Origin of the sequence: Pseudomonas sp. PvP028 (assembly GCF_017832255.1) — a bacterium.
Classification (GTDB): domain Bacteria; phylum Pseudomonadota; class Gammaproteobacteria; order Pseudomonadales; family Pseudomonadaceae; genus Aquipseudomonas; species Aquipseudomonas syringae.
Genome location: NZ_JAFIBL010000001.1, coordinates 3,523,816 through 3,581,486, shown reverse-complemented (window position 1 = coordinate 3,581,486; position 57,671 = coordinate 3,523,816). Strand labels below are relative to the sequence as shown.

At 59.3% G+C, this 57,671-nt stretch carries 47 protein-coding genes, 2 tRNA genes and 3 rRNA genes (2 of these 52 only partly in view); 28 read left to right on the top strand and 24 right to left on the bottom strand.

Annotated features, from left to right (window positions below; genetic code table 11):
• Positions 1-1,193, top strand: partial view of an NADH-quinone oxidoreductase subunit M gene (nuoM, locus tag JOE34_RS15930; RefSeq protein WP_002554022.1) — the 3' portion only. It extends 340 nt beyond the left edge of the window; the window shows 1,193 of its 1,533 coding nt (coding positions 341-1,533); the start codon falls outside the window, past its left edge; the stop codon is at positions 1,191-1,193.
• A gap of 7 nt (positions 1,194-1,200) precedes the next feature.
• Positions 1,201-2,670: an NADH-quinone oxidoreductase subunit NuoN gene (gene nuoN, locus JOE34_RS15925; protein ID WP_209996059.1), complete on the top strand. Its 1,470-nt coding sequence runs from the start codon at positions 1,201-1,203 to the stop codon at positions 2,668-2,670.
• Positions 2,671-2,737: 67 nt separating this feature from the next.
• Here the strand turns inward: nuoN and JOE34_RS15920 are convergent, their stop codons facing one another.
• Positions 2,738-3,694 (bottom strand): AraC family transcriptional regulator, encoded by a 957-nt coding sequence (locus tag JOE34_RS15920; protein WP_010425560.1) that lies wholly within the window; start codon positions 3,692-3,694, stop codon positions 2,738-2,740.
• 120 nt (positions 3,695-3,814) lie between these two features.
• On the opposite strand from JOE34_RS15920, the gene JOE34_RS15915 reads away from it, so the two are divergent.
• Positions 3,815-4,738 (top strand): alpha/beta hydrolase, encoded by a 924-nt coding sequence (locus JOE34_RS15915; RefSeq protein WP_003426093.1) that lies wholly within the window; start codon positions 3,815-3,817, stop codon positions 4,736-4,738.
• 107 nt (positions 4,739-4,845) lie between these two features.
• Here the strand turns inward: JOE34_RS15915 and JOE34_RS15910 are convergent, their stop codons facing one another.
• The gene (locus JOE34_RS15910; protein ID WP_003395673.1) at positions 4,846-5,910 is read right to left on the bottom strand and encodes an AI-2E family transporter; all 1,065 of its coding nucleotides are present in this window, start codon (positions 5,908-5,910) and stop codon (positions 4,846-4,848) included.
• A 116-nt stretch (positions 5,911-6,026) separates the two neighbouring features.
• Between JOE34_RS15910 and JOE34_RS15905 the strand changes: the two genes are divergently transcribed.
• On the top strand, positions 6,027-6,179 hold the full coding sequence (locus JOE34_RS15905; RefSeq protein ID WP_154218241.1) for a hypothetical protein: 153 nt from the start codon (positions 6,027-6,029) through the stop codon (positions 6,177-6,179).
• Between the two features lie 43 nt (positions 6,180-6,222).
• On the opposite strand, the gene JOE34_RS15900 is transcribed toward JOE34_RS15905, so the two are convergent.
• From JOE34_RS15900 to JOE34_RS15885, 4 genes are read right to left on the bottom strand one after another with little or no spacing between them, the layout of a single operon-like run.
• Positions 6,223-7,542, bottom strand: coding sequence for a sensor histidine kinase (locus JOE34_RS15900; protein WP_096116528.1), 1,320 nt, complete (start codon positions 7,540-7,542; stop codon positions 6,223-6,225).
• Positions 7,539-8,207: a response regulator transcription factor gene (locus JOE34_RS15895; RefSeq protein ID WP_010425567.1), complete on the bottom strand. Its 669-nt coding sequence runs from the start codon at positions 8,205-8,207 to the stop codon at positions 7,539-7,541. Before JOE34_RS15895 ends, JOE34_RS15900 begins: the two co-directional genes overlap by 4 nt.
• Positions 8,207-8,515, bottom strand: a complete 309-nt coding sequence (locus JOE34_RS15890; RefSeq protein ID WP_003317989.1) for a PepSY domain-containing protein — start codon at positions 8,513-8,515, stop codon at positions 8,207-8,209. Before JOE34_RS15890 ends, JOE34_RS15895 begins: the two co-directional genes overlap by 1 nt.
• Entirely contained in the window at positions 8,515-8,823 is a 309-nt protein-coding gene (locus JOE34_RS15885) for a PepSY domain-containing protein (protein WP_010425568.1), read from the bottom strand. The genes JOE34_RS15890 and JOE34_RS15885 overlap by 1 nt, the downstream gene beginning before the upstream one ends.
• 210 nt (positions 8,824-9,033) lie before the next feature.
• Between JOE34_RS15885 and queD the strand changes: the two genes are divergently transcribed.
• Entirely contained in the window at positions 9,034-9,390 is a 357-nt protein-coding gene (queD, locus tag JOE34_RS15880) for a 6-carboxytetrahydropterin synthase QueD (RefSeq protein ID WP_003317991.1), read from the top strand.
• A gap of 182 nt (positions 9,391-9,572) precedes the next feature.
• Here the strand turns inward: queD and rrf are convergent.
• The 5 genes from rrf to JOE34_RS15855 form a co-directional block, all read right to left on the bottom strand.
• A 5S ribosomal RNA gene (gene rrf, locus JOE34_RS15875) occupies positions 9,573-9,688 on the bottom strand.
• A 157-nt stretch (positions 9,689-9,845) separates the two neighbouring features.
• Positions 9,846-12,739: ribosomal RNA gene (locus JOE34_RS15870) — 23S ribosomal RNA — on the bottom strand.
• 242 nt (positions 12,740-12,981) lie between these two features.
• Positions 12,982-13,057: transfer RNA gene (locus JOE34_RS15865), tRNA-Ala, on the bottom strand.
• Positions 13,058-13,087: 30 nt separating this feature from the next.
• Positions 13,088-13,164: transfer RNA gene (locus JOE34_RS15860), tRNA-Ile, on the bottom strand.
• 123 nt (positions 13,165-13,287) lie between these two features.
• Positions 13,288-14,826 (bottom strand): 16S ribosomal RNA (locus JOE34_RS15855).
• The 16S, 23S and 5S rRNA genes sit together here with 2 tRNA genes alongside, the layout of an rRNA operon.
• A 655-nt stretch (positions 14,827-15,481) precedes the next feature.
• Between JOE34_RS15855 and rhtA the strand changes: the two genes are divergently transcribed.
• Both rhtA and JOE34_RS15845 read left to right on the top strand, forming a co-directional pair.
• Positions 15,482-16,369 (top strand): threonine/homoserine exporter RhtA, encoded by an 888-nt coding sequence (rhtA, locus tag JOE34_RS15850; RefSeq protein WP_209996864.1) that lies wholly within the window; start codon positions 15,482-15,484, stop codon positions 16,367-16,369.
• Between the two features lie 166 nt (positions 16,370-16,535).
• Positions 16,536-16,850 (top strand): hypothetical protein, encoded by a 315-nt coding sequence (locus JOE34_RS15845; protein ID WP_003315720.1) that lies wholly within the window; start codon positions 16,536-16,538, stop codon positions 16,848-16,850.
• A gap of 24 nt (positions 16,851-16,874) precedes the next feature.
• Here the strand turns inward: JOE34_RS15845 and JOE34_RS15840 are convergent, their stop codons facing one another.
• Both JOE34_RS15840 and JOE34_RS15835 read right to left on the bottom strand, forming a co-directional pair.
• On the bottom strand, positions 16,875-18,683 hold the full coding sequence (locus tag JOE34_RS15840; protein ID WP_003315721.1) for an aminopeptidase P family protein: 1,809 nt from the start codon (positions 18,681-18,683) through the stop codon (positions 16,875-16,877).
• Positions 18,684-18,740: 57 nt separating this feature from the next.
• Complete coding sequence (locus JOE34_RS15835; protein WP_010424980.1) at positions 18,741-19,934, bottom strand: aminotransferase class V-fold PLP-dependent enzyme; 1,194 nt, start codon at positions 19,932-19,934, stop codon at positions 18,741-18,743.
• Positions 19,935-20,601: 667 nt separating this feature from the next.
• On the opposite strand from JOE34_RS15835, the gene JOE34_RS15830 reads away from it, so the two are divergent.
• The 13 genes from JOE34_RS15830 (at position 20,602) to ssuE (ending at position 35,625) form a co-directional block, all read left to right on the top strand.
• Complete coding sequence (locus JOE34_RS15830) at positions 20,602-21,717, top strand: DegT/DnrJ/EryC1/StrS family aminotransferase (RefSeq protein ID WP_209996050.1); 1,116 nt, start codon at positions 20,602-20,604, stop codon at positions 21,715-21,717.
• A 5-nt stretch (positions 21,718-21,722) separates the two neighbouring features.
• A complete protein-coding gene (locus JOE34_RS15825) occupies positions 21,723-23,237 on the top strand; it encodes an oligosaccharide flippase family protein (protein WP_016568463.1) in 1,515 nt (504 codons plus the stop codon).
• Positions 23,238-23,240: 3 nt separating this feature from the next.
• Positions 23,241-24,176, top strand: a complete 936-nt coding sequence (locus tag JOE34_RS15820) for a glycosyltransferase family A protein (protein ID WP_003348528.1) — start codon at positions 23,241-23,243, stop codon at positions 24,174-24,176.
• Positions 24,166-24,618: a low molecular weight protein-tyrosine-phosphatase gene (locus JOE34_RS15815; protein ID WP_003420458.1), complete on the top strand. Its 453-nt coding sequence runs from the start codon at positions 24,166-24,168 to the stop codon at positions 24,616-24,618. Before JOE34_RS15820 ends, JOE34_RS15815 begins: the two co-directional genes overlap by 11 nt.
• Positions 24,619-26,826, top strand: a complete 2,208-nt coding sequence (locus tag JOE34_RS15810) for a polysaccharide biosynthesis tyrosine autokinase (protein ID WP_017277995.1) — start codon at positions 24,619-24,621, stop codon at positions 26,824-26,826. It abuts the gene before it with no gap.
• A gap of 52 nt (positions 26,827-26,878) precedes the next feature.
• Complete coding sequence (rfaH, locus tag JOE34_RS15805) at positions 26,879-27,391, top strand: transcription/translation regulatory transformer protein RfaH (protein ID WP_010424988.1); 513 nt, start codon at positions 26,879-26,881, stop codon at positions 27,389-27,391.
• 84 nt (positions 27,392-27,475) lie between these two features.
• The gene (locus tag JOE34_RS15800; RefSeq protein WP_122255228.1) at positions 27,476-28,477 is read left to right on the top strand and encodes a glycosyltransferase; all 1,002 of its coding nucleotides are present in this window, start codon (positions 27,476-27,478) and stop codon (positions 28,475-28,477) included.
• Positions 28,474-29,679 carry a glycosyltransferase family 4 protein gene (locus tag JOE34_RS15795; protein ID WP_209996048.1) on the top strand — a complete coding sequence of 402 codons (1,206 nt, stop codon included), beginning with the start codon at positions 28,474-28,476 and terminating at the stop codon, positions 29,677-29,679. Before JOE34_RS15800 ends, JOE34_RS15795 begins: the two co-directional genes overlap by 4 nt.
• 104 nt (positions 29,680-29,783) lie before the next feature.
• Positions 29,784-30,899: a glycosyltransferase family 1 protein gene (locus JOE34_RS15790; RefSeq protein WP_024665658.1), complete on the top strand. Its 1,116-nt coding sequence runs from the start codon at positions 29,784-29,786 to the stop codon at positions 30,897-30,899.
• Between the two features lie 73 nt (positions 30,900-30,972).
• Positions 30,973-32,202: a glycosyltransferase family 4 protein gene (locus JOE34_RS15785; protein ID WP_209996045.1), complete on the top strand. Its 1,230-nt coding sequence runs from the start codon at positions 30,973-30,975 to the stop codon at positions 32,200-32,202.
• A 13-nt stretch (positions 32,203-32,215) separates the two neighbouring features.
• A complete protein-coding gene (locus JOE34_RS15780) occupies positions 32,216-33,625 on the top strand; it encodes an undecaprenyl-phosphate glucose phosphotransferase (RefSeq protein WP_003348546.1) in 1,410 nt (469 codons plus the stop codon).
• Between the two features lie 80 nt (positions 33,626-33,705).
• Positions 33,706-34,794, top strand: coding sequence for a polysaccharide biosynthesis/export family protein (locus tag JOE34_RS15775; protein ID WP_024665660.1), 1,089 nt, complete (start codon positions 33,706-33,708; stop codon positions 34,792-34,794).
• 249 nt (positions 34,795-35,043) lie between these two features.
• Positions 35,044-35,625, top strand: coding sequence for an NADPH-dependent FMN reductase (ssuE, locus tag JOE34_RS15770; RefSeq protein ID WP_010425005.1), 582 nt, complete (start codon positions 35,044-35,046; stop codon positions 35,623-35,625).
• Between the two features lie 19 nt (positions 35,626-35,644).
• Here ssuE and JOE34_RS15765 read toward each other — a convergent pair whose 3' ends face one another.
• From JOE34_RS15765 to JOE34_RS15755, 3 genes are all read right to left on the bottom strand, one after another.
• Positions 35,645-36,253, bottom strand: a complete 609-nt coding sequence (locus tag JOE34_RS15765; protein ID WP_024665661.1) for a LysE family translocator — start codon at positions 36,251-36,253, stop codon at positions 35,645-35,647.
• 124 nt (positions 36,254-36,377) lie between these two features.
• Positions 36,378-36,659, bottom strand: a complete 282-nt coding sequence (locus tag JOE34_RS15760; protein WP_003348622.1) for a lipoprotein — start codon at positions 36,657-36,659, stop codon at positions 36,378-36,380.
• 88 nt (positions 36,660-36,747) lie between these two features.
• Positions 36,748-37,638 carry a LysR family transcriptional regulator gene (locus JOE34_RS15755; RefSeq protein ID WP_003391703.1) on the bottom strand — a complete coding sequence of 297 codons (891 nt, stop codon included), beginning with the start codon at positions 37,636-37,638 and terminating at the stop codon, positions 36,748-36,750.
• Between the two features lie 129 nt (positions 37,639-37,767).
• On the opposite strand from JOE34_RS15755, the gene JOE34_RS15750 reads away from it, so the two are divergent.
• The 3 genes from JOE34_RS15750 (at position 37,768) to JOE34_RS15740 (ending at position 41,072) form a co-directional block, all read left to right on the top strand.
• Positions 37,768-38,469: a CoA transferase subunit A gene (locus tag JOE34_RS15750; RefSeq protein ID WP_003391701.1), complete on the top strand. Its 702-nt coding sequence runs from the start codon at positions 37,768-37,770 to the stop codon at positions 38,467-38,469.
• Positions 38,470-38,511: 42 nt separating this feature from the next.
• Complete coding sequence (locus tag JOE34_RS15745; protein ID WP_003315741.1) at positions 38,512-39,168, top strand: CoA transferase subunit B; 657 nt, start codon at positions 38,512-38,514, stop codon at positions 39,166-39,168.
• A 485-nt stretch (positions 39,169-39,653) separates the two neighbouring features.
• Positions 39,654-41,072, top strand: a complete 1,419-nt coding sequence (locus JOE34_RS15740) for a TIGR00366 family protein (protein WP_024663950.1) — start codon at positions 39,654-39,656, stop codon at positions 41,070-41,072.
• A gap of 4 nt (positions 41,073-41,076) precedes the next feature.
• Here the strand turns inward: JOE34_RS15740 and JOE34_RS15735 are convergent, their stop codons facing one another.
• The 3 genes from JOE34_RS15735 to JOE34_RS15725 all read right to left on the bottom strand — a co-directional run bounded on the left by JOE34_RS15735 (position 41,077) and on the right by JOE34_RS15725 (position 43,164).
• Positions 41,077-41,403, bottom strand: coding sequence for an antibiotic biosynthesis monooxygenase (locus JOE34_RS15735; protein ID WP_010425016.1), 327 nt, complete (start codon positions 41,401-41,403; stop codon positions 41,077-41,079).
• Entirely contained in the window at positions 41,400-42,122 is a 723-nt protein-coding gene (locus JOE34_RS15730) for a CTP synthase (protein WP_024663951.1), read from the bottom strand. Before JOE34_RS15730 ends, JOE34_RS15735 begins: the two co-directional genes overlap by 4 nt.
• A gap of 109 nt (positions 42,123-42,231) precedes the next feature.
• Positions 42,232-43,164, bottom strand: coding sequence for a 2-hydroxyacid dehydrogenase (locus JOE34_RS15725; protein ID WP_003391695.1), 933 nt, complete (start codon positions 43,162-43,164; stop codon positions 42,232-42,234).
• A gap of 272 nt (positions 43,165-43,436) precedes the next feature.
• Between JOE34_RS15725 and JOE34_RS15720 the strand changes: the two genes are divergently transcribed.
• Positions 43,437-44,579 carry a glycerophosphodiester phosphodiesterase gene (locus JOE34_RS15720; protein ID WP_024663952.1) on the top strand — a complete coding sequence of 381 codons (1,143 nt, stop codon included), beginning with the start codon at positions 43,437-43,439 and terminating at the stop codon, positions 44,577-44,579.
• Positions 44,580-44,617: 38 nt separating this feature from the next.
• On the opposite strand, the gene JOE34_RS15715 is transcribed toward JOE34_RS15720, so the two are convergent.
• On the bottom strand, positions 44,618-46,804 hold the full coding sequence (locus JOE34_RS15715) for a TonB-dependent receptor (protein WP_024663953.1): 2,187 nt from the start codon (positions 46,802-46,804) through the stop codon (positions 44,618-44,620).
• Between the two features lie 293 nt (positions 46,805-47,097).
• On the opposite strand from JOE34_RS15715, the gene pssA reads away from it, so the two are divergent.
• Entirely contained in the window at positions 47,098-48,441 is a 1,344-nt protein-coding gene (pssA, locus tag JOE34_RS15710; protein WP_010425030.1) for a CDP-diacylglycerol--serine O-phosphatidyltransferase, read from the top strand.
• A gap of 84 nt (positions 48,442-48,525) precedes the next feature.
• Here pssA and ligD read toward each other — a convergent pair whose 3' ends face one another.
• Positions 48,526-51,129: a DNA ligase D gene (gene ligD, locus JOE34_RS15705; protein ID WP_024663954.1), complete on the bottom strand. Its 2,604-nt coding sequence runs from the start codon at positions 51,127-51,129 to the stop codon at positions 48,526-48,528.
• Between the two features lie 20 nt (positions 51,130-51,149).
• Positions 51,150-52,055 (bottom strand): Ku protein, encoded by a 906-nt coding sequence (locus JOE34_RS15700; RefSeq protein WP_010425037.1) that lies wholly within the window; start codon positions 52,053-52,055, stop codon positions 51,150-51,152.
• A 388-nt stretch (positions 52,056-52,443) separates the two neighbouring features.
• Between JOE34_RS15700 and ssuD the strand changes: the two genes are divergently transcribed.
• Together ssuD and JOE34_RS15690 are read left to right on the top strand one after the other, a co-directional pair.
• Entirely contained in the window at positions 52,444-53,583 is a 1,140-nt protein-coding gene (gene ssuD / locus JOE34_RS15695; protein ID WP_209996043.1) for an FMNH2-dependent alkanesulfonate monooxygenase, read from the top strand.
• Positions 53,583-54,689 (top strand): sigma-54 dependent transcriptional regulator, encoded by a 1,107-nt coding sequence (locus JOE34_RS15690; protein ID WP_003391680.1) that lies wholly within the window; start codon positions 53,583-53,585, stop codon positions 54,687-54,689. Before ssuD ends, JOE34_RS15690 begins: the two co-directional genes overlap by 1 nt.
• Before the next feature lie 497 nt (positions 54,690-55,186).
• Here the strand turns inward: JOE34_RS15690 and JOE34_RS15685 are convergent, their stop codons facing one another.
• Both JOE34_RS15685 and JOE34_RS15680 read right to left on the bottom strand, forming a co-directional pair.
• Positions 55,187-56,590: an FAD/NAD(P)-binding protein gene (locus tag JOE34_RS15685; protein ID WP_209996041.1), complete on the bottom strand. Its 1,404-nt coding sequence runs from the start codon at positions 56,588-56,590 to the stop codon at positions 55,187-55,189.
• 41 nt (positions 56,591-56,631) lie between these two features.
• A complete protein-coding gene (locus tag JOE34_RS15680; protein WP_024664016.1) occupies positions 56,632-57,201 on the bottom strand; it encodes an XRE family transcriptional regulator in 570 nt (189 codons plus the stop codon).
• A gap of 111 nt (positions 57,202-57,312) precedes the next feature.
• On the opposite strand from JOE34_RS15680, the gene JOE34_RS15675 reads away from it, so the two are divergent.
• On the top strand, positions 57,313-57,671 hold the 5' end (the start) of the coding sequence (locus tag JOE34_RS15675) for a DMT family transporter (RefSeq protein WP_003391675.1). The gene runs 577 nt beyond the window's last position; only the first 359 of its 936 coding nucleotides appear in the window; its start codon is at positions 57,313-57,315; its stop codon lies off the right edge, out of view.

The window sequence follows — 57,671 nt, the reverse complement described above, 5'->3', positions numbered from 1 at the left end:
TCGGTTTCTTCCACCTTAACCTGATGTGGATCCTGGGCGGTGTCGTCGGCGTGTTCCTGGCCATCGACCTGTTCATGTTCTTCTTCTTCTGGGAAATGATGCTGGTGCCGATGTATTTCCTCATCGCGCTCTGGGGTCACAGTTCTTCGGACGGCAAGAAAACCCGTATCTATGCAGCCACCAAGTTCTTCATCTTCACTCAGGCCAGCGGCCTGATCATGCTGGTGGCGATCCTGGGCCTGGTGCTGGTGCACTTCAATCAGACCGGCGTGATCACCTTTGCCTACGCCGACCTGCTGAAGACCAAACTGGCACCGGGCACCGAGTACATCCTGATGCTGGGCTTCTTCATTGCCTTCGCCGTCAAGCTGCCGGTGGTGCCATTGCACTCCTGGCTGCCGGATGCGCATGCCCAGGCACCGACTGCAGGCTCCGTCGACCTGGCGGGTATCCTGCTGAAGACGGCGGCTTACGGCCTATTGCGCTTTGCCCTGCCGCTGTTCCCCAACGCATCGGCCGAGTTCGCACCGATTGCAATGACGCTGGGCCTGGTCGGTATCTTCTACGGCGCATTCCTGGCGTTTGCCCAGACTGACATCAAGCGCCTGATCGCGTTCTCCAGCGTTTCGCACATGGGCTTCGTACTGATCGGTATCTACTCGGGCAGCCAGCAAGCCCTGCAAGGCGTACTGATTCAGATGATCGCCCACGGTCTGTCGGCTGCAGCACTGTTCATACTCAGTGGTCAGTTGTACGAGCGTCTGCACACTCGCGACATGCGTGAGATGGGCGGTCTGTGGTCACGCATCGCCTACATCCCGGCCATCAGCCTGTTCTTTGCCGCCGCCTCTTTGGGTCTGCCGGGCACCGGCAACTTCGTCGGCGAATTCCTGATTCTGCTGGGCAGCTTCGCCAGCTCACCATGGATCACGGCGATCGCCACCTCCGGTCTGGTGTTTGGTTCTGTCTACTCGCTGATCATGATCCACCGCGCCTATTTCGGCCCGTCGAAGTCCGACGAGGTTCTGAAGGGCATGGACGGACGGGAAATGATCATGGTGCTGGGCCTTGCCGTGTTGCTGGTCGTGCTCGGGGTATTCCCGCAGCCGTTCCTCGACACATCGGCGGCGACCATGCACGGCGTGCAGCAATGGCTAGGCACTGCCTTCACTCAACTCGCTTCGGCCCGGTAAGAGCGCTATGGACCTGACGATTCAACACTTTATTGCGCTTGCGCCACTGCTGATCACCAGCCTCACCATTGTCGTGGTGATGCTGGCGATCGCATGGCGCCGCAATCACTCGCAAACGTTCCTGCTTTCGGTAGCAGGCCTCAACCTGGCTCTTCTGTCGATCTATCCAGCACTGAAAGTTGCCCCTCTGGTCGTGACGCCACTGCTGCATATCGACAACTTTGCCTGCCTGTACATGGCGATCATCCTCGCCTCTACCCTCGCTTGCGTGACCATGGCGCACGCCTATCTGGGTGACGGCAAGGTCGGGTATCCCGGCAATCGCGAAGAGCTTTACCTGCTGATCCTGCTGGCAGCTGCCGGTGGACTGGTGCTGGTCAGCGCTCAGCATCTGGCAGGCCTGTTCATCGGCCTGGAACTGCTGTCGGTGCCGGTCTATGGGCTGGTGGCTTATGCCTTCTTCAACAAGCGTTCGCTGGAAGGCGGCATCAAGTACATGGTCCTGTCGGCCGCAGGCTCGGCGTTCCTGCTGTTCGGTATGGCGCTGCTGTACGCAGAGGCAGGCTCGCTGAGCTTCGACGGTATCGGCAAGGCCATCGCGGCGACAGGCATGCCGAGTCCGATTGCCAGCCTGGGTCTGGGCATGATGGTCGTCGGTCTGGCCTTCAAGCTGTCACTGGTACCTTTCCACCTGTGGACCCCGGACGTTTACGAAGGCGCCCCTGCGCCGGTCGCAGCCTTCCTGGCGACCGCCAGCAAGGTGGCGGTGTTCGCGGTACTGGTGCGTCTGTTCCAGGTTTCACCGGCAGCCAGCAGCGGTGTCCTGCATGACGTACTGGCAGTCATCGCCGTCGCGTCGATCCTGGTCGGCAACCTGCTGGCGCTGACTCAGACCAACCTCAAGCGTCTGCTGGGCTACTCCTCCATCGCTCACTTCGGTTACCTGATGATTGCGCTGGTGGCCAGCAAAGGCATGGCGGTCGAGGCGGTCGGCGTCTATCTGGCGACTTACGTCCTGACCTCGCTGGGCAGCTTCGGTGTGATCACCATGATGTCTTCGCCTTACAGCGGACGTGATGCTGACGCAATGTTCGAATACCGTGGTCTGTTCTGGCGTCGCCCTTACCTGACGGCAGTCATGACCCTGATGATGCTGTCGCTGGCAGGTATCCCGCTCACCGCAGGTTTCATCGGCAAGTTCTATATCATCGCCACCGGTGTCGAATCGCAGCTGTGGTGGTTGGTCGGGGCTCTGGTAATCGGTAGCGCCATCGGCGTGTTCTATTACCTGCGTGTGATGGTGACCATGTATCTGGTCGACAACAAGCTTCCTCGCCACGACGCAGCCATCAACTGGGCACAGCGCACGGGCGGCGTGATGCTGCTGGCCGTTGCGATCCTGACCTTCGTGCTGGGTGTCTACCCGCAACCGCTGCTCGATCTGGTGCTCAATGCCGGTCTGCACGTAGCGGGCTGATCCTGCGCAAACGCAAAGCCCTGCTCTCGAGCAGGGCTTTTTTTTGTCTCCGAAACGGCTGGAACGGCTACACGGCAACGCCTTTCGCGGCCCGTACAGCGCCAGGGGATAGGCCCACGGTTCTTTTGAATGCACGGCTGAAGGCAGCCAATGAGCCGTAACCCAGTTGACTGGCAACAGCCTCCAGAGAACAGTGTTCACGGCTCAGGCTATGCAATGCCAAGCGCATTCTCAGCTCCGTCAGGTACTGCAATGGCGGCATACCCGTTGCCTCGAGAAAGCGCTGTGCGAACACAGAGCGGGAATGCCTGGCCTCACGGGCAAGCGTGGCCACCGTCCAGCGTCTGCCTGGACGCTGGTGCATCATGACGATGGCGCGACTCAGCCGAGGGTCTTGCAAAGCGCCGAGCCAGCCCGCGGCATTTCCACAGCCGCCCGCGACCCAGCCGCGCACCAGCAGCGCAGCAACCACTTCGGCAAGACGTGCCAGAATCCCCGCATGCCCGGCCTGCAGCATCAAGGTCTCACGCTCCATTGCCGCGAGCATGGGCCGCAGCTCGGGACATGTCTCCAACAGCGTGCTGACCTGCATGACATCCGGCATGGCGGCAACAAGCGGTTGCATGCCGCCCAGCTCCAACTCCATGCAACAGCTGAAAATGATCGCGTGATCAGAGACTCCGCCCTCCTCGTCGTATGCCCCATTGTGAACGCCATCGACAATGCCAGGAGACGGGTCAAACAGCGGTATATCGCTCGCAGCCGTGTCTTCAGCCGGCAAAATGGCATGGTGCCCACCGCGCGGAATCAGAACCGCGTCCCCGCTGTCGAGCCTGCATAGAACGTTCTCAGCGCTACGCAACCACACCGGCCCACGTCCGACGAAATGAAACTGTGCTCGCCCGATTGCGTTACTGAAGCCAATACCAAGGGGCTGTACGACTTCCAGCCTGCGGAATTGAACACCGAATAGACGCATACCGAGCAGCAGTTCGCTGATGGGGTCATTTGAGCAGGTTGGCATGGAGAACGGTGACCACAAATTCAGGACAATTAATCAATTTTTCCGGATCTTACGTCATAGACCGTCCTGCGTCATCGACCTACAGTGCGCCCATCACTTCTGCCGCAGGGAAATCGCCTCATGAATCACATTCGCTTCGTTCGCCTACTGCGTAATACCTGGCTTGTCGCGCTGTTAAGCGGACTATCGTCGATTGCCCTGGCAATAGAAAAAAGCTACACCGTCACAGCCCCTGACGGCGTCAAGCTCGCTGTGCAGGAATCAGGAGATCCGAGCGGCCCGGCTCTGATTTTCATCCACGGTCTGCTGGGCAGTCACCTCAATTGGGAGAAGCAGATCGGCAGCCCTCAACTGCAGCGCTACCGGATGATTACCTATGACCTGCGCGGTCACGGGCTTTCCGACAAGCCCGAGAATATCGAGGCGTACCGCAATGGACGTCATTATGCGGACGATCTGGCAGCGGTAGTTGAAGCCACTGCAAGCAAGCGTCCGGTGCTGGTTGGCTGGTCAATGGGGGGCGTGGTCATGTCCAACTACCTCGCCGCCTATGGCGATGCGGAGATCGGCGGGGTTGTGTATGTCGATGGTGTCATCGAGCTCAACGCTGCCTTGATTACAGCTCATCCTCAAGTGTATGCAGGCCTGAGCTCAGAGGACCTGAAGACCCACCTTGATGCAGTACGTACTTTTCTCGGACTGTGCTTCCAGACAAAGCCGGATGCACTGACCTTCGAGCGGCTGCTGTCGAGTGCCGCGATGGCATCGTGGGCGATGACCCGTGCTACGCCTGCAATGACTGTCGATGCGGCAGAAGGCTTGCCCAGAGCAAAGGTGCCAGTATTGATGCTGTATGGCGGCAAGGATGAGCTGGTCAATGTTCAGCCCAGCATCGCACGTGCCCGGCAACTCAATGCGCGGATTCAATCCAAGGTGTACGAAAATTCAGGCCACGCGCCATTTCTGGAAGAAGCATCACGCTTCAATACTGATCTGACAGCCTTCATGGACTCGGCTGCCATCGCGGCAAAAGGCTTAGAATGAGACCTGCTCCGAGCGTTATGTCCTAATCAAAAAAACCGCGCATGCTCCTGCCTGATAAATGGCAGGAGGCATGCGCGGGTCTGTGTCGGCTCCGCCTCCTTACAATATCAGCCTGGCAGTTTTACGGGCTTCTTGGCGCCGCTGAACAACCCCCAGCTGGACATGAACAGCGCCGCCACCAGAGGTCCGATCACAAAGCCGTTCAGACCAAAGACCGACATGCCGCCCAGCGTGGAAATAAGGATCAGGTAGTCCGGCATCTTGGTGTCCTTGCCCACCAGGATCGGGCGCAGTACGTTATCCACCAGACCGATCACGAAGACGCCAAACAAGCCCAGCACCACACCTTGCCAGATCATGCCGCTGAGCAGGAAGTAGACTGCCACCGGCGCCCAGACAATCCCGGCTCCCACCGCAGGCAACAGCGACAGGAACGCCATGATCACCGCCCAAAGCAGCGCACTCGGGATGTCCAGCACCCAGAAGATGAAGCCGCCCAGCGCACCTTGCGTCACCGCGACCACCACGTTGCCTTTGACCGTGGCACGTACCACACGGGTGAACTTGAGCTGCAGACGGCGCTTCTGCTGTTCGCCCAACGGGAAGGCGGTGCGGATCTTGCGTACCAGCTCCTGTCCGTCGCGCAGGAAAAAGTACAGCAGGTAAAGCATGATGAAGACGCTGACGACAAAGTCGAAGGTGCCCTGCCCGAAGCTGAATGCCTGGGTAGCCAGGTACTGACTGCCCTGCATCGCGCCCTTGGCGATCTTGTCGCGCAACCCTTCCAGGTCGCCCATGCCCAGACGATCGAGCAGCGCCTGCATGGAGTGCGGCAACAGGTCCTTGAACTCGGCCAGATAGCCGGCGATATCCAGTTGCCCGGTCTCGACGTTCTTGTACAGCGTGGTGCCCTCCTGAACCAGCAAGGCGCTGATCACGATCACCGGCAGAATGGCGATGACCAGACAGATCATCAGGGTGCACAGGGAGGTGAGATTGCGTGACCAGTTGAACTTGATCTGCAACTTGCGCTGCACAGGCGCGAAGATGATTCCGAGGATGACCGCCCAGAACACTGCGCCATAGAACGGCAGCAGAATCCATATGAAGGCAATGGTCACCAGTACCAGTAGCAGAATGAGGGTTTTGTATTGCAGCGTGGTTTCGTTCATGTCCTGTCCATGTCATTAGACCGCGCATCGCGCCCGGTCTAGAGCTTAGTCAGCACACAAGCGCACGAGTGCCATCTTCTATGAAGGCAATATGACGGCGACGAAAGTCACGGGTGATGGCAGGGATTCAAGCCACTGCCCGACAGACATCAGCGCCGGAACTGACCGAGCAGGCTGTCCAGGCGCGCGCCCGTTCAGCCAGGCTGCGTGAGGTCTTGGCGCTGTGCCGGGTTTCATCGGCGACGCCCTCGACTGCACTCAAGATCTGATGAACGCTGCGATTAATTTCTCTGAAAGGTGCCGGCTGACGTACTACGGGGCAGTCCGCTCTGGCAGGTCTATGCGTACCCGCAATCCCCCTGCCGGACTCTCCTGCAATTCCAGTTGACCACCCCACGCCTCGACGATGTCGCGCACGATACCCAGACCCAGCCCGTGGCCAGTAATCTGCTCGTCAAGACGAGCGCCCCGACTGAACACTTCTGCGCGTTGCGCCTCGGGAATACCAGGCCCATCGTCATCCACCAACAGACAGAAGCCCTGATGCTGACTGAGAATGTCCAGACGCACTTCGCTGTCGGCCCATTTGCAGGCGTTGTCCAGCAGGTTGCCGAGCAGTTCGAGAATGTCCTCTCGATCCCACGGCAGGTACATGCCCGCCTCGACATCGTTGATCAACTGGAGATGGACACCATGAATCATGCCCAGTGTGGAGAAAAGCCCGGGCAGTTCGGCGTCACAATCGAAGCGGGCTCCCGGTAGAGCGTCGCCGGAGAGGCGTGCGCGATTGAGCTCGCGTTCCAGACGCAGACGGATATTTTCCAGCTGCTCCTGCAGCGTCCTGCGCAAGGCCGGGTTGGCGTCCAACTGGCCGCTGAGGGCCAGGCTGAGCAAGACCGCGAGCGGTGTCTTCAAGGCATGTCCAAGATTACCCAGTGCATTGCGTGAGCGTTTCAGGCTGTCTTCGGTATGCGCGAGCAAGTGGTTGATCTGAGCCACCAGCGGCTCGAGTTCGAGGGGAACCTGATTATCCAGTTGTGAGCGCTGGCCCTGCTGGAGCTGAAAAATCTGCTCGCGAACGGTTTCAAGCGGACGAAGCGCTCTTCGCACGGTGATGCGTTGTAACACCAGCACCAGGATCAGCGCGGCAAGCCCAAGTCCCAGTCCGATCTGCTGCATGAGACGAAAACTCGCCCTGACCGGCGTGTAATCCTGTGCGACGGTGATTGAAATCTGCTTGCCGAACTTGCGGTATTCGCTGGTCAGCATCAACAGCGATTGCCCGGTCTTGCCGAGCTCAAGATTGGCATGCAAACCCACCCCAGGCTGGGGCAGCTCGAAATCCCACAGGGAGCGGGAGCGCCAGTGCCCCTGTGGCAGATCCATGCGGAAGTAATGGCCGGACAACGGACGCTGGTAGGCACCCGAGAGGCGATGGTCATCCAGCTGCAGCCCGGCAGGACCTCGCACCAGTGCTACCAGCAGGTTTTCACTTTCGTTGCGCAGGCCTGACTCCAGATAGCGCTGCAGGCCCACTTCGAATAGCCAGAGACTGGTCTGCGCCATCACCAGACCGACAACCACCATAACGGCGATCAAACCCAGACTCAGACGCCGCTGTATGGATTTCAACCGCCTGCTCCACCGTAAAGATAGCCCTGACCGCGGCGTGTCTCGACGACTGCGCGGCCCAACTTGCGCCTCAGGTGATTGACATGGACTTCGATGACGTTGGAATCACGCTCGTTTTCACCATCGTACAAGTGCTCTGAAAGATGGCTTTTAGAGAGAATCTGTCCCGGGTGGAGCATGAAATAACGCAGCAGACGAAACTCAGCCGAGGTGAGCTGGATATCCACGCCATCCCGGCTGACGCATTGACGACCTTCATCCAGATTAAGGCCGGCCGATTCCAGCGTGGGCTGGTTGGCCAACCCGTGCGAACGTCGCAGCAATGCCTGAATACGCAGCTGCAGCTCTTCAGGATGAAAAGGCTTGGTCAGGTAATCATCGGCGCCTGCCTTCAAGCCTTCTATACGCTCTGACCAGGAGCCCCGCGCGGTCAGAATCAACACGGGGGTCGCCAGACCTTTGCTGCGCCAATGCTGGAGAACCTCAAGCCCTGGCATGCCAGGCAGACCCAGATCCAGAACAATCAAGTCATACGGTTCACTTGCGCCTTGATGAACCGCATCACGCCCGTCAGCCAGCCAGTCGACCGCGTAGCCTTGACGCCCCAGCGCAGCGAGCAGCTCATCGGCAAGGGGAACATGGTCTTCAACCAGTAGCAGGCGCATCAATCATCGTCCTCGTCTTTCAGTAATCGGCTATCACGTGCATCGAACTTGAGCTCGCGGACGACGCCCTCAGGGGTCAGCAACTCAAATTCATACACGTACACATTATTCTTTTCCTCGAGCTCGGCCTCCAGCAGACGAGAGCCCGGATGAAGGCCCATCGCGCGTTCGATGAACTGTTCGAGAGGCAGGATGACCCCGCGCTGCCGCAAACTGAGCGCTTCATCCTGATTCAGATCTCTGGCATACACAAAAGAGCAGGTCAGGCTCAAACCAAGGATGACACAGAGACGCTTGTCGACATTCATTAGTTATCCTGATGATTCCTGTAGACCTGGCCCGTGGCGGCGTCCATTTCGAGAACCCACTCAACACCCTGTTTGTCACGCAGCTCGACATTGTAAACGTACCTGCCGTAGATGTTCTTGAACTGCGTGCCGGTGATACTGGCATCGGGGTGTTTGCTCAGCGCTTTGGCATCGAGCTTTTCAGTCGAATGAAGCGTACCGGCCTCACTGAGGCGCAGCACTTCCTGTGGGTCGACCCCACGCGCCTGAATGAAGCAGGACGTCAAAACAAATGTAAGGGCCGCCAGCAGGGTGGTCAGCGTTTTCATAGGGGGTATCCATAGCGATCGGTGCTTCTATGGCGTCCACCTTAACCGGTACAACTTAACTCAAACTGAATAGATCTGGCCGAGTGCCATCAAGCGTTCTAGCGGGGTTATCGCGGCCAACCCTTGCATGGAGTTTCAGGCCATTGCTGTTAAACTCGTCGATTGCATTTATCGCGTGAGCGATCGCCATTTTTCCGGGGCCAATACACAGTGGAAATCTTCAAAGAGTTTACCTTCGAGTCAGCACACCGCCTCCCCCACGTTCCAGAGGGGCACAAGTGTGGACGCCTGCACGGCCATTCGTTTCGTGTCGGCATTCATCTGGCCGGAAAGGTTGATCCCCATACCGGCTGGATCCGGGACTTCTCGGAAATCAAGGCGATCTTCAAGCCGCTGTATGAACGCCTCGATCATAACTACCTGAATGACATCCCGGGCCTGGAGAATCCAACCAGCGAAAACCTGGCGAAATGGATCTGGAATGAATTGAAGCCTTTGCTCCCGGAGCTGTCGGCAGTCCGCATTCACGAGACCTGCACCAGCGGATGTGAATACCGCGGCGACTGATTGCCCTGACAATAAAAAACCACCTTATCGGTGGTTTTTTTGTGCCTGTCGATCGGCGGCAGATATAGCCACGCAGAGCCACGCTGGTTTCATGATGCATAGAAACGAAAACGTGTTTTTTTGCAGGCACCAGACAAACAAAAACCCTCAACGCGTAAGCGATGAGGGTTTCTGGAATTTAATCTTGACGATGACCTACTCTCACATGGGGAAACCCCACACTACCATCGGCGATACATCGTTTCACTACTGAGTTCGGGATGGGATCAGGTGGTTCCAATGCTCTATGGTCGTCAAGAAATTCGGGTACCGAATCGTGCCTGCGGCGCGCTTCAGCAAATCGGGTATGTGATAGCAAGCTGTTTCAGGTGTCGTTCGTGACGCAAACTTTCGGTTCGTGTCATCTTCACAGTCACCGCAATCTGCTCATTCGACGCAGATTGCTTGGGTGTTATATGGTCAAGCCTCACGGGCAATTAGTATTGGTTAGCTCAACGCCTCACAGCGCTTACACACCCAACCTATCAACGTCGTAGTCTTCGACGGCCCTTTAGGGAACTCAAGGTTCCAGTGAGATCTCATCTTGAGGCAAGTTTCCCGCTTAGATGCTTTCAGCGGTTATCTTTTCCGAACATAGCTACCCGGCAATGCCACTGGCGTGACAACCGGAACACCAGAGGTTCGTCCACTCCGGTCCTCTCGTACTAGGAGCAGCCCCTCTCAAATCTCAAACGTCCACGGCAGATAGGGACCGAACTGTCTCACGACGTTCTAAACCCAGCTCGCGTACCACTTTAAATGGCGAACAGCCATACCCTTGGGACCGGCTTCAGCCCCAGGATGTGATGAGCCGACATCGAGGTGCCAAACACCGCCGTCGATATGAACTCTTGGGCGGTATCAGCCTGTTATCCCCGGAGTACCTTTTATCCGTTGAGCGATGGCCCTTCCATACAGAACCACCGGATCACTAAGACCTACTTTCGTACCTGCTCGACGTGTCTGTCTCGCAGTCAAGCGCGCTTTTGCCTTTATACTCTACGACCGATTTCCGACCGGTCTGAGCGCACCTTCGTACTCCTCCGTTACTCTTTAGGAGGAGACCGCCCCAGTCAAACTACCCACCATACACTGTCCTCGATCCGGATAACGGACCTGAGTTAGAACCTCAAAGTTGCCAGGGTGGTATTTCAAGGTTGGCTCCACGCAGACTGGCGTCCACGCTTCAAAGCCTCCCACCTATCCTACACAAGCAAATTCAAAGTCCAGTGCAAAGCTATAGTAAAGGTTCACGGGGTCTTTCCGTCTAGCCGCGGATACACTGCATCTTCACAGCGATTTCAATTTCACTGAGTCTCGGGTGGAGACAGCGCCGCCATCGTTACGCCATTCGTGCAGGTCGGAACTTACCCGACAAGGAATTTCGCTACCTTAGGACCGTTATAGTTACGGCCGCCGTTTACCGGGGCTTCGATCAAGAGCTTCGCTTGCGCTAACCCCATCAATTAACCTTCCGGCACCGGGCAGGCGTCACACCCTATACGTCCACTTTCGTGTTTGCAGAGTGCTGTGTTTTTAATAAACAGTCGCAGCGGCCTGGTATCTTCGACCGGCAGGGGCTTACGCAGTAAATGCTTCACCTCCACCGGCGCACCTTCTCCCGAAGTTACGGTGCCATTTTGCCTAGTTCCTTCACCCGAGTTCTCTCAAGCGCCTTGGTATTCTCTACCCAACCACCTGTGTCGGTTTGGGGTACGGTTCCTGGTTACCTGAAGCTTAGAAGCTTTTCTTGGAAGCATGGCATCAACCACTTCGTGTTCTAAAAGAACACTCGTCATCAGCTCTCGGCCTTAAGATCCCGGATTTACCTAAGATCTCAGCCTACCACCTTAAACCTGGACTACCAACGCCAGGCTGGCCTAGCCTTCTCCGTCCCTCCATCGCAATAACCAGAAGTACAGGAATATTAACCTGTTTTCCATCGACTACGCTTTTCAGCCTCGCCTTAGGGACCGACTAACCCTGCGTCGATTAACGTTGCGCAGGAAACCTTGGTCTTTCGGCGTGGGTGTTTTTCACACCCATTGTCGTTACTCATGTCAGCATTCGCACTTCTGATACCTCCAGCAAGCTTCTCAACTCACCTTCACAGGCTTACAGAACGCTCCTCTACCGCATCATCAAAAGATGATACCCGTAGCTTCGGTGCATGGTTTGAGCCCCGTTACATCTTCCGCGCAGGCCGACTCGACTAGTGAGCTATTACGCTTTCTTTAAAGGGTGGCTGCTTCTAAGCCAACCTCCTAGCTGTCTAAGCCTTCCCACATCGTTTCCCACTTAACCATGACTTTGGGACCTTAGCTGACGGTCTGGGTTGTTTCCCTTTTCACGACGGACGTTAGCACCCGCCGTGTGTCTCCCATGCTCGGCACTTGTAGGTATTCGGAGTTTGCATCGGTTTGGTAAGTCGGGATGACCCCCTAGCCGAAACAGTGCTCTACCCCCTACAGTGATACATGAGGCGCTACCTAAATAGCTTTCGAGGAGAACCAGCTATCTCCGAGCTTGATTAGCCTTTCACTCCGATCCACAGGTCATCCGCTAACTTTTCAACGGTAGTCGGTTCGGTCCTCCAGTTAGTGTTACCCAACCTTCAACCTGCCCATGGATAGATCGCCCGGTTTCGGGTCTATTCCCAGCGACTAGACGCCCTATTAAGACTCGCTTTCGCTACGCCTCCCCTATTCGGTTAAGCTCGCCACTGAAAATAAGTCGCTGACCCATTATACAAAAGGTACGCAGTCACCCAACAAAGTGGGCTCCCACTGCTTGTACGCATACGGTTTCAGGATCTATTTCACTCCGCTCTCCGCGGTTCTTTTCGCCTTTCCCTCACGGTACTGGTTCACTATCGGTCAGTCAGTAGTATTTAGCCTTGGAGGATGGTCCCCCCATATTCAGACAAGGTTTCTCGTGCCCCGTCCTACTCGATTTCATTGCAAAGGGATTTTCGCGTACAGGGCTATCACCCACTATGGCCGTCCTTTCCAGAACGTTCCGCTAATCTCAATACAACTTAAGGGCTGGTCCCCGTTCGCTCGCCACTACTAAGGGAATCTCGGTTGATTTCTTTTCCTCAGGGTACTTAGATGTTTCAGTTCCCCTGGTTCGCCTCTTGCACCTATGTATTCAGTACAAGATAACCATCTTATGATGGCTGGGTTCCCCCATTCAGACATCTCCGGATCACAGTCTGTTTGCCGACTCCCCGAAGCTTTTCGCAGGCTACCACGTCTTTCATCGCCTCTGACTGCCAAGGCATCCACCGTATGCGCTTCTTCACTTGACCATATAACCCCAAGCAATCTGGTTATACTGTGAAGACGACATTCGCCGAAAGTTTGCATTTCACAAACTTTACCTTAGCCCGGACACACACCAGTGAAAGAGGTGCCCGGTCTATATTTCTTTCTATCACATACCCAAATTTTTAAAGAACGATCTAATCAAAGACTAGAAATCAACATTCAGGCACCCCTTGTCTTACGGGGTGGAATGCTCATTTCTAAGCTTTCAAACAGAAGCAGTAAGTGGTGGAGCCAAGCGGGATCGAACCGCTGACCTCCTGCGTGCAAGGCAGGCGCTCTCCCAGCTGAGCTATGGCCCCGTATTTCTACAGGCGTTTCCCACACAAAATTGGTGGGTCTGGGCAGATTCGAACTGCCGACCTCACCCTTATCAGGGGTGCGCTCTAACCAACTGAGCTACAGACCCAATTTCGAGCTTGTAGCCGCTAGCGTTGAGCTATCAGCTTGGAGCTTAAAGCTGCTTCTAATCGTCTTCTTCAATGAATCAAGCAATTCGTGTGGGTGCTTATGGTGCAGCTGAGTCGTCGATTAAGGAGGTGATCCAGCCGCAGGTTCCCCTACGGCTACCTTGTTACGACTTCACCCCAGTCATGAATCACACCGTGGTAACCGTCCCCCCGAAGGTTAGACTAGCTACTTCTGGTGCAACCCACTCCCATGGTGTGACGGGCGGTGTGTACAAGGCCCGGGAACGTATTCACCGCGACATTCTGATTCGCGATTACTAGCGATTCCGACTTCACGCAGTCGAGTTGCAGACTGCGATCCGGACTACGATCGGTTTTGTGAGATTAGCTCCACCTCGCGGCTTGGCAACCCTCTGTACCGACCATTGTAGCACGTGTGTAGCCCAGGCCGTAAGGGCCATGATGACTTGACGTCATCCCCACCTTCCTCCGGTTTGTCACCGGCAGTCTCCTTAGAGTGCCCACCTTAACGTGCTGGTAACTAAGGACAAGGGTTGCGCTCGTTACGGGACTTAACCCAACATCTCACGACACGAGCTGACGACAGCCATGCAGCACCTGTCTCAATGTTCCCGAAGGCACCAATCCATCTCTGGAAAGTTCATTGGATGTCAAGGCCTGGTAAGGTTCTTCGCGTTGCTTCGAATTAAACCACATGCTCCACCGCTTGTGCGGGCCCCCGTCAATTCATTTGAGTTTTAACCTTGCGGCCGTACTCCCCAGGCGGTCAACTTAATGCGTTAGCTGCGCCACTAAGAGCTCAAGGCTCCCAACGGCTAGTTGACATCGTTTACGGCGTGGACTACCAGGGTATCTAATCCTGTTTGCTCCCCACGCTTTCGCACCTCAGTGTCAGTATCAGTCCAGGTGGTCGCCTTCGCCACTGGTGTTCCTTCCTATATCTACGCATTTCACCGCTACACAGGAAATTCCACCACCCTCTACCATACTCTAGCTTGCCAGTTTTGGATGCAGTTCCCAGGTTGAGCCCGGGGATTTCACATTCAACTTAACAAACCACCTACGCGCGCTTTACGCCCAGTAATTCCGATTAACGCTTGCACCCTCTGTATTACCGCGGCTGCTGGCACAGAGTTAGCCGGTGCTTATTCTGTCGGTAACGTCAAAACAGATACGTATTAGGTAACTGCCCTTCCTCCCAACTTAAAGTGCTTTACAATCCGAAGACCTTCTTCACACACGCGGCATGGCTGGATCAGGCTTTCGCCCATTGTCCAATATTCCCCACTGCTGCCTCCCGTAGGAGTCTGGACCGTGTCTCAGTTCCAGTGTGACTGATCATCCTCTCAGACCAGTTACGGATCGTCGCCTTGGTGAGCCATTACCTCACCAACTAGCTAATCCGACCTAGGCTCATCTGATAGCGCAAGGCCCGAAGGTCCCCTGCTTTCTCCCGTAGGACGTATGCGGTATTAGCGTCCGTTTCCGAGCGTTATCCCCCACTACCAGGCAGATTCCTAGGCATTACTCACCCGTCCGCCGCTCGCCACCAGGTACAAGTACCCGTGCTGCCGCTCGACTTGCATGTGTTAGGCCTGCCGCCAGCGTTCAATCTGAGCCATGATCAAACTCTTCAGTTCAAACATCTAACTGGGTTTTGAGAAAACCCTAAACTTGGCTCAGCAATCGTTGGTTACATCTTTGATTTCTCGCGGAGTAACTTGGGTTGCTGATAATCTGTTGACTTCAGTCTGACACCACAAGCACCCACACGAATTGCTTGATTCAGTTGTTAAAGAGCGGTTGGTTAAGACTTTTCGTCTCAACCGAGGCGCGCATTCTACAGCGTCCTCTGTATCTGTCAAGCGGTTATTTTAATAAGTTTTCAAAGTTTCCTTTGCAACTTCAACCACTTGCGCTGCGATCAACTCTTGAGTTGCTCATCAGCGGGAGGCGAATTCTACAGCGTTACAACCGCGTGTCAAACTCTTTTTTCTCACCGCCGTCGATCAACCCAGACCCGACCTCCTTCCTCGCTGACTCTTCACTCCAAAATCTTGCAAACTATTGATCTACAAGGCTTTTTCGTTTCCGTCTGCGCCGGAAGTGGGGCGAATTATAGACACCTGACAGAGGGCGTCGACCGTTAATTTCAAAATCGCCGAAATTGACCGTTTCGTGATTACTTATATAGAAGAGCACACGCGCCTTGCGCAATATATTGCCCATTCATTGATTATTCCGCATCATGCGCCATTACCTGTACCAGGATCACGCCCAGGATGTACATCTGAAATGTCTGAGAAATCCCGCAACCTAGCCTCTGCCCTGTTCCCTCTGGGACTGCTGATGATCGCCATGATCTCGATTCAAAGCGGCGCATCGCTGGCAAAGAGTCTTTTCCCTGTCGTGGGCGCGCAAGGCACCACGACACTCAGGCTAGTATTCGCAAGCCTTATCCTGGTTGCCGTCCTGCGCCCGTGGCGGGCGAATCTGACTGCAAAGTCGTTACGCACTGTCGTGATCTACGGCATTGCGCTGGGCTGCATGAACCTTCTCTTCTATATGTCGTTGCAGACAGTGCCCTTGGGAATTGCAGTAGCCCTGGAGTTCACCGGCCCGCTGGCTGTGGCGTTGCTGTCCTCCCGCAAGCCCATTGATTTCCTCTGGGTAACTCTGGCAGTCATCGGCCTGCTGCTGTTGATCCCTTTGGGGACCTCAGCTGCCGCGATCGATCTGCTCGGTGCAGGCTATGCCTTGGGCGCCGGGGTGTGCTGGGCCGCATACATCGTGTTCGGTCACAAGGCTGGCGCCGACAACGGTGTGCAGACGGCTGCCCTCGGCGTCGTTATTGCCGCGCTCTTTATAGGACCGATTGGCGTGATCCACGCAGGCTCTGCGTTACTGGATATTTCACTGATACCCGCAGCGTTGGGTGTCGCTATCCTGTCGACTGCCCTGCCCTATAGCCTGGAGATGATTGCCCTGACGCGGATGTCGGCGCGTACATTTGGCACGCTCGCAAGCCTGGAACCCGTCTTCGCAGCGCTTTCCGGCCTGGTTTTTCTCCATGAAAGCCTTTCACTGACGCAATGGCTGGCGATCGGCGCAATCATCTTCGCCTCCATCGGCGCAACCCTTGGTTCTGCAAACAGCAAACCTCAACTGGTACCGGCCGACTGAACTTACCACGCAGCAAGAAGCCATATGGCACTAGCATTTGTTACGCGCATGCGCCATGTTTGTACCTGACCGATTTATATTCGGTGGCTATGCGTTACAGTTCAAACGACTCATGGTCCAGTCAATCGGATGGATCGCGATCAGCAATGGCCCGCTAAGGAAAGGAATGAAATACATTTTTGTCGTATTGGCCATATTGGCTGTGGCAGGTTGTGCAGCCACATCCAAACCCGTCACGCAAAGCAAGCGAGGCATCCACATCAACTGCTCAGGCCTCACTTCGTCTTGGGCAAAATGCTACGAACTGGCTACCAACTCCTGCGCTTCCAGAACATTCAAAGTGATCGCAAAGTCCGGCGATGCCACCGAGGAGCCCGAAGACTATCCGTTCGGCCTGAACCCGGCGGGTTACACCAGCCGCAGCATGATCATTGTGTGCAGGAAAGCAGCACCACTGGCCGATCCGTCACCGCAGGACTGAGCCCGCGGCAACGTGAAGGCTTGATCAGACAGGGATCGTGCGGGCCTGCAGCCACAACAGCGCAGTGCCCTGCAGAAACGGGCTCAAGCGCGTCAGAACCTGCACATGGTAGTCGTTCAGCCAGGCGCGTTCTTCTGCGTTCAACATCGACACCTCAAGGCAACGGGTGTCGATCGGGCACAGCGTCAGGGTTTCAAAGCGCAGGAACTCGCCGAACTCGGTTTTGCCTGCTTCCTGGTTGATCACCAGGTTTTCGATACGCACCCCCCAGCGTCCAGGCCGGTACGTACCGGGCTCGATGGACGTGATCATCCCTGGCAGCATGGCCGTCTGCGGCGTTGCAGGTGCCTGATAGGCAATGACTTGCGGCCCCTCGTGCACATTCAGGAAATACCCCACACCGTGCCCGGTGCCGTGGCCGTAATTGACACCCTCACTCCAGATCGGCGCTCGGGCAATGGCGTCCAGCAGCGGCGACTGAATGCCCTTGGGGAAGTGAGCACGTGACAGTGCGATCACACCCTTGAGGACGCGCGTACAGTCCTGCTTCTGTTCGGCACTCGGTGTTCCGATCGCCACCATTCGCGTGATGTCAGTGGTGCCACCAAGGTACTGACCGCCCGAATCGATCAGCAGCAAACCATCACCTTCTATCCGCGCATGCTCCGCCTCGGTGGCGCGATAATGCGGCATTGCGCCATTAGCATTGAAACCCGCAATAGTCGCAAAGCTGGGCGAGACATAACCCGGACGTCGCTCACGTGCCTGCGTGAGTTTTTCATCGATGGTCAGTTCGCTGACAGGCTCTCGCCCCAGTGCACTGTCCAGCCAGGCGAAAAATTCGCAGAGCGCCGCGCCGTCCTGCTCCATTGCCTGACGGATATGAGCCGTATCGGTCTCGGTTTTTCGCGATTTCAGCAACGTGCTCGGGTTAAGCCCTTCAACCAGCGTGACCTCACTGTCCAGGTAATCGAGCAGTCCGCAGGTAACCCGCGCCGGATCGACCAGCAGTCGCGCATCCTTCGGCAGTTCACGCAAGGCGGCGCCAATCTGCGTGTACTCCATGAGGTTGATGGCCTCGCGCTCCAGGCGCGCACGCACCGAGTCCGGTACTTTCTTCGAGTCCACGAACAGCGTGACGCTTTGCGGACCGATCAAGGCAAACGCGATGAACACCGGATTGTAGGAAACGTCTGCGCCACGCAGATTGAACAGCCAGGCGATGTCGTCCAGCGTTGCAATGAAATGCCAGTCAGCTTTTCGCTCGACGATGATCTGACGAACCCGCGCGAGTTTTTCGCTACGGTCCAGTGACGCTTGGGGAGGCAAATGCTCGTAAATCGGGTGGGACGGCAACGCCGGGCGGTCCTGCCATAGCTCGGTAAGCAGGTCGATGTCGGTTCGCAGCCGCGCGCCACGTTCGTAGAGCTTGCTTGCCAAAGTCCGTGAAGAAGCTACGGCCAGAACCGCCCCATCAACGGCAACCACGCTTTCGGCCTTGGCTTCATCTGCCAGCCATTCGAGCGGACCTTGCTGGCCAGGCATCAGTTTCACCAACTCGATGCCGCTGCCGGCCAGCTCCTTGGTGGCCTGCTCCCAATAGCGGCTATCAGCCCAAATGCCGGCAAAATCCTGGGTGATGATCAGCGTACCGACCGAGCCGTGAAAACCCGACAACCACTGGCGCCCCTGCCAATAGCCGGGCAGGTATTCGGAGAGGTGCGGATCCGCTGACGGCACCAGATAGGCATCGATGCGCTCCCTGCTCATCAAGGCGCGGGTTTGCGCCAAACGTTCTGCCACGTCTGAACTGGCATTGGATTGCGTGCTCATTGACTCTCCTGCTGACCCGGAAATTGACTGCTTTCACTGGTTCAGATAATGGAGCACTCATCGAGCCTGAGCAACCGCCCAGAACGCAGGCTGAACAAGAGAGGCGCGAATCGAGTCGACCGCACGCTCTATGTCCTGCTCGCGGGTGAAGCGCCCCAGGCTCAGACGTATGGTCTGGCTGGCGGCCTGCGGGCTCAGCCCAAGTGCGAGCAGGACATGCGACGGCAGGTTTTTCGCCGAGTTGCAGGCTGAGGTGGACGAAAAGGCCAGACTCTCACCCAGCGCGGCGACGTCCAGATCGTTATGGGTGAAGGTAAAACTGAGTGTGTGGGCAATCCGCTGCGTGGGACTGCCGTTGATACACACCCCGGGGATCTTGGCCAGGCGCTCACAAAGAAGATCACTCAGCCGCTGTACTTCAACCACTTCTTCTTCGAGCACCTCTGCCGCCAGGGCAAAGGCAGCGCCCATTCCTGCGATCTGATGCGTCGCCAGTGTCCCGGAGCGCAAGCCACATTCGTGGCCTCCCCCATGAATCTGAGCGAGCACACGCTGCTGCGCGCGCGGACCGACGTACAAGGCGCCAACGCCCTTGGGCCCATAGATCTTGTGTGCCGAGAGCGACATCAAATCCACCGCGAGCTGGCTGAGGTCAATCGGCAGCTTGCCAGCGCCTTGTGCAGCGTCGACATGCAACAGCGCCCCGTGCCCACGTACACGCCTGCCGATTTCGGCGATGTCGTTGACGGTACCCAGTTCGTTATTGACCAGCATCAGCGAGACCAGAAATGTATCGCCACGCAAGGCTGCACTGACCGCATCGGCACTGATAAGGCCCTCGCTGTCCGGCGCCAGCCAAGTGACATCGACGCCCTCTTCCTCAAGTTGACGGGCGGTGTCGAGGGTAGCCTTGTGCTCGATCAGGCTGGTGATGATATGACCGGGTCTGCCTCCGAAGACCGCTGCCTGGCGCTTGGCACGTTCCTGAGCTACCCCCTTTATTGCCAGATTGCTGGATTCGGTCGCGCCGGAAGTCCAGATGATCTGCGAGGCTTGCGCACCCACCAGGTGCGCAACCTGCCCACGGGCAAACTCCACTGCAAGGCGGGCTTTCTGGCCGAACGAATGGGAGCTGGAGGCGGGATTACCGAAATTGCCTGATGCCCCCAGGCAATCGACCATCACTCTGATGACGCGCTCGTCCACAGGCGTGGTGGCAGCGTAATCGAAATACAGCACTGGCTCGTTCATACACGTTCCTCGTTTACAGACCATGAGGAAGATCATGCACGAAATCAAATAGAACCAAAAATTATCAATTAGTATTTATATAGATCAAAATTGAATATTTAAAAAGCTGCTGTCGTAAAATCTGTTGATCTCTCGACGCCGGACAGAGGTCGTGAGCTGTGTCGTTAAAAAGACATCGACGGATGATATTTTTTTGACACACTTATAAATCAGTACGTTAGATTCTCCGCTCTACCATTTATCAAAAATCTAACAGAAACCTGACGAAATAATTTGACAGATACCCTGCCGCCACCGATATATAGGACCGTCAGGCACATTCCGGTTTTACGCACATGCCGCAGAGCATGGCGTCGGAATCATCCGCCGAAGTTGACTGCTGTCCCGTCTCACCCTGTCAGTTATTTCCACGGCGCTTACCCGGCGCTGGCGGATGTCTGTTGACTCTCACTTCCTTTTTAAACTGCTGAATGCGTTCGGTGTGGCGGTAGCTTTGCCTGTTGCAATGCGACCCACTCGACGCTTACGCGTTGGTTCTGTGTAAGCAGCGCCCTGACTGGATCGACACGATTCGGCGGTAGCGTGCCCGGCAGTCAACGCACGTCTGCGAAAGATGCCCGGTCACCCGCTTGGCAACGCGCTGATTCAAAGAAACATGGAGGCTTCGATGATTAACGTGACCAAGACATATCTGGGTGATATCGACCAGTTCAAACGCTATGTCGAAGGCATCTACGCACGTGGCTGGCTGACCAATCACGGTCCGCTGGCCAGGGAGCTGACGGATCGACTCAAGGACTACCTGGGCGTCAGGCACATTATTCTGACCAATAACGGCACCCTTGCCCTGCAAGTGGCCTATCGGGCGCTGGGGCTGAGCGGCAGCGCAGTGACCACGCCATTCAGTTTTGTCGCGACCAGCAGTTCGCTGCAATGGGAAGGCATCCGGCCGATCTTTGCCGACATTGATGCGCACACCTGGAACATCTCGCCGAAACACATCGAAAACAGTATTGCCGAAGACACCACTGCGATCGTCGCAACCCACGTGTTCGGCAATCCGTGTGACGTGCAAGCCATCGAGCAAGTAGCCCGCGAGCATAAGCTCAAGGTCGTCTATGACGGCGCACATGCATTCGCCGTGCGTCACGCAGGCCAGTCGGTGCTCAATCACGGCGACATCAGCACCTTGAGCTTCCATGCCACCAAGCTGTTTCACACCATTGAAGGTGGCGCGATCATCACCAACGATGACGAGCTGGCCAGACAGGCCCATCTGATGTGCAACTTCGGCATTTCCGGCGTCGACCGGATCGACGGCATCAACGCCAAGCTCAACGAATTCTCTGCTGCGATGGGTCTGTGCATTCTCGACAACATCAGCAACATTCTCGAAGAGCGCGCAGAGATAGCCGATCACTACACCTCGTCGCTGCAGGACTACCTGGATCTGCAGACACCCCAGGCCGACAGCCAGTTGAATCACAGTTATTACCCTGTGGCCCTGCGCGACGAGCAACAATTGTTGAGCGTGCGCACGGCACTCAACCAGCACAAGATCAACCCTCGCCGCTACTTCTACCCCTCGCTGGATACCCTTGAATACCTGCAGCCTCAGCCCGGCCAGCCGGTCTGCAGAGCGTTGAGCGAGCGAGTGCTGTGCCTACCGATCTATCCAGGTCTGCTGAGAAGCGAGCAGGACCTGGTGATCCGCACCCTGATCGAAGCCTGCAACGGGACTGAAACTGACTACCGGGCTTGCACCGTTGCGCGGGTCTGCTGACGACCATGCCAGGCAAACATTCCCTCATTCGCAACACCCTCCTGAATTATGGCGGGCAGGCTTACGTGCTGCTGGTCGGGATTCTGATCATGCCGTTTTATCTGGGCCATCTGGGTGCCGAAGCGTATGGCCTGATCGGCTTCTTCACCCTGCTGCAGGCCTGGCTGCAATTGCTGGATGCCGGCCTGTCGCCCAGCCTGGTGCGGGCGGTGGCGCATCAGCGAGACACCCCTGCAAGCAAACAATACCTGGGCCGTCTGCTGCGCTCGTTCGAACTGGTTTTTCTGCCGATGGCCATGTTCTGCGCCCTGCTGGTCTGTATCGCCAGCCCGTGGATCGCCGCGCACTGGCTGAACGCAAACACGCTACAACCCGACACGCTGACCCATTGCATCACTTTGATGGGCATCATCATTGCCCTGCGCCTGTATTCGACGCTGTACAAAAGCGCGATTCAGGGCCTTGAACAGCATGGCTGGCTCAACGTCGCCAATGTGTTGATCGCGACATTGCGCTACTTCGGTGGCCTGGTGCTGGTCAGTCAGTTTTCCCGGGACCCACGAGACTTCTTTGAATTTCAACTTGCGGTGGGGCTGCTCGAAACCCTGTGGTTTGCCGGCAAGGCCCGCGGGCAGATGCCTGCGCCGCATTGGCTGACCGGTCTGGACTGGCCATTGATCAAGCCGATCCTGCCCTTCGCCGCCAGCCTGTCGCTGAGCGCTGTGCTGTGGATCGTGCTGACTCAGGTGGACAAGGCTCTTCTGTCGAATCTGCTGCCGCTGGGCCAGTACGGCTACTTCTCACTGGTGGCGTTGATCGCCACCGGCATCGTGATGCTGACCAATCCGCTGGTCCAGACGCTGCTGCCGCGCCTGACAGTGTTGATGGCCGAGGGGCGGCGCGACGAGATGCACGCCTTGTTCCTCGCCGCCAATCGCTTCGCCTGCACCTTTGTGTTTCCTCTGGCGGCGGTCATTGCCCTGTATGCAGAACCGTTGATTCTCGCCTGGACCGGCGATCCGGTCGCCGCAAACTGGAGTCGCCCGGTACTGGGCTGGTACGCACTGGGCAGCGCCATCATGGCCGCCAGTGCCTTTCAGTTCTATTTGCAATACGCCTATGGCCGAATGCATTTGCACCTGTGGTACAGCCTGATATCGACGCTGGTCAGCGTGCCGGTGATGGTGCTGGCGATTCATTACCAAGGCGTGTACGGCGCGGCGTTGGCGTGGTTTTTTCTGCGCGCGACGTCCTTCGCGATATGGCCAGCCATCGTGCATCGACACCTGGCCCCCGGCCTTCATCGCCAGTGGCTGAGCGACATCCTGCGTATCAGCGTCATGACCGCTGCTGGCCTGGTGGTCAGCGCTCCCGTATTCAATCTGATTGCCGGTGAAAGCCGCAGCAGCGTGCTTCTGGCACTCGCGCTCAGCGGGCTTGTCACCCTGACGCTGGTGGCGACGAGTCACCGGCCGCTGGCATCGAAACTCTATGTTCTGTTCAGTAAACCGAGTACTTGAGCCATGGACGACACTGTAAGAAATACCGAGGAAACCTGCCTGGCGCCGCCGCTGCTGAGCATCGTATGCCCCGCCTACAATCAGGAAGGCTTCATCGCCCAGACGCTGGACGGGCTTTTGTCACAGCAGACCGATTTCAGGTACGAAATCCTGATCAACGACGACGCCTCCACAGACGCTACCGCGCGCATCATTGCGCACTACGCCGAGCGGCATCCGACGATCATTCGGCCCTTCTATCAGCAGATCAATCAGTACAGCCAGGGCAGAGCTTGCGTCCCGGGCCTGTTTGGCGAAGCGCGCGGTCGTTACATCGCCTACTGCGAAGCCGACGACTACTGGACCGATCCGCAAAAACTGCAGCAACAAGTGGACTTTCTCGAAGCTCATCCGGATTACGTCATCACTTATCACGACGCGTTCGTCTTCGATGATCACGGCCAGTACGGAGTGCAATTGCAAGGCCACCTGCGCGCCGATGCCTCGGCGCTGGAGTTGCAACAGGCAAGACGCCTGTCGACCCTGACCGTCTGCTTTCGCAATGTGTTCAGCCAGATGCCACCCGAACTGAGCCTGTGCAGCGCACCATTGAACGATATGTGCTGGTGGTCGTTGCTGGGGGCCTACGGCAAGGGCAAGTTCATGGCCGGGATCAAGCCGGCCGCCTATCGCGTGCACCCTGGCGGGGTGTTCTCGATGCGCAGTGACAAACGCAAGTTGCACATGAACCTGCAGACCTGCTCAAGCCTGGCCAACTATTACAACCGCTTGGGCAATCAGCCGCTGTACCAGTATTTCCTGATGCAGACGGTGTGCCTGTCGCTGGCCGCACTCGCCCCCCGCCACAAACTGCAGACGCTGTGGAAAGTGGCGGTCAACATGATCGGCAATCTGCGCAGGCGCCTGCCGCCCGCCACTGGCAAAGCTCATGTTCAGTAGTGTGCTGGTGTTGTGCGTCGGCAACGTCTGCCGCAGTCCGATGGCCGTGGCGATGCTGCATGAACGCCTGCAGGCCACGCAGGTGCGTATCCAGTCGGCAGGCATCGCCGCGTTGTCGGGTTCGTCGATCGACCCGACGGCACATGCGGTGCTGCAGTCGCACCGGGTACAGCCCCGGCGGCATGCCGCTCGCCAGATGAGTCGCGAGCTGCTGCGCCAGGCCGACCTGATCCTGCTGATGGAGCAGGCGCATTTCTCCGACGTCCTCGAACTGGCCCCCGAGGTGCGCGGCAAAGCCTTTCTGATCGGCAAATGGCAGGACCCGCTCGACATCACCGACCCTTACCGGCGGCCCGCGTCAGCCTTCGAACAGACCTACGCGCAGCTCTCGCGCTGCATCGACGACTGGCTCCCTCATTTTCAGTCAGGAGCAACAGGATAAATGACCGTCATGAACCATCCTTCCCTGAATTTCCAAGCGGACTCCCGGATCGATCTGGCAACAGTCCTGCGGATGCTGTTCGATCACAAGACCCTGATCCTGTGGACCGTCGGCGTGTTTTTCCTGATCGGCCTGGGCTATGCCATTCTGGCCACACCGGTGTATCAGGCCACCGCCATGATTCAGATAGAGCCTCGGAAAATCGGCATCGAGGGCACGCCGGAAGTCAGTGCCAAGCCACTCTCGGTGTCGCAGGCGACCACCGAGATCGAGCTGATCAAGTCCCGCGCACTGCTGGGCAAGGTCGTCGACGATCTGCAGCTCAATAGGCTCCAGACACCTGATTTGTTTCCTGTGATCGGTCCGTATCTGTATCGCACCTTCAAGCCCGCACGCGACGGTGAACTGGCGCAGCCTTTATTCGGCCTGACCCAATATGCGTGGGGCGGCGAAAAAATAGAGGTGTTCCAACTGGAAGTGCCAGAGCACCTGCTGGGTGAAAGGCTCACCCTGACCGCAGGCAAACCCGGCCAGTTCTCGCTCTACGACAGCGAACACAATCTGCTGCTCGGCGGTGCGATCAATCGCGTGGTCGAAGGCCACGGAATCAAGATTCAGGTCGCTACGTTGCAGGCCCGGCCCGGCACCGATTTCACTGTCTCCAGACAGCGCACGCTCAGCACCGCGCTGATCTATCAGAACCGCCTGAAGATCGCCGAGGCCGGCAGGGACTCGGGCATCATCTACCTGTCGATCGAGGACCAGGACGCACAACGGGCCAACCGGATTCTCGATGAGGTCAGCCATCTGTATGTACGTCAGAACGTCGAGCGCAGTTCAGCCGAGGCCGCCCAGCGCCTGCAGTTCTTGCGCTCGCAGTTACCCGCCGTACGCAAGCAGCTTGAGGAATCGGAGACCGCACTGAATACCTTCCAGACCAGCGCCCGATCGGTGGACCTGAGTATCGAAACCAAGGGGGTGCTTGACCAGGTGGTCAGTCTTGACTCGATGCTGTCCGAACTGAAACTCAAACGCGTCGAACTGGAGCGGCTGTATACCCGTGAGCACCCGACCTATCGCAGCCTGATGAGCCAGATGAACCAGCTGGAACAACAGCGCCAGGGCCTGCTGAAAAAAATCGACGCGCTGCCCATGACCCAGCAAGAGTTGTTGCGTCTGACCCGCGATATGCAGGTCATCAGCCAGACCTACACACTGATGCTCAACAAAAGCCAGGAGCAGGACATTCTGCGCGCCGGCAACATCGGCAATGTACGGGTCATCGACAACGCCGACACCAATGTCGAAAGACCCGTCAAACCGATGAAAACACTGATCGTGCTGATTGCCACGCTGCTCGGCGCACTGGTGGCGATGACCATGGTTTTCGTGCGTCAGGCGTTCTATCGCGGCGTAGAAAGCGCCGAGATCATTGAAAATCTGGGCATGCCAGTCTACGCGTCGCTGCCCTACTCGCGTCAACAGGAGCATCTGGACAAGCGCGACCATGCAGGCCAGGAGTCGAAGCTGCTGAGCATCGCCGCGCCCGCCGAGCTGGCGATCGAGTCATTGCGCAGTCTGCGCACAAGCCTGCACTTCGCCATGCTTGAAGCGCGCAACAACGTACTGATGATATCCAGCCCGACACCCGGAGCAGGCAAGTCTTTTGTGTCGAGCAATCTGGCGACCATCATTGCCCAGACCGGCAAACGGGTCCTGCTGATCGACGCCGACATGCGCAAAGGCTACCTGCATCGCCTCTTCGGTCTGCAACCCAAACACGGGCTGTCAGACACCCTGGCGGCGCGTCTGCGCTGTACCGAGGTCATCAACACCACCCGTGTCCGGCATCTGGATTTCATCTCCTGTGGTTTCGCCGCGCCTAACCCCTCAGAGCTGCTGATGCATGACAACTTCCACAAGATGCTTACCGAACTGTCGCCGCTGTATGACCTGATTCTGATCGACACCCCGCCCATCCTGGCCGTAACCGACGCGACGCTGGTCGGCCGTCAGGCGGGCACTTGCCTGCTGGTGGCGCGCTTCGGCATGACCACCGTCCAGGAAATCGAAGCCAGCAAACGACGTTTGGGTCAGAACGGAATTCTGATCAAGGGCGCCATTTTCAACGCGGTGGTGCGCAAGGCTACGACCTCCGACTACGACTGCGCCGCCTACGGCTACAACTACCACCCCGCGCCACGATAACCAGGGCGCCGCGTGCCGCTGACCGAGCTGTTTCATTTAAAAGGAATTAACCATGTCCCGCTCCGACCAGGATGTCCGCTGGTACTTGATCCAGACCAAACCACGGCAGGAAGCCCGCGCCGAAGAACATTTGCGGCGTCAGCAGTTCGAGTGCTATCGACCGTTACAGGCCGATGCAAAAAAAACCGGCGCTAAGGCTCAGGCCGGCGAGCCCTTGTTCCCCGGCTATCTGTTCATTCACATGGATCAGGTGCAGGACAACTGGTACCCGATTCGCTCCACCCGCGGCGTCTCGCGCATCGTGACCTTCGGTGGTCATCCGGTGCCGGTTCGGGATCATCTGATCGAGCAGATCCGCCAACGACTCGCCACACCCGCGCCGAAAACACAGTTTACCCAGGGGGACGCGGTGCTGATCACCCATGCCAGCTGGGGTGACGTCGAGGCCATCTTTTTGAGCGAAGACGGCGCGCAGCGCGCGGTGATCCTGCTCAATATGCTGCAACGCCAGCAAAAAGTGGTGCTGCCGATCAGCAGCCTGTCGCGAATCGAGGCGAGCGCCTAGCGCTCGAACCCGCCGCAACCTGCCGCACGACGTGTACTGAAAGCATGCGTCGCACGCCTGTTCCACCAGCCTCGGAATCGCACCATGCCGCGCCAGACCACCCTGGTGACGCTCACCTATGGTGACCGTTTCAGCTATTTGCACACCCTGATCAGCCGCTCGCTGGAAAGCCCGCTGATCGGCCGTGTGATCGTAGTCAGCAATGCTTCCACCGCGCCGCTGCAAGTGCTGTGCGATAAGTGGCCCGATCGGGTTCAGGTGATCTGGCTGCCGCACAACACCGGCTCGGCCAATGGCTACTCGGTGGGCATCAACGCCGCGCTGCAAACCGGAGACGACTGCATCTGGCTGATGGACGACGATAACGCACCGACCGAACATGCCATCGAGGCATTGCATCGATCCTTGCGTGAACGGCAACTCCTCGACGGCCAGGACAACTGCGCGGTGCTCGGCTTTCGCCCCACGCATCAAGCCGACATCGCCGCAGGTGTGCCGCTGCAATATGCGATCCAGCGGCGCTCAAGCTTCTTCGGCTTTCACATCGCCCAGTTGCCTTACAAGATCTGGCGACGCCTGCCGTGGGGAAAGCCCGATGCGACCCGGCTGATGCCGGAACGCGTGCAACTGCCTTTTGCCACTTACGGCGGGCTGCTTGCCCATCGCAGCCTTTACCAAAAGATCGGCCTGCCACTGGATGCTCTCAAGCTGTACAGCGATGACAGCGAATACACCTGGCGCATCACCGACGGTGGCGGAAAGCTGTTTCTGGTGCCCGATGCGCGGCTGGATGATCTGGAAGACTCCTGGAACATCAAGGCACGGACCCGCAATGTCTATGAAAGCTACCTGCTGGGCGGCTCGGATCTGCGCGCCTACTACGCAGCGCGCAATCAGGCCTGGTTCGACAAACATGTCTGGGCGGCTTCCACGCTCAGCTATCGGCTCAATCGCCGGGTGTTTCTCTGCCTGCTGAGCCTGTATGCCTGGCGCCATGACGCGGCCCAGCGTCTGGACCTGCTCAACGACGCCATTCGCGAAGGCGAAGCCGGCAGGCTGGGCCTGAACAGGGCCTATCCACTATGAAAATCCTTTTCATCAACAGCCTCTACGCGCCCGATATCGGCGGCGGCGCAGAAATCATTCTGCAGCGTACGGTCGAGGGCTTGCAGCAGCGCGGGCACGGCGTCGCGGTATTGGCCACCACTGACCGGCCCGGCTTGCAACTGGCGGAGGTCAACCGGGTCAAGGTCTATCGGGCCGGCCTGCTTAACCACTATTGGCACTTCATCGCCCAGCGTCCGGGCCGTCTGGCGCGCTTTGCCTGGCACTGGCGCGACCGCTACAACGCAGGCATGCGTGAGTACGTGGAGCGCGTGATGGAGCTGGAGCAGCCAGAACTGGTGGTGTGCCATAACCTGACGGGCTGGTCGGTCTCGGCATGGGACCAGATCACCCAGGCCAATTGCCCGATCGTGCAGGTGCTGCATGATTTCTACCTGCTGTGCCCGGCAAGCACGATGTTCAGAAAAGGCAAAGGCTGTCAGCGCCAGTGCACGACGTGTACACGGTTGCGCAGCCATCATGCACAACAGTCGGAACAGGTCAGCGCGGTGGTCGGCGTCAGCCGCTTCATGCTCGACACGCTGCGGGCGCAGGATTATTTCAAGCATGCCAGAGGCTATGTGGTGCATAACGCCAGCCCGTTTACACCAGCGCTTCGCGAGCAGCCCAAAGCACTTGTCGATAACGCACCGTTGCGTTTCGGTTACCTGGGCACCCTGTCGACCAACAAGGGGCTGGAGTGGATGATCGAGCAGTTCCAGCGCCTGCCGTTCAAAGCCACCTTGCAGATCGCCGGGCGCGGACAGCCATCCGATGAAAAGCGCTTCAGGGCCATGGTCACTTCCCCTGACATCAGCTTCGTCGGTTTTCAGAGGCCTGAGCATTTCTATCGCCAGATCGACGTGGCGGTTGTGCCTTCCCTGTGGAATGAGCCATTCGGCATGGTCGCGGTCGAGGCGTGCGCGCACTCGCTGCCGGTGATCGCCAGCCGCATGGGCGGGCTCACGGAAATCATTCAGGAACCGCTCAATGGCTTGCTGTGCAGCCCCGATGACCCTGACTCACTGGGGCTGGCGATGCTCAGGCTGCATCAGCAGCCCGAACTGCTGGCACGCCTCGGCAGCCAGGCACGCAGCAGCGTCGCGTCATTGATGAACCTGGACTTGATGCTGGACCAGTACGAAAGCATCTTCGCCCAGACCTTGCAGGATCGCAGCACGTAGCACCTGGCAAGTAGCACGGCGAACGGGCGCAGTCGCCCCGTTCGACGACATCACGGACACGGTGTGGCACCCGCCAGTTCACCTTCATCAGCAGGATGCTCAAGATGATTTTCATCAATGCACGGTTTCTTACCCAGGACATCAGTGGTGTACAGCGCTACGCAGAGCAGATGTGCCGAGCGCTGAAGCGACTGCGCGACGATCTGGTATTCGTTGCCCCGCATAACATCAGACTGCATGACTGCGCCAGCGCATTGGAGGCGCACTGCATCGGGCGCTCCACCGGGCATGCGTGGGAGCAGATCGACCTGCCGCTGTATCTGAAACGTCGGGGCAGTCCGCTGCTGATCTCGATCAGTAACACCGGGCCCATGCTGTATGGCAACCAGATTGCGACTCACCACGACATCAACTATGTGCGCTACCCGCAAAGTTACACCCGGCTGTTCCGGCTGGCCTATCGGACCATCACCCCGATCCTGCTGTCGCGCGCCAGAACCCTGATCACCGGCAGCCACTTCTCGCGCAAAGAAATATCCTCGTTCTATGGCTACGCAGAAGACAAGGTGCTCGTCGTACCGGCTGCTGTCAGCGACGATTTCATACCGGGTTCGACCGCGGTGAATCATCCGAAATACCTGCTGGCGGTATCCTCGCCGGCCGTGCACAAGAATTTCAGACGGATGATTCAGGCCTTTCTCAGCCTGCGCGGCCATACGGATCTGCAGTTGCATATTGTCGGCGCAGCCAGCGCGTTGTTCGCCGACCCGAACCTGCAGCACCTCGCCTGCCGTGACCCGCGCATCCGTTTTCTGGGGCGCCTCAGTGATGCCGAGCTGATCGCGCAGTACCAGGGCGCGACTGCGTTCGTCTTCCCTTCGCTTTACGAGGGCTTCGGCATCCCGCCGCTCGAAGCCCAGGCCTGCGGCTGTCCGGTGCTGGCGGCCAATGCTGCGTCTATTCCGGAAGTTCTGCAGGCCAGTGCGCTGTATTTCGACCCGCTGGACGTCAGCCACATGGCCGCAGCCATGCAGCGCATTCTGCTGGATGCGCCCTTGCGCAACGCGCTGCGTGTCCAGGGCCTGCAAAACGTGCAGCGTTTTTCCTGGGAGCTTTCCGCACAGCGTCTTTCCCAGCACATCGATACGTTGCTGGCGTCCGACCCCGCGCAGCAAAGCAGACTGAACATCGCCACCGAATCGTCCACCGGCAAACCCTGAATCCACAACAGCAACGCCAGGATGCGCGCCGTCGCGTCCGCATTAGTGCGGGCCATTACAGCAAGGAACGCCCATGAGAATCGCTATCGTCCACGACTGGCTGGTGAGCTACGCCGGTGCCGAGCGCGTGCTCGCGTCATTGATCAACGTCTGGCCCGCTGCGGACCTGTTTGCGGTCATCGACTTCCTCAGCGATCAGGACCGCGCGCACCTGCATGGCAAGGTCGCCAGAACGACGTTCATCCAGAAGCTGCCCGGTGCCCGCAAACACTATTCGCGCTACCTGCCACTGATGCCGCTGGCCATCGAGCAACTGGATCTGTCCGGCTATGACCTGATCATCAGCAGCAGCCACGCAGTGGCCAAGGGCGTGCTGTGCGGCCCGGACCAATTGCACATCAGCTATGTGCACTCGCCGATCCGCTATGCCTGGGACTTGCAGCATCAGTACCTTCAGGAGTCAGGGCTGAGCAAGGGAATCAAGGGTGGCCTGGCACGCCTGGTCCTGCATTACATTCGCTTGTGGGACCAGCGCACGTCGACCGGCGTGGATGCCTTCATTGCCAATTCCGGGTTTATCGGTGCGCGCATCAGCAAGGCCTATCGACGCGACTCCACCGTCATCTACCCGCCGGTGGACACGCTCGGCTTCACCGCACAGGGCACACGTGGGGACTTCTACCTCTGCGCCTCGCGAATGGTGCCTTACAAACGCATGCCGATGATTGTCGAGGCCTTCGCCGCGATGCCTGACAAACGCCTGATCATGATCGGCGACGGACCGGACCTGGCCAAGGCACAGGCCATTGCCAGCCAGGTGAGCAACGTGACGCTGCTGGGTTTTCAGCCAGGTAACGTGCTGCTCGAGCACATGCGCAGTGCCAAGGCGTTTGTCTTCGCCGCCGAGGAAGATTTCGGCATCAGCCCGGTCGAGGCCCAGGCCTGCGGCACGCCGGTCATCGCTTTCGCCAAGGGCGGCGTCATGGAAACCGTGCGCGGTCTGGATCACCCGCAGCCGACCGGCGTGCTCTACCGACAGCAAACAGTCGCATCACTGATTGCCGCCATCGGCGAATTCGAAGCGGCGCAATCACGCATCTCTCCCGAGGCTTGCCGGGCCAATGCCGAGCGGTTTTCGGTCGCGCGCTTCGAGCAGGAGATCAAAGCCTTCGTCGAGGACCGTCTGGCCCTCTCAAGCAGGGTTCATCTGGCGCGCCTACCTCAGTCGCAATGGGTCGCCCAGGCAGCGCCCGGCCTGGGCAGCGAACTGCCGAACCGTGTCGTCGCTCTGAAAATCGTCTGAGCGAGCCCTCCCCATGCGTACTTCAGTCCGCGGCATTCTGCGTGCCCACCAGTCAGCGCTTTCGCTCGCCCATCGCTTGCTGGACCTGACCGTCATTGTGCTGATCGGTTACTGGCAAACCGGGCTGACAGTCACCGACAGCACAGAAGCCTGGTCGCACATTTTCCTCGCGGTGCTGGTCTTTCACTGGGTCAGCGAGTACCACCAGTTGTATGGCTCATGGCGCGGCGAGCGCATCCTGCGCGAGCTGACCAAGGTCTTCAGTTACTGGGCGATGACCTTCATCACCCTGCTGTCGCTGAACAGCCTGCTGCTCAACCAGACGCAATTGCCCGATAACGGCCAGATGAGCTGGTTCGCGCTGGCCCTCGCCGTGCTGTGCGGCTACCGGCTGCTGATTCGCCTAGCCCTGCACACCCTGCGTCGGCGCGGCTTCAATACGCGCCGGGTGGCCATCGTCGGCACCGGGCAGGTCGGCGAGCGGCTGGCCCGGTCCATCGCCCTGGCGCCCTGGATGGGCCTGATCCTGCTCGGCTTTTACGACGCGCATCCGCAGCAGATGAATCTGCAGGCGCACAAGCGCCGCCCGCCCGTACTGGGTGACCTGCAGCAGTTGATCGAAGATGCCCGCGCTGGCCGGATCGACAAGGTGTACATCACCCTCGCCTTCAGCGCAGAACCGCAACTGCGCGAGTTGATTACCGGCCTGAGCGACACCACCGCCTCGGTCTATCTGATTCCGGATGTGTTCATGTTCGACCTGCTGCACGCGCGCAGTGAAAGCATCAACGGCCTGGCCAGCATCAGCATTTTCGATTCGCCCATGGACGGTGCCTGGAGCTTGGCCAAACGTGCCGAAGACATCGTGCTGTCGAGCCTGATTCTGTTGCTGATCGCCGTGCCCCTGCTGACCATTGCGGCAGCCATCAAGCTTACCTCGGCCGGCCCGGTGCTGTTCCGCCAGCGCCGCTACGGGCTGGACGGCCGCTCGATCATGGTCTGGAAATTTCGCAGCATGAGCGTCCAGGAAAACACCGATGTGGTGCTTCAGGCGACGCGCAACGACGCGCGGGTAACACCGCTGGGCCGCTTTTTGCGCCGGACGTCGCTGGATGAGCTGCCACAGTTCTTCAACGTGCTGCACGGCGACATGTCCATCGTCGGCCCACGCCCACACGCCATTGCCCACAACGAGCAATACCGCAGGCAGGTCAGCGGCTACATGTTGCGCCACAAGGTCAAGCCCGGCATCACCGGCTGGGCGCAGATCAACGGCTGGCGCGGCGAAACCGACACGCTGGACAAGATGCGCATGCGCGTCGAATTCGACCTGGAATACATCGAGCACTGGTCGATCTGGCTGGACCTGAAAATCATTCTGCTGACGCTGCTCAAGGGGTTCGTCAACAAAAACGCCTTCTGATGCCAGCGCTGACCTGAGCACACACCGAACACCCTCGGTACGCAACAAGAACGGAGCAATCCCATGAAAGGAAAAACGTCATGAATCGAAGCGTTACTGCGTTACTGCTGGTCAGCCTGGCGCTGCAAGGCTGTGCATTCGCGCCGGGGCAACATATGACGCCGGATGACGTCACTCTCGACAAACCGGACGAACCCCGTGCACAGCTGATCGAGGTCACGCCGAAGACCCTGCAGCAACAGCAACTGCGCGCCACTGCAGAGGCCAAGGCCCTGCCGCAGGTGCTACTGGACTACAGGACTCCGGAATACGTGATCGGTGCTGGCGATACCTTGCTGGTCACCGTTTTCGAACACCCCGAACTGACCGCGCCGGGCTCACAGGACCAACTGGATGCCAACACCCGGGAAGTGCTCAACGACGGCACGCTCTACTTCCCCTATGTAGGCAGAATCCGCGCGAATGGCAGAACGGTCAGCGAGGTTCGTGAGCAGTTACGCATGGGCCTGGCGCCGCAATACACCGAGGTCAAGGTCGACGTCAAAGTGCTGCGCTACAACAGCCAGAGAATACTGCTGTCCGGTTCTTTCAAGGTCCCCGGCCCGCAACCGATTACCAATATTCCGTTGAGCCTGGTGCAGGCGGTGAGTGTCGCCGGTGTCGACCTGACCGATGCCAACCTGGCCGGGCTGACCCTGCGCCGGGAGGGCAAGGACTACCTGATCGACATCGACTCGCTGAACCGCCGGGACTCGCAACTGAGCCGGATCTTCCTGAAGGACGGCGATTACCTGCACCTCAACAGCAACTCGCGAAACAAGATCTACGTGCTGGGCGAGGTCCGTAACCCTCAGGTGATCTCGTTCGGCACCACCCGCCTGACGCTGCTCGAGGCGTTGGGAAACTCCGGTGGCCTCAGCCCCGACAGCGCAGACGGCGATGCGGTGTACGTCATACGCGGTGCGGAAAACTTCGCCCAGGCGCCTTCCACCGTCTACCACCTCAATGCCAAGAAGCCCACCGCCTACCTGCTGGCGGGGCAGTTCGAGCTCAAGGCGCAGGATGTGGTGTTCGTCGGTCCTGCCGATATCACCCGCTGGAGCCGCTTCATCAGCCAGTTGCTCGGCTCGGCCAGCGTGATACAGACCGGTGCGGCCTTTCGCAACTGACCCAGGCGGCCGTTCGCCAATCTCCCTGCACGCGGTTGTGCGGGGATTTTTTTGCCTGTCGCACGGGACCAGACTGTTGCCAGAGCAACAGCGGTTCAACAGTTGACAGCTTTTGCATCAGCGCGGCGAACTCTCTCCCCCTGCGTGAAAGACACGCAGACCCAACGGCTGCGGGCCATCGCCAGACACACAAGAAGGCTGGCACATAAGCTGCTTTGCAGGCTTACGTTTATCGCAAGGACATCCCTCATGCGCGTCGTTTCACTTTCAGGCAGTCCCTCCCCCAAATCCCGTTCCGGCGTTGTGCTGGCCCACGCCGGCCGCTGGCTGCAGAGTCACGGCGTCGAAGTCACCACATTGCGCATACGCGACTTCAATGCAGAGGACCTGCTTTTCGCCCGTTTCGACAGCCCGCAGGTGCTCGAATTGATCGAAGCGGTTAGTCAGGCCGATGGCCTGCTGATCGGCACGCCGGTATACAAGGCGTCATTTTCCGGCGCATTGAAAACCCTGCTCGACTTGCTGCCCGAGCGCGCGCTGCATGGCAAAGTGGTCTTGCCGCTGGCCACCGGCGGCAGTATCGCGCACATGCTGGCCGTGGATTACGCGCTCAAACCGGTGCTGTCGGCGCTCAAGTCGCAGGAAGTGCTGCACGGCATCTTCGCCATCGATACCCAGGTCAGCTACGACGACAACGAATCAGGCGGTACGCTGGACGAAATCCTCACGGAGCGTCTGCATGAAGGGCTGGAACATTTCCACCATGGCCTGCAACGTCGCTTGCAGGCGCGTCACCAGCAGGCTGGCGGGCACTTGCAACTGGCGCTGTAGTGCCGGAATAGCAAAAGCATCAATGCTCGATAAACAGCGGATACAGCGAGGCCACCAACAGCGCTGCCATCACGCCGTTGAAAATACGTAACCCGAGCGGATCGCGCAGAACGTTGCGCAGCAAACTGCCAAAGCCTGCCCAGACGCCCACGCTGGGCAGGTTGATCAGCGCAAACACTGCCGAAATCACCAGCACATTGTAGAAGTAGCCCTGCATGGGGGTGTAAGTGCTGATCGCGCCGATCGCCATGATCCAGGCCTTGGGATTGACCCATTGAAAAAGCGCGGCGCTCATGAAACTCAGCGGCTTACCCTGGCTGTCGACGCTATCGGAGGCCGGTCCCGACGTGGCGATTTTCCAGGCCAGGTACAGCAGATAGGCAGCGCCCACATAGCGCAGGATCGTGTAGAGCACCGGCCAGGCCTTGAACACGCTGCCCAGACCGAAACCGACGGCCAGCACCAGAACGAAAAAACCGACACTGATACCCAGCATGTGCGGCAGGGTGCGACTGAAACCGAAGTTCACGCCCGAGGCCAGCAGCATCATGTTGTTGGGGCCGGGAGTGATGGAGGTGACGAATGCGAAGAGTGTGAATGCCAGAAGCAAATCGAAAGAGAGAAACATGCTGCCTGTCCGGATCAGTGAGTCAGGTGCTCACCCTATCGAAGGCGGTGCAGGAAACACACGGACAGTTGCCGGCCAATTACTGCAGTACAGTTTTTACACAAAGCGCTTTTCAAGCAGACTGTTAACCTTGGGGCTGCTGACCCGTGACACCCAGATCGACGCTTGTTTCGCCTTTTTCATCGAAGTCCCGCGCCTGCTGGATCTGCGGATCCGCCATCAATTGCGCCTTGCGCGCCTGGTACTCATCAAATGACAGGCCGCGACGGTTGAGGTCTTCAAGGGCCAACTGATGGCTTTCTTCGGCGCTGAACGCTCGCTGCTCGACAGCGTGGTGAGTGGAGCAGCCGGAAACCAGCGCAACAGTGAATGTCAGGACAAGCGCAAGGGCGAGCATACGGTTCATCGGGGGCCTCCGGTCGGGCTTCATTTCAGGAATGAAGCAAGGTTACGCCTGCCCCTGACGCAGCAAAAATCATCCGCCGTGATAGTCGCTATCGACTGTTGCGAGCATTCTCGATCAACACCTCGCGCAACGCCTGAGCCGCAGTTGAAAGCTTGTGATCGGCAAGCATCATCAGGCCGATACGCCGTTCGATCAGCGGCTCCACCAGCGCAACGCAGCAGGCCCCCAGTTCCTGCATCTGCCCGATGCACAGTGACGGTACCGCGCTGACGCCCAGGCCATTGGCAACCATGCGCCCGATGGTCGACAACTGATGGCTCTCGAACGCGACCGCCAGCTTGCCGTGGCGGGGCTCGATGGCCTGTTCCAGCAGCAAACGTACCGCCGACGGGCGTTGCAGGGCGATGAAGTCTTCACGCAGCAGTTCTTCCCAGGTGACCTCACGCCGCTCGGCCAGCGGCGACTCCCGGGGCACCACGGCGACGAAGCGGTCCATATAGAACGGGGTAAACGACAGGGCACTGTTCGACTCGGGCTCAAAGCCGATACCCAATTCGACACGGCGATGGCGAACCATTTCCAGCACTTGCTCATTGATCACGTCATGCACCGCGACATTGACGCGCGGGTAGCGCCCACGAAACACCTTCAAGGCCGCTGGCAGCAGATTGCCGGCAAATGACGGCATGGCGGCGACCGACACCCTGCCCATTTGCAAAGTAAAACGCTGACGCAGCAGTTCTTCGGTGTTGTCCCAGTCGGCCAGCAACTGGCGCGCCAGCGGCAACAAGGTTTCGCCCTCGGGCGTCAGACCGACGTTGCGCGTGGTGCGCGTCAACAGCTGTCCGCCAAGGTCCTCTTCGAGGCTCTTGATCGTCAGGCTCAAGGCTGGTTGCGACACGTTGAGTCGCTCGCCGGCCTGAGCGAAGCTCAGGTACTGCGCGACGGCCAGAAAAGCGCGAAGCTGCTTGACGTTCATATATTTGCTTTTCTTATGAATTGATCAGAAAAACAAAATTAACAAATCAGTCACGCCGAGAGAAGATGCAGGTCACCCGATCCTCCGACAGCGCGACTGTCGGTCAACAACTATAAAAGGCGGATCATCATGGCTGGACTCGATAAACGAGTAGCGACCTACGAAGAAGCCCTCGCCGGGCTGACCGACGACATGACGGTACTCTGCGGCGGCTTCGGCCTGTGCGGCATCCCGGAAAACCTGATCGCGCAGATCAAGCGCATGGGTATCAAGGGCCTGACCGTGGTCTCCAACAACTGCGGCGTTGACGGCTTCGGACTCGGCATCCTGCTTGAAGACCGGCAGATCCGCAAAATGATTTCGTCCTACGTCGGCGAGAATGCCTTGTTCGAAAAGCAGCTGCTCAGCGGCGAGCTGGAAGTCGAACTCACGCCACAGGGCACCCTGGCGGAAAAACTGCGTGCCGGTGGCGCAGGCATTCCGGCGTTCTATACCGCAACCGGTTACGGAACGCCGGTCGCCGAAGGCAAGGAAACCCGTCAGTTCAACGGCCGCAACGTGATTCTGGAAGAGGCCATCACCGGTGACTTCGCCCTGATCAAGGGCTGGAAAGCCGACCACTTCGGCAACGTCATCTATCGTCATACCGCACAGAACTTCAACCCGGTGGTGGCCACCGCCGGACGAATCACCGTGGTCGAGGTCGAGGAAATCGTCGAGCCGGGCGTGCTGCTGCCTACCCAGATCCACACCCCAGGCATCTACGTCGACCGGGTCATCCAGGGCACTTTCGAAAAACGCATCGAACAGCGCACCGTCAGAAAATCCTGATAGCGCAGCCTTGGCCCTACAACAATAAAGAGGCTTCAGACGATGGCACTTTCCCGCGAACAAATGGCTCAACGTGTCGCCCGTGAGCTCAAGGACGGTTATTACGTGAACCTTGGCATCGGTATTCCGACGCTGGTGGCCAACTACGTGCCCGATGACATCGACGTCATGCTCCAGTCGGAAAACGGCCTGCTGGGCATGGGCGCCTTCCCCACCGAAGACACCATCGACGCAGACATGATCAATGCCGGCAAGCAGACGGTCACCGCGCGCATCGGCGCCTCTATTTTTTCGTCGGCCGAATCCTTTGCCATGATCCGCGGCGGCCATGTCGACCTGACGGTGCTCGGCGCTTTCGAGGTGGATATCGAGGGCAACATCGCTTCGTGGATGATCCCCGGCAAGCTGATCAAGGGCATGGGTGGCGCGATGGACCTGGTGGCGGGGGCTGACAACATCATCGTCACCATGACCCATGCGTCGAAGGACGGCGAATCCAAACTGCTCACCCGTTGCAGCCTGCCACTGACCGGCGCAGGCTGCATCCGCAAGGTGCTGACTGATCTGGCCTACCTGGAAATCGAAAACGGCGCGTTCATCCTCCGCGAACGCGCGCCGGGGGTCAGCGTGGAAGAAATCGTGGCCAAAACCGCAGGCAAGCTGATCGTGCCGGATGACGTGATCGAGATGAGTTTCTGAGTGCAGGCCAACACGGAGCATTGGCAAGATACTCATGGCCAGCCACCCTCGTTCCCACTCCAGTGTGGGGACGATGGTCATCAGCTCACAAGCCGGGGCTTTGGCCAAATTGCTCTAAAACGCTTTTCGAGCACGATGGCACAGACGACGCAGAGTGCGACGTAAGTGACGGCTGAGTCCTGGCGCTGATCCGGGGGTAGCCTGGCAGGACGCCAGGCTAGCCGCACCGGACCATGGATGGTCCGTTGCGGCGACCCCCGGAGCAGTGACAGGGCGAAGGAACCCGACGAAGTCGGGCCGGAAACGGAGCTTGGGGGTTTGCCTACTTTGGCCCCATCAAAGTAGGTCGCCGAGGGGCGAAAAGGAGACCTGAGTCGAACCCTAATCCACCTGAAAAAGAAAAACCGCCGTGTGACGCGGAGCGTCCGCAATAGTCGGCTGTTCAAGTAACTCCCCGATAATAATTACAAAAAGAGGTGCCCCAGATGGCCGCCAACATAGAAGAAAGCCGCTCCGCCCGATTTGCCTTGCGCTGCGCCGCGTGGGCTGAACGCTGGTTTCCCGATTCATGGGTATTTGCCGCACTGGCAGTGGTCATCGTCACGCTGGCGACACTGGCGATCGGCGCGCGCCCGGCCGAGGCTGCCAAGGCGTTCGGTGACGGGTTCTGGAGCCTGATTCCGTTCACCATGCAGATGGCCTTCGTGGTCATCGGCGGTTACGTGGTCGCCAGTTCACCGCCTGCGGTGCGCCTGATCGACCGACTGGCCCGGGTGCCGCGCAACGGCCGTTCGGCGGTGGCCTGGGTGGCGCTGATTTCCATGCTCGCTTCGCTGCTCAACTGGGGCCTGTCGCTGGTGTTCGGTGGCCTGCTGGTGCGAGCCCTCGCCCGCCGCACTGACCTGCGCATGGATTACCGCGCAGCCGGCGCAGCCGCCTATCTGGGCCTGGGTGCAGTCTGGGCGCTGGGGCTGTCGTCTTCGGCCGCGCAATTGCAGGCCAACCCGGCCAGTCTGCCGCCGTCGATCCTGGCGATTACCGGCGTGATCCCGTTCACCGAAACCATCTTTCTCTGGCAATCCGGGGTCATGCTCGCCGCGCTGGTGGTCATCTCACTGATCGTTGCCTATGCCACCGCGCCCGGCCCGAACAGCGCCCGCGACGCCAAGGCCTGCGGTGTCGACCCGGCCTTCAACCTGCCGCCACTGCCGCCCCGCACACGGCCCGGGGAATGGCTGGAATACAGCCCGCTGCTGATCATCCTGATGGTGCTGCTGGGGGTTGGCTGGCTGTTCAACGAGTTTTCGAGCAAACCGGCGATCACGGCGATTTCCGGGCTCAATACCTACAACTTCCTGTTCATCATGCTCGGCGCCCTGCTGCACTGGCGACCGCGTAGTTTTCTCGACGCCGTCGCGCGGGCGGTGCCCACCACCACCGGCGTGCTGATTCAATTCCCTCTGTACGGTTCGATCGCCGCGCTACTGACCACGGTCAAGGGCAGCGATGCGCAAACCCTGGCGCATTACATCTCGACGTTCTTCACCAGCATTGCCTCCCACGACACTTACGCGATTCTGATGGGCGTCTATTCGGCCATATTGGGCTTTTTCATTCCGTCGGGCGGCGGCAAGTGGATCATCGAAGCGCCCTACGTAATGCAAGTTGCCAACGACCTGCAGTATCACCTCGGCTGGGCAGTACAGATCTACAACGCAGCCGAAGCCTTGCCCAACCTGATAAACCCGTTCTACATGCTGCCGCTGCTGGGTGTGCTGGGCCTGAAGGCGCGGGACCTGATCGGCTTCTCGTTCGTGCAACTTCTGGTGCACACGCCGCTGGTGCTGTTTCTGCTCTGGGCACTGGGCACCACGTTGGCCTATGTGCCACCGGTAATGCCCTGAATGCCTACGCGTCGAACGCGTAGTCACGCTCGACCCGGCAGATTCGCGTGGTAAACGCCTGATACCAGCGCGAACGTCCCTGCTCGCGGACCTGAGCATGATCGGCCTGCTGTTTCCAGGCGACAATCGCGGTTTCGTCGGTCCAGTAGGACACGGTGATGCCCAGGCCGTCCTCACCGCGCGCCGACTCAACGCCCAGAAAACCGGGCTGTTGTCGGGCCAGACTCACCATGCGCTGCGCCGCCTCCGCGTACGCCTGATCATCGTCAGGCGTACGCAGCGAGGTGAACACCACAGCGAAGTAAGGCTTGGCAAACCGGGCGGCCATCATGCCGGGTTGCTCAGGCAGGCGCGGACAAACGCGGCCACCACAGGTGGCGTCTGGCCCTGCAACGCAGCGCGCTCCGGCTGGAACAGTGTGGCGACGTAGAACGGGTGCCCCTGCAATTCCATACTGCGCACTTCGCCCTCGGGACCGCGCCCACTGACCTTCAGGTGCTCGCCGAACAGCGCCGACTCCAGCTCGCGGCGCAGACCGTAGCGGCAGTGATAGCGCTCTTCGATGTCGAGCCTGCCATAGGCTTGGGCAATCAGCGTATCGGGTTGCAACTGGATCGCGGCCACCGATTCAACCAGCGAGCAACTGAGTGGCTCGATAATCACGTTTGCCGCGTGCGGCGCAGTTTCGCCATGCTCGGCGTCTGCCCAGCCCAGCTGGTTGCGGGCGTACTCGACCAACGCGTGCTGAAAGCCCCCGCACGTCCCCAGAAACGGCACCCGGTGCTCACGAGCGAAACGAATGGCCGTCAACGCGCCCAGCATGTCCCGATACGGACTGGCCGGAACGCACCACAGACCATCGAATTCGGCGAGTTGCGCACCGCTGCCGATCCCCGGCGTCGGCAGCCATTCGAAACCGACCCGTACCTGCGCGGCCTCCGCCGCCCTCTGCAAGGCCAACGGAATGGCCTGATGCGCAGGGACATCCGCACTGAAGTCCCCTACCAGACCGATCCGTATCCCGTTGCGTGTGTTATCTGCTTTGCCCATGCCCTGCTCCCTGTTTGATGTCGTACAGCCCGGGGGGACTATAAACAGGCAGCAAAATCAGCAGAATGGGCGTTACAGCAATGCCTCGCGTGCAACGCTGCACGGTTGCTCATTCAGTCACAGGCGTCAGCACCGGTTGCCCGGCAAAAAACGCCAGCAGGTTATCGTTGACCATTTGCACACTGTCTCTCGAAGCCTCGGGGGACAGGCCTGCCACGTGCGGTGTCAGCACCACATTGTCCAGCGTCTTGAGCACATCCGGCACAGTCGGTTCATCGTCGAACACGTCCAGCGCGGCCCCGGCAATCTGCTCATGCTGCAGTGCACTGACCAACGCCTGGGTATCCACCACGCTGGCGCGGGCAATATTGACCAAAAACCCGTCAGGGCCCAGCGCCTCAAGCACCCGAGCGTCGATCAGATGCTGCGTGCCGCTGCCACCGGGCGTGGCGATGACCAGAAAATCCGATGCGGCCGCCAGCGCCTGCGCTGTCGCATGCCAGGTGTAATCGCAGTCGCTGCGTGGCTTGCGGTTGTGGTAACCGATGGCAATATCAAAGGCGGCTGCACGCTTGGCAATCGCCAGCCCTACCGCCCCCAGCCCGACGATCCCCAGACGCTTGCCTGCCAGCGACGGGCGCACCACCTTGCGCCATTCGCTGCGTCGCACCGAGGCATCGGCCTGCGGAATGTCGCGCACCAACGACAGCAGCAACGCCAGCGTATGATCGGCCACCGTGGCGGCGTTGACGCCTGCACCATTGGTCACGACGATGCCACGTGCCTGCGCGGCAGGCAGATCGACCTTCTCGTAACCGGCGCCGCTTACGCAAATGATGCGAAGCTGCGGCAGTGCATCCATTTCCTCGGCGAAAAATCCCAACGGCCCGCGTGTCACCACGGCAATGATGCTCGGCCCGTGCGTGGCAATCGCCTCGGCACGCAGTTCGGCCGTCGGGGCGCGAATCAACTGAAAACCGCTGCTTTCAAGAATCGGCAAATACGTGTCCAGGTTTTCCACCAGCACCAATACCGTTGTCATGCGCGCTCCCGTTCGATCAGCAAAATGCTGACCTTAACGCGACTCGACCCACTTGTGCAGCGCCGCTGACGCTGGAACTGAAAAAAGCCTTCCCGAATACGCCAGGCGTTCATAAAGTGGACGCATTTGCGGGACAGACTAATGCGCAAGCAGACTTGGCAATCAGCAGAGTGCGTTATGGTTGCGTGCAGTGACGCGACCAGTGGCTCTAAGGTCTGGCGCGCAGGCTGCTCATAAAACAGGCTTTCTCAAAAACAAGGAAACACCCGCCCATGCAAGGATTTCCCACCACCCTGTTGAAAAAGACCCTATTGGCTGCGGCTGTCATGTCGGGCCTGATGCTGTCGTCAGGCATGGCAGCGGCGGCGGACGCCCCAGGCAAGGTGCTGAGCGAGAAATACGGCCTGCCCTGGCCAGCCGTGATCGCCCATCGCGGTGCTTCGTTCGACGCACCGGAAGAAACCATCCCGGCCTACACCCTGGCGCGGGACCTGGGCGCGGACTACCTGGAAATGGACATCCAGCGAACCAAGGACGGCGTGCTGATAGCGCTGCACGATGACGTGCTGGAACGCACTACCAACATCGCTCAAGTGTTCCCGACACGGGTGAAAGACCCGGTCAGCACCTTCACTCTGGCGGAGCTCAAGCAACTGGACGCCGGTTCGTGGTTCAACAAGGCTTACCCGGACAGGGCCCGCGACAGTTACAACGGGTTGCAGATCCTGACGCTGGATGAGGTCATCGACATCGCCGAGGGCGGCGCCAACAAACCTGGGCTGTACATAGAGACCAAGGTGCCGAACAAGTTTCCTGGTGTCGAAGCCGACCTGAAGAAACTGCTGGCCAAACGCGGCTGGCTCGACCAGCGCCCTGCGGCAGAGGCCGGCCATGTCAACGTCGCGCACATGCCAGGACGCGTCGTCCTGCAGACGTTCGAGAAGCAAAGCCTGGAACTGCTGCAGAAAGAAATGCCAAAAGTGCCCAAGGTCATGCTGTTGTGGATTGGCGAAGGCTCGATAGAGCCCAAATCCAGCGTCGCGTTCAAGGACTCGGGAGCCAAGGACAAGGCCAGCTATTACGCGACCCAGGAAGTCAAATCAGCGCAAGAGTTCGAGCAGTGGATTGACTGGGCCAAGGCCCACGGCGCCATCGGCACCGGCCCTTCGTCGCAACTGGCCAAGGGTGGCGACCAGAGCTACATGGACCTGGTCAAACCCTGGATGAACAACCTGACCCACGAGAAAGGCATGGTCATCCACCCGTACACGGTGGATGACGCAGAGGACTTCAAGCGGATCAGCCATGATGGCGCGGACGGCTTCTTCACCAACCGCACCGCCGAACTGTTGAAGTTCTACGAGCGGCCGGCAACAGAAAGCATTGAAACGATTCTGAAGCGTAACGGCTACTGATCCAGCGGCTGGCTGCATCCTGCGATGCGGCCAGTCGATCAGAAGTCGATAGTGCCCGACAGCTTGAGGGTACGTGGCTCGCCCTGAGTCAGGTAACCGCCATTGGCTGATGCCCAATAATCCTTGTCCATCAGGTTCTCGACGTTGGCGCGCAGGGTCACGTCCTTCTGCGCAACGTTGAAGGTGTAGCGTGCGCCCAGGTCGAAGCGGTTCCAGGTCGGGATGCTCAGGTTGTTGGCAGCATCGACATATTGCCCACCGGTGCGCAGCATTCGCGCATTGATGGCCGCGCCTTCGATCCCCGGAATGTCCCAATCGGCACCCGCATTGAACTGGAAGGTCGGCACACCCACGGCCCGATTGCCGTCGTTGCTGCCACTGGCCGTACCGCTCACCTCGGTGTCCATCAGGGTCAGACCGGCCAGCAGGCGCAAGCCGCTGACAGGTTGGCCAAAGACGTTCATCTCAACGCCGCGGTTGCGCTGCTGTCCATCACGGACATAACGCGACCCGGTGCCTTCCAGAACCTGATAGCCGTCAGCCGGTTGCTCGATGCGGTACACGCCCAGGCTCGCGCCGAACGTACCCATGTCCAGCTTGACGCCCGCTTCCACCTGTTTCGAACGCGACGGCGCAAAAACTTCGCCAGGGTTGATGGTGACGGTATCCGGAGCCGTTGGACCCTGCGCCAGACCTTCGATGCGGTTGGCGTAGAACGACACATAGTGCCAAGGCTTGAATACCACCCCGTAGACCGGCGTGGTGATCGCTTCGTCGTACAGCGCATTGCGCGGGCCGCTGCCGTATTCATACCCCTGAACACGCAGTTGCTGGCGACGCAGGCCGGCAGTCAGCAACAGGCGATCATCGAAAAAGCCCAGCGTGTCTGAGAACGCGACACTGCGCATGCGGCTCTTGCCGACAATGCCGGGATCATTCAGATCGCCTGCGGTGAAACTGTCGAGTGCCGGGCGCTCTTGGGAGACAGGGTCGTAAAGGTTGTTGCTGGAGGTGCCGCCAAACAGATACGCACTGCGCTGTTCGGTCCAGATACCGGACAGCCCGAAGTTGATCTTGTGGCTGACCGCGCCGGTCTGCAGCTTGCCGTTGATGCCGGCCATGGCGGTCTTGTTGTCTTCGTCATGCGGGATGAAAGACGGTGCGGCCGTGGTATTGCCTGCGGCATCGTGGACAGTTGGCGAGCCATATACGCCGACCTCACGGGTGTGCTTGGCGCCCACTGCGGCGTACAGCGTCCAGTCTTCGTTGAGGTCATACTCGGCGCGGCTCATGCCGAAGGTGTCTTCGGTTTCGGTCCAGGTCCAGTTCGGCGCGTAATTGGTATCCGAGTCCGGAGCATGCGGCACGCTGGTCAGGGCGCTGTCGACAAACACCGTGTTGCGGCTCTGGTTGATGCGCTGCTTCTGGTAGGCAAAATCGCCGGACAAACGGAAGTCGTCACCTCGATAATCGAGCCCCAGCGCGAACAGCTTGCTGCGATGCTCTTCGTCCTCGACGCCGGTCTCGCCTTCGCGCTGCGACAGGTTGAGACGCGCGCCGAAGCGATTGCCCTCGCCAAAGCGCTGCCCCAGGTCGAGATGCTCGCCGACCCGGCCGTCGCTGCTGATGTCGGAGGTAAAACGACGCGTCGGTGTGTCCTGCGCGCGCTTGGGCTGCAGGTTCACGCCGCCGCCAATCCCGGAACCGGTCGGCGTCACGCCGTTGATGAAGGCGTTGGGGCCCTTGAACACTTCAACGCGCTCCAGCGCATCGGTCGATATGATCTGGCGTGGCAGTACGCCGTAAAGGCCGTTGTAGGAGATATCGTCGGTGGTCAGCTTGAGGCCGCGAATGACGAAGATATGCGAAGCGTTGGCATAACCACTCGACTGACGCACCGATGCATCATTAAGCAATACGTCGCCGACGGTTTCAGCCTGCTGATCCTCGATCAATTGTTCGGTGTAACTGCTCATGGTGAACGGCACGTCCATGATGTCGGCATTGCCCAGAACGCCCAGTTGCCCACCGCGCGCCACCTGCCCACCGGCATAAACCGGCGGTAGCGCGTGAGGGTCGGCCTTGTCGGCACTGATGTCGGTCTCGCCCAGCACCATAGGGCCGTCCTGCCGAGTGGCAGCCTCTGCAGCGGCCCAGGCCGGAGATCCAATGGAACAGCAAAACGCGAGCAACGTAAGGCGCATCGGGAACGATGGGGAGTTCATCAGTAGGTCCTGAAGACAAGTTGAACGAGATCGGAAGCAACCGTCCTGGACATCACCGATCGGGTGGATGCGAAATGATATCAGATGTTACTGGTAATGCTTATCATTTGTTTATGCATAGAAGATGATAAGTCAGCAACGTGATGCGGTTCGTTCCGGCGCTGCATCATGAAAAATCAGCGCGCATGGCGGCCCGTGGCGTTCCGCAATGCTTTGAAACAGGTTGGCGACAGCCACAGGAGGCCGACTGTCGTGTAAGCTCACAGGCTATTGGTTTTCCCATCGAGAGGCCTATGCAGTCCACTTTCCGACGCTCGACCCTGGCAGCACTTCGTGGTTTTGCCTTGCAGAGCGATGCAATCTCCATTGTTCCTTCTGCCGCCGACTATCGACGCTGCCTGCTGGAAAAGATCGCTTCGGCCACCCGGCGCATCTATATCATCGCGCTGTACCTGCAACAGGATGAAGCCGGCCAGGAGATTCTCGACGCGCTGTACGCCGCCAAATCCGCGAGGCCGGAGCTGGATGTGGTGGTGCTGGTCGACTGGTTTCGCGCGCAACGCGGCCTGATCGGTGCCGGACGCCAGCCCGGCAACTCGAGCTGGTATCAGGCGCAGAACCTCGAATACGATGAAGAAGTGCCGATCTACGGCGTGCCGGTGCAGACCCGCGAACTGTTCGGGGTGCTGCACCTCAAGGGCAGTGTGATCGACGACTGTGTGATCTACAGCGGCGCCAGCATCAACAACGTCTACCTGCACAAGCTCGACAAATACCGTCTGGACCGTTATCACCTGATCGAAAACGCAGCATTGGCCGACGCTTTCCAGAATCTGGTGCAGCGGGAAATACTTTCGTCGCCGGCCGTGCACCGCCTGGATCTGCAATCGCCGCCCAGCTCGCGCAGTTTGCGCAGCGAGATCCGCGCGTTTCGTGGCGACCTGAAACGCGCCACCTACGACACCTCGGCGGGCGAAAAGGAAAACGGCGACATGCGCGTGATTCCGCTGCTTGGCGTCGGTCCGCGCAACAATCTCAACCGCGCCATCTGCGATTTGATCGCGTCGAGCAAGATCCAGCTGACCATCTGCACGCCGTACTTCAACCTGCCGGTTGCCGTCACTCGCGAGATCAACCGGGCGCTCAAGCGCGGCGTACAGGTCGACATCATCATTGGCGACAAGACCGCCAACGACTTCTTCATCGATCCGGATGAGCCGTTCAAGGTGATCTCGGCCCTGCCCTATCTCTATGAAATCAGCCTGCGGCGCTTTGCCCACAAGCATCAGAAGGCAATCGCTCAGCACCGCCTCAATGTGCACCTGTGGAAACACGGCGATAACACCTTCCACCTCAAAGGCATCTGGGTAGACCAGCGTTATACCCTGCTGACCGGCAACAACCTGAACCCTCGCGCCTTTAATCTGGACCTGGAAAACGCCTTGCTGATCGACGATCCGAAGGGCCAGTGGAGCGAGCCACGGGAAGCGGAAATCGCGCATTTGATGCGCAACACGCAGCGCGTCAACCAGTATGACGAGCTCGACACACTGGCCAACTACCCCGAAGGCGTGCGCAAGTTTCTCAAGCGTGTCAGCCGCGTGCGGGTCGAGCGACTGCTGTACCGGATTCTCTAAGCCCCAGTGTGCGGCCGGCATGTCAGTTATTGCTTGGCGTGCCGCCCACGTTTCCCCTTGCTAAACCCGGACAGCGACCTTGCCTCAAGGCCGTTTCGCACCCAGTTGCTTCCACATCTTCTGCGTGATCTTGCGCCGGTTGCTGTAACCGGCCCATGGGTCGTCCTTGAGCCGCTTCAAACGCTGCTCAAGGTTGGTGATGTCCCACTGCGCCGACGATTTCAGACCCGCCAGCTCATCCAGCGCAATCGGCACCGAGACCGGCAACCCGGGCCGGGCGCGTACTGAATAGGCGGTCACCGTGCTGCCGCCGCGGCTGTTGCGCAGGTAATCGATGAAGATTTTTCCGACGCGGTTTTTCGGCCCCATGGTGGCGGTGAAGCGTTCCGGCAACTGACGGCTGGCAAACTCGGCGATGGCCTTGGCGAACGCCTTCACGGTGTCCCAGTCTGCCTGCCGCGCCAACGGCACGATGATGTGCATGCCCTTGCCGCCGCTGGTCTTGAGAAAGGCCTCCAGACCCAGCTCTTCCAGCACGGCGAGCACCATTTGTGTGGCCTCGATCATGCTGCGCCAGGGCAGTGCCGGATCGGGATCAAGGTCCAGCACGAAATGGTCCGGCGTTTCGATCCTGTCACGCGTAGCGCCCCAGGTATGCAGCTCTATAGCGCCCATTTGCGCAGCACCGACCAGCGCCTGCACCGAATCTATTTCCATCAGCGCGGCGTGCCCGGGGTCCAGGGCACGATCCAGTTGCCTGATGTGCGGGATCGCCAGATGCTCGGCATGCTTCTGGAAAAACTGCTCACCGTCGATGCCCTCAGGACAGCGCAGCAGGGCCACGGGACGCTTGTTCAGGTAGGGCAGAATCCAGTCGGCGATGGACTGGTAAAACTGTGCAAGTTCGATCTTGCTGGTGCCCGTCTTGCTGTCGATGACGCGGTCCGGATGACTGATGCCGGTGCCCGCCACATCAACTTTCCCCTGCGCAGCCTTTTTGCGCGCCTTGGGCGCTGCCGTCTTGGTTCGTGCCTGGCTGGGCACATTGGCAGGCTGAGCGTCTTCACGCACCACGTCCTTGGCGGGCTTATCGCTGCGCAGTCCGACAAAGGCGGCCTGGCGCACAATGCCTTCGCGGGTCCACTGGGCGAACTCGGCTTCACAGACCAGTTGCGGCTCCACCCACTGCACGCCGCGGGCCTGGGACGCGGAGAGCTTTTTGGCCAGCGGTGAATCCTTGCGCTGCGACTTCTTCAGCTGTTTATGCAGTTGCTCAAGGGTCACTTCAGTGAACCCGGTGCCGACCCGTCCGGCGTAGACCAGCCCGTCCTCACCGGCATTGACCGCAAGCAACAGGGCACCGAATGCCGATCGGCTGCCCTGCGGCGCCGTGTAGCCGACGACCACGAATTCCTGTCGCAAGCGACATTTGAGCTTGATCCAGTCGGCATTGCGCTTACTGACGTACGCACTGCCGGCACGCTTGCCGATCACCCCTTCCAGGCCCATTGCCGCAGCACTCGCGACAATGTCCTGATGGCCCGCCTGAAAAGCATCCGAATAACGCAACAGGCGACTTTTCTGGGCGTCGAGGACTTGCTTCAAGGCATCACGACGCTGCTCAAGCGGCACTTCACGCAGGTCCTCCGCGCTCAGAAACGGCATGTCAAACAGGTAATACAGAATGTCCTTGCTGTTCCCCGCGTCAAAGGCATTCTGTAAGCCCTGGAAGTCGGGCAGCCCTTGCTCATCGAGAACCACCACTTCGCCGTCGAACCAACTGTCACGCAGTTTCATGCCCTTGAGCGCCTTGACCAGCTCGGGCAGCCGCTCGGTCCAGTCATGCCCGTTGCGGGTGAACAGCCGCACATCGTCGCCCTGAATGCGGGTCAGCATGCGGTAGCCATCGAATTTGATTTCGTACAGCCAGTCACCGGCTGGCGGCGCTTCCACCAGCGTTGCCAGTTGCGGCGAAAGCGTATCCGGGAAAGCCGCTTTCGCTTTCCTGCGGGTCGGCTTTGCAACTGGCGTCGGCGCTTTTGATTTTGATGTGGCGGCCTTGGCTTTGCCGCTTGCAGCACTGGCCCCGGACTTTTTCGAGGCGCTGCGTTGCTTGCCCACATGAGCACCACTGATCACGCTTTGCGGCTGCTCCTGGGTAATGTCGTATTCGGCAGCAGGTCGCGCGATGTCATCCTTTTCCTTGATCAGCAGCCACTGTTCCTTGCTGCCGCTGCCCTTGAGGCGCGTACGCACCAGTGCCCAGTCACCGCTGAGTTTCTCGCCGACCAGGGTGAACTTGAGTTTGCCGTCCTCGTAGGTCTTTTGCGGATCGCCGTGCGGCTGCCAGACACCCCGATCCCAGACAATCACATCACCGCCACCGTATTGCCCCTGCGGGATACTGCCCTCGAAGCCGGCGTAGTCCAGCGGATGGTCTTCGACATGCACCGCCAGACGCTTTTGCGTGGGGTCCAGGCTCGGGCCTTTGGGCACGGCCCAGCTCTTGAGCGTGCCATCCAGCTCCAGTCGAAAGTCGTAATGCAGGTTACGAGCGTCATGCTTCTGGATCACGAAACCGAGCGCACCGGGCTGCGATTTGCCTTTGCCCTTGCGTTTGCTTTCCGCAGGCTCGGAGGTGATGGCGAAATTGCGCTTGCGGGTGTATTCACTGGCGGGCTTGGCCATCACCGGTCACTCCGTAGGGCTCAAGAGGCTTTGCTGGTTTTCTTGCGTGCGGCGGGCCGCTTGGGCCTGGTACTGTCCTTGTCGGCCGGTTTTTCTTTCGCCGCAGGCTTGCTCGCCTTGCCTTTACTGGCCCCGCCCTTGCCCGCCAGACTGCGCCGCAGCAGGTCGGTGAGGTCGATGACATCGGCACTCTTGCGTTCTTCCTCGGCCGGATCGGTCTCGACATCCTCGATTTCGCCTTCGTCTGCCTTGGTCTTGACCAGGTGCATGATCTTGTCCTGAAAGGTGTCGCGATACAGCTCAGGCTGCCAGTCAGCGCTCATGTCCTTGACCAGGCGCTTGGCCATGTCACGTTCGCTCTTGTTCAGTTTGGCGTCGGTCACCGCATCGCTCAGTTCCAGTGCATCCAGCTCACGCACGTCGGCAGGCCAGCGCAGGATCACCATCACCAGCGCCGATTCCAGTGGCATGACCGCCGCGAGGTGTTCGCGGGTATGCAGCACAACATTGGCCAGCGCGACCTTTTTGGTGTCGACCAGGGTTTCGCGTAGCAACGCATAGACTTTCTCGCCGCGCTTGTCGGGGGTCAGGAAATAAGGCGTGTCGATGTTCTGCAAGGGGATCTGCTGGCTGTCGACGAACGCGAATATGTCGATGGTCTGCGTCGACTTGGGGTGCGCAGAACGGATTTCCTCCTCGCTGAGCACCACATAGCGATCCTTCTCGTACGCCACGCCCTTGACGATGTTTTCGCTAGTGACTTCCTTGCCGGTGACCTTGTTGATTCGCTTGTAGCCGACCGGGTCCATGCTGCGTTTGTCGAGCCAGTCGAAGTCGACACTGGTCGACGTTGTCGCCGAAACCAACGCGACCGGTATATGCACCAGCCCGAAGCTGATTGCGCCCTTCCAGATTGCCCTTGCCATGGTCTGACTCCTGTTGGTCCTGGAAAAGTGACAGGGCCGGTCGGAGAAAAGTTTCGGCAGCCTGACGAGCGCCGGGAAACCTGCCCAACCGGAAACGTTTTTTATCCTGAATGCCAGACTTTCACCGCGTCGGCGCTCGGCAGGCGCCTTATTGACGGGGCTCTGCCACCGTCAAAAGCCTTGTGTTCAAAGGGCTGGCGCAGAGATGTCAGCGAGGTCGCGGAGGACATATGCATTTAGGATCTAAAAATATGGTTTAACGTTCTTTTGCGGAATAAAAAAGACGTTCTATAAATGGCCCCACCCCGAACGCTGTTGGTGAGGTGTCTGCCAACCGACAGCGGATCCCGTCAGCTTCCATCTGGCTGATTACTTCCAAGGATTTGTCATGAACGTTTTCTGGTTTCTTCCGACTCACGGCGACGGCCATTATCTGGGCACGACAAAGGGCGCACGTCCCGTCACCCTCAACTATTTGAAACAGGTAGCGCAGGCCGCCGATGACCTGGGTTATTACGGCGTATTGATCCCTACCGGTCGCTCCTGCGAAGACTCATGGGTCATCGCCTCGGCGCTGGTGCCGCTGACCGAGCGCCTGAGGTATCTGGTGGCGATCCGTCCGGGGATTATCTCGCCGACCGTCTCGGCACGCATGGCAGCCACGCTGGATCGCCTGTCCGGCGGCCGGCTGCTGATCAACGTGGTGACCGGTGGCGACCCGGACGAAAACCGTGGCGATGGCAGCTTTCTCGACCACAGCGAGCGTTATGAAGTCACCGACGAATTTCTGAAAATCTGGCGTCGCGTCCTGCAGGGCGAAGCGGTCGACTTCGAAGGCAAGCACTTGCGCGTGCAGAACGCCAAAGCGCTTTACCCGCCGATTCAAAAACCCTACCCGCCGCTGTATTTCGGTGGTTCCTCCGACGCGGCGCATGACCTTGCGGCCGATCAGGTGGACGTGTACCTGACCTGGGGTGAGCCTCCGGCAGCCGTGGCGCAAAAGCTCGCCGATGTGCGTGAACGCGCTGCGCGCAAGGGACGTACCGTGAAGTTCGGCATTCGCCTGCACGTGATCGTGCGCGAAACCAGCGAAGAAGCCTGGAAAGCCGCCAGCACGCTGATCGAACACATCAGTGATGACACCATTGCTGCGGCGCAGAAGTCCTTTTCGCGCTTTGATTCCGAAGGCCAGCGGCGCATGGCGGCACTGCATGACGGGCGTCGCGACAACCTGGAGATCGCGCCCAACCTGTGGGCCGGTGTCGGCCTGGTACGCGGCGGTGCAGGCACGGCGCTGGTCGGCAATCCCGAAGAAGTCGCGGCACGTATCAAGGAATACGCCGACCTGGGCATCGAGAGCTTCATTTTCTCGGGTTACCCGCATCTTGAAGAAGCTTACCGCTTTGCCGAGCTGGTCTTCCCGCTGCTGCCTGAGCCTTGCGCCAGCCTCGCCGGGCGCGGTATCACTAACCTGACGGGCCCGTTCGGCGAAATGATCGCCAACGATCTGCCCCCGCAGGCCAAGTGATGTCCGGACAACTGCTGACCTTACCGCACTCGCCTGCGCTGGCCACCTCGATCAGGGCCACTGCGCAGGTGTTCGAAGACCCCAAGTCCCGAGCCCTGCTCGCTCACGTACGCCAGGTTGCGCCCAGTGATGCCAGCGTGCTGATCATTGGCGAGACCGGCACCGGCAAGGAACTGGTCGCACGTCACGTCCACGAACTGAGCGCCCGCCGCGACAAACCGTTCGTGGCGGTCAACTGCGGCGCGTTCTCCGAGAACCTGATCGAGGCCGAGTTGTTCGGCCACGAAAAAGGCGCGTTCACCGGAGCGATCAGCGCCAAGGCGGGCTGGTTCGAAGAGGCCAACGGCGGCACGCTGTTTCTCGATGAGATCGGCGACCTGCCCATGTCGCTGCAGGTCAAATTGCTGCGCGTGCTTCAGGAGCGTGAAGTGGTGCGTCTGGGCTCGCGCAAGAGCGTGCCCATTGATGTAAGGGTCCTCGCAGCCACCAACGTGCAGCTGGAAAAGGCCATCAACGCCGGGCATTTTCGCGAAGACCTTTATTACCGGCTCGACGTGGTCAATCTGGAATTGAGCCCGCTGCGCGACCGGCCGGGCGACATCCTGCCCTTGGCCCGACATTTCATAGAGGTCTACAGCCAGCGGCTGCGGCATGGTCCGGTACGGATCAGCCCAGAAGCCGAGCACAAGCTCAAGACCTACAGCTGGCCGGGGAATATTCGCGAGCTGGAAAACGTCATCCATCACACCCTGCTGGTGTGCCGTGAAGGCGTTATTCAGCGTGATGACCTGCGCATGTCCAACCTTAGAATCGAGCGCCAGGATGAACAGAACCCGCCTGACGAATCAGCCGAGCAACTGCTCAACCGGGCGTTTCAAAAGCTCTTTGAAGAACAGGCCGGTGCCTTGCACGAGAAGGTCGAGGATACGTTGCTCAGAACCGCCTATCGCTTCTGCCACCACAACCAGGTGCACACAGCCAGCCTGCTGGGCCTGACCCGCAACGTCACGCGCACACGCTTGATCAAGATTGGCGAACTGGCGGTCAACAAACGCAGACCGGGTGAAAACGTCCAGGGCGACCGCATGCTGCACCTGTCGGTGTGAAGGTCAAGACCGATGACGCAGAGCGTCATGAACGGCATTCCCACTGGAGCGTGAGGAACGATAGTCATCAGGCTCCGGGCCGTGCCTTTAGCCAAATTACTCTGAAGCGCTTTTCAACCACGATGGCACTGACGACGCAGAGTGCGACGTAAGTGACGGCTGAGTCCTGGCGCTGATCCGGGGGTAGCCTGGCAGGACGCCAGGCTAGCCGCACCGGGCCATGGAGGGCCCGTTGCGGCGACCCCCGGATCAGTGACAGGGCGAAGGAACCCGACGAAGTCGGGCCGGAAACGGAGCTGCGGGCTTTGCCTACTTTGGCCCCATCAAAGTAGGTCGCCGAGGGGCGAAAAGGTGACCTGAGTCGAGCCCCAATCCACCTGACAAAGAAAAACCGTTGTGTGACGCAGAGCGTCACAAACTGCATTCCCACGCTGGAGTGAGGAACGATCGCTGTCCGGAAGAACACCATCGTGCCCATGCTCTGAGCAAGCGGCGCTTTACGACAAACGCATCGCCAGCGCCTTGGCCTGGATCGCTACATCGGTCACTGCGGTGCTTTCCCACCACATGCCGCGCAATGGCGGGCCCATGGCGAACAGGCGTGTCGAGTACTGACCGTGTGCGTCGAGCACAGCGCCAGCGGCGTCGGCGGCGATGCCGAGTGCCAGCGGGCCGGGCTGTATCAGACCGCGAACCAGCAACTGCCGGGGCAACGGGCGATCCACGCGTCGCCAGTCGTATTCGATGCCGGTAGAGTTGATTAACGCATCACCAGTAATCTGCGTCGGCTGACTCTCACCGCGCCGACGCACGCTGATCTGTACCTGACCTGACGGCAGACTGGCCACGCCCTGCAACGAGGCCGCGTCAATGCTCAACCGCCCTTGCCTGATCAGCCGCGCCAGCAGCGCAGCGCCGGGTGGCGGGGAGCGATGGTGGTGACTCTCCCACCACGGTCGTACATGACGGACGAACTGGCGGCGCTGCTGATCGCTGGCCTGATTCCACAGCCTGCTCACATTGGCACGCACGGTGTCCAGCGGTGCCTGCCAGTCAATCCCGCTCTCGATGGCCAGCTCGCACTGCTCGCGCACTTTGCGCACCAGTTGCCGAGTGCTGCGGATACTCGGGTCCTGAGCGAGAAAATCAGACCATTCCGGCGGCTGACGCCGGACATGCGGCAACAGGCCGTGCCGGGAAAAGATCTGGATGGGCCCACGATGCCCGGCCGTTTCCAGCGAGACCAGCGCATCGACCATGGTCAGCCCTGAGCCGATGATCAGCACACTCGACTGCGGATCGAGCTTTCTCATCACCGCCACATCCCAGGGATCCAGCGCAGCAGTGTTCAGCTCGTTCGAATCACGTCGCGGGGTGCGTGACGCCGCGTACATACCGGTCGCCAGTACGGCGTGGCTGCCGCGCAGCATAAGACCGTCAGCCAGCGAGACACTGACGCCACCTTCATGGACCTGCAGGTCCACTGCCTCGCCGGGCACATGCACGGCGGTCGAGCCAAAGGCTTCGCCAGCGCTTCGGGCTTCACGCAGCCGCTGCTGGACGTAAAGCCCGAACACCCCGCGCGGCGGAAACAGTTCGGCGACCGGGACCCTCTGCTCAGCGGCTTCAGGCCAGCCACCAGCGGCCAGATAGTCAGTCAGCCATCGGGTAAGGTCATCCGGGTTATCCGGATCGACGCTCATCCGCGCAGCGTTGCCATTGAGTGTATGGCCCGGCTCCGTCGCACTGTAGGCCTCGCCCCTGCCGAGTTCGCTACGGGTTTCGATGATCAGGATTCGCCGCTGGCCCGGTCTGCGCAGCAGTTGCGCCGCCAGCATGGTCCCGCTCAGACCGCCGCCGATGATCAGAATGTCAGCCGTCTGGTGGGAATCTTCGGTCATCGAACAGTGCCTCGGTCGGGTTGCGATAAAGAATCGGAAGGTCAGAGCGCGACGTTACGCACGAAGCGCAGCGGCACATCGGCATCGTTGCAATAGCGGTGCGGCTGATTGCTGGGGAACATGAAGAACTCGCCCGCTCCTATCTGCTGCGTGGCCCCAGGGTCGGAAAAACGTATCGTCAGATGCCCTTCGACGACGTAGACCTGTTCACTCCAGCCATCGGGATCGGCCTCCGAGACATAGGCGTCCCCGGGCTGCAGACAGAACTCCCACAACTCCACCTCGCGCCGGGCAACGGCCCTGGCCAGCAGCACCGCCTTGCTGCCCGCGATCGTACCGGCCCAAGCCAGCTCGTTGATGCGGCTGTAATCGCGATTTTCGGGGGCCTGGATCAGGTCGCTGAACGCCACTTCCAGGGCTTCGGCTACGCGGTCCAGAGTCGCCAGGCTGACGTTTTTCTCGCCGGCCTCGATAGCGACCAGCATGCGTCGGCTGACCCCGGACTTTTCCGCCAGCGCCGTCTGGCTGAGGTCCGCACTGTTACGCAGACGCCGTACGTTCTGGCTGACGTGCTGCAGCACCGGAGGGCGCTGGGAATTTTCTTTGTGCATGCTGGTGCTCACATCAAACCGTTGCGCATTATACTGCCCAGCCCAGGGACACTGTCAGGGTGTTCAGCCTCACACCGCGCGCATGGCAATTAACAGGAATCCGGAGCTGACATGAAGTCTATCAGCCGCACACCCCGCATCAGCAAGGCAGAAGCCGTACTGATTCTGATCACCATGCTCTGGGGAGGCACCTTTCTACTGGTCCAGCATGCGATGACCGTCAGCGGGCCGATGTTCTTCGTCGGCCTGCGCTTTGCCGCCGCAGCGCTTATCGTAGCGCTGTTTTCAATGAAGGTGCTGCGCGGTCTTACCTTTCTTGAGCTCAAGGCCGGCGTCTTCATCGGCATCGCGATCATGCTCGGTTATGGCCTGCAGACGATCGGACTGCAGACCATCCCCAGCAGTCAGTCGGCGTTCATCACGGCGCTCTACGTACCCTGCGTACCTTTGTTGCAATGGCTGGTACTGGG

Coding starts and splice junctions, on each gene's coding strand:
- nuoN (WP_209996059.1), top strand. CDS start 1,201: ATGGACCTGACGATTCAACACTTTATTGCGCTTGCGCCACTGCTGATC.
- JOE34_RS15920 (WP_010425560.1), bottom strand. CDS start 3,694: ATGCCAACCTGCTCAAATGACCCCATCAGCGAACTGCTGCTCGGTATG.
- JOE34_RS15915 (WP_003426093.1), top strand. CDS start 3,815: ATGAATCACATTCGCTTCGTTCGCCTACTGCGTAATACCTGGCTTGTC.
- JOE34_RS15910 (WP_003395673.1), bottom strand. CDS start 5,910: ATGAACGAAACCACGCTGCAATACAAAACCCTCATTCTGCTACTGGTA.
- JOE34_RS15905 (WP_154218241.1), top strand. CDS start 6,027: ATGGCAGGGATTCAAGCCACTGCCCGACAGACATCAGCGCCGGAACTG.
- JOE34_RS15895 (WP_010425567.1), bottom strand. CDS start 8,207: ATGCGCCTGCTACTGGTTGAAGACCATGTTCCCCTTGCCGATGAGCTG.
- JOE34_RS15890 (WP_003317989.1), bottom strand. CDS start 8,515: ATGAATGTCGACAAGCGTCTCTGTGTCATCCTTGGTTTGAGCCTGACC.
- JOE34_RS15885 (WP_010425568.1), bottom strand. CDS start 8,823: ATGAAAACGCTGACCACCCTGCTGGCGGCCCTTACATTTGTTTTGACG.
- rhtA (WP_209996864.1), top strand. CDS start 15,482: ATGTCTGAGAAATCCCGCAACCTAGCCTCTGCCCTGTTCCCTCTGGGA.
- JOE34_RS15845 (WP_003315720.1), top strand. CDS start 16,536: ATGAAATACATTTTTGTCGTATTGGCCATATTGGCTGTGGCAGGTTGT.
- JOE34_RS15840 (WP_003315721.1), bottom strand. CDS start 18,683: ATGAGCACGCAATCCAATGCCAGTTCAGACGTGGCAGAACGTTTGGCG.
- JOE34_RS15835 (WP_010424980.1), bottom strand. CDS start 19,934: ATGAACGAGCCAGTGCTGTATTTCGATTACGCTGCCACCACGCCTGTG.
- JOE34_RS15830 (WP_209996050.1), top strand. CDS start 20,602: ATGATTAACGTGACCAAGACATATCTGGGTGATATCGACCAGTTCAAA.
- JOE34_RS15825 (WP_016568463.1), top strand. CDS start 21,723: ATGCCAGGCAAACATTCCCTCATTCGCAACACCCTCCTGAATTATGGC.
- JOE34_RS15820 (WP_003348528.1), top strand. CDS start 23,241: ATGGACGACACTGTAAGAAATACCGAGGAAACCTGCCTGGCGCCGCCG.
- JOE34_RS15815 (WP_003420458.1), top strand. CDS start 24,166: ATGTTCAGTAGTGTGCTGGTGTTGTGCGTCGGCAACGTCTGCCGCAGT.
- JOE34_RS15810 (WP_017277995.1), top strand. CDS start 24,619: ATGACCGTCATGAACCATCCTTCCCTGAATTTCCAAGCGGACTCCCGG.
- rfaH (WP_010424988.1), top strand. CDS start 26,879: ATGTCCCGCTCCGACCAGGATGTCCGCTGGTACTTGATCCAGACCAAA.
- JOE34_RS15800 (WP_122255228.1), top strand. CDS start 27,476: ATGCCGCGCCAGACCACCCTGGTGACGCTCACCTATGGTGACCGTTTC.
- JOE34_RS15795 (WP_209996048.1), top strand. CDS start 28,474: ATGAAAATCCTTTTCATCAACAGCCTCTACGCGCCCGATATCGGCGGC.
- JOE34_RS15790 (WP_024665658.1), top strand. CDS start 29,784: ATGATTTTCATCAATGCACGGTTTCTTACCCAGGACATCAGTGGTGTA.
- JOE34_RS15785 (WP_209996045.1), top strand. CDS start 30,973: ATGAGAATCGCTATCGTCCACGACTGGCTGGTGAGCTACGCCGGTGCC.
- JOE34_RS15780 (WP_003348546.1), top strand. CDS start 32,216: ATGCGTACTTCAGTCCGCGGCATTCTGCGTGCCCACCAGTCAGCGCTT.
- JOE34_RS15775 (WP_024665660.1), top strand. CDS start 33,706: ATGAATCGAAGCGTTACTGCGTTACTGCTGGTCAGCCTGGCGCTGCAA.
- ssuE (WP_010425005.1), top strand. CDS start 35,044: ATGCGCGTCGTTTCACTTTCAGGCAGTCCCTCCCCCAAATCCCGTTCC.
- JOE34_RS15765 (WP_024665661.1), bottom strand. CDS start 36,253: ATGTTTCTCTCTTTCGATTTGCTTCTGGCATTCACACTCTTCGCATTC.
- JOE34_RS15760 (WP_003348622.1), bottom strand. CDS start 36,659: ATGAACCGTATGCTCGCCCTTGCGCTTGTCCTGACATTCACTGTTGCG.
- JOE34_RS15755 (WP_003391703.1), bottom strand. CDS start 37,638: ATGAACGTCAAGCAGCTTCGCGCTTTTCTGGCCGTCGCGCAGTACCTG.
- JOE34_RS15750 (WP_003391701.1), top strand. CDS start 37,768: ATGGCTGGACTCGATAAACGAGTAGCGACCTACGAAGAAGCCCTCGCC.
- JOE34_RS15745 (WP_003315741.1), top strand. CDS start 38,512: ATGGCACTTTCCCGCGAACAAATGGCTCAACGTGTCGCCCGTGAGCTC.
- JOE34_RS15740 (WP_024663950.1), top strand. CDS start 39,654: ATGGCCGCCAACATAGAAGAAAGCCGCTCCGCCCGATTTGCCTTGCGC.
- JOE34_RS15735 (WP_010425016.1), bottom strand. CDS start 41,403: ATGATGGCCGCCCGGTTTGCCAAGCCTTACTTCGCTGTGGTGTTCACC.
- JOE34_RS15730 (WP_024663951.1), bottom strand. CDS start 42,122: ATGGGCAAAGCAGATAACACACGCAACGGGATACGGATCGGTCTGGTA.
- JOE34_RS15725 (WP_003391695.1), bottom strand. CDS start 43,164: ATGACAACGGTATTGGTGCTGGTGGAAAACCTGGACACGTATTTGCCG.
- JOE34_RS15720 (WP_024663952.1), top strand. CDS start 43,437: ATGCAAGGATTTCCCACCACCCTGTTGAAAAAGACCCTATTGGCTGCG.
- JOE34_RS15715 (WP_024663953.1), bottom strand. CDS start 46,804: ATGAACTCCCCATCGTTCCCGATGCGCCTTACGTTGCTCGCGTTTTGC.
- pssA (WP_010425030.1), top strand. CDS start 47,098: ATGCAGTCCACTTTCCGACGCTCGACCCTGGCAGCACTTCGTGGTTTT.
- ligD (WP_024663954.1), bottom strand. CDS start 51,129: ATGGCCAAGCCCGCCAGTGAATACACCCGCAAGCGCAATTTCGCCATC.
- JOE34_RS15700 (WP_010425037.1), bottom strand. CDS start 52,055: ATGGCAAGGGCAATCTGGAAGGGCGCAATCAGCTTCGGGCTGGTGCAT.
- ssuD (WP_209996043.1), top strand. CDS start 52,444: ATGAACGTTTTCTGGTTTCTTCCGACTCACGGCGACGGCCATTATCTG.
- JOE34_RS15690 (WP_003391680.1), top strand. CDS start 53,583: ATGTCCGGACAACTGCTGACCTTACCGCACTCGCCTGCGCTGGCCACC.
- JOE34_RS15685 (WP_209996041.1), bottom strand. CDS start 56,590: ATGACCGAAGATTCCCACCAGACGGCTGACATTCTGATCATCGGCGGC.
- JOE34_RS15680 (WP_024664016.1), bottom strand. CDS start 57,201: ATGCACAAAGAAAATTCCCAGCGCCCTCCGGTGCTGCAGCACGTCAGC.